48 protein-coding genes (1 of these 48 running past the window's edge) are annotated in these 57671 nt (G+C 71.2%); 19 read left to right on the plus strand and 29 right to left on the minus strand.

The genetic code is table 11. The features are described from left to right. From ABT053_RS30830 to ABT053_RS30850, 5 genes are all read right to left on the minus strand, one after another. The coding region (locus ABT053_RS30830; RefSeq protein WP_350973700.1) for a hypothetical protein at positions 1–230 on the minus strand (230 nt) is incomplete at its 3' end. Positions 231–835: 605 nt separating this feature from the next. Next, positions 836–2095, minus strand: coding sequence for a class I SAM-dependent methyltransferase (locus ABT053_RS30835; protein WP_350973702.1), 1260 nt, complete (start codon positions 2093–2095; stop codon positions 836–838). 14 nt (positions 2096–2109) lie between these two features. Further along, positions 2110–3459, minus strand: a complete 1350-nt coding sequence (locus tag ABT053_RS30840) for an FAD-binding oxidoreductase (RefSeq protein ID WP_502991902.1) — start codon at positions 3457–3459, stop codon at positions 2110–2112. Positions 3460–3577: 118 nt separating this feature from the next. Beyond that, positions 3578–4612, minus strand: a complete 1035-nt coding sequence (locus ABT053_RS30845) for an NAD(P)-dependent oxidoreductase (protein WP_350973706.1) — start codon at positions 4610–4612, stop codon at positions 3578–3580. A gap of 165 nt (positions 4613–4777) precedes the next feature. Further along, positions 4778–6517 carry a serine/threonine-protein kinase gene (locus tag ABT053_RS30850; RefSeq protein ID WP_350973708.1) on the minus strand — a complete coding sequence of 580 codons (1740 nt, stop codon included), beginning with the start codon at positions 6515–6517 and terminating at the stop codon, positions 4778–4780. Positions 6518–6719: 202 nt separating this feature from the next. Here ABT053_RS30850 and ABT053_RS30855 point away from each other — a divergent pair, with 202 nt between their 5' ends. The 4 genes from ABT053_RS30855 to ABT053_RS30870 all read left to right on the plus strand — a co-directional run bounded on the left by ABT053_RS30855 (position 6720) and on the right by ABT053_RS30870 (position 9706). Further along, entirely contained in the window at positions 6720–7853 is a 1134-nt protein-coding gene (locus tag ABT053_RS30855) for a CaiB/BaiF CoA transferase family protein (RefSeq protein WP_350973710.1), read from the plus strand. An 83-nt stretch (positions 7854–7936) separates the two neighbouring features. Next, entirely contained in the window at positions 7937–8626 is a 690-nt protein-coding gene (locus tag ABT053_RS30860) for a nitroreductase family protein (protein WP_350973712.1), read from the plus strand. Positions 8627–8886: 260 nt separating this feature from the next. Continuing rightward, positions 8887–9126: a helix-turn-helix transcriptional regulator gene (locus tag ABT053_RS30865; protein ID WP_350973714.1), complete on the plus strand. Its 240-nt coding sequence runs from the start codon at positions 8887–8889 to the stop codon at positions 9124–9126. Positions 9127–9172: 46 nt separating this feature from the next. Next, on the plus strand, positions 9173–9706 hold the full coding sequence (locus tag ABT053_RS30870; RefSeq protein ID WP_350973717.1) for a hypothetical protein: 534 nt from the start codon (positions 9173–9175) through the stop codon (positions 9704–9706). A gap of 148 nt (positions 9707–9854) precedes the next feature. On the opposite strand, the gene ABT053_RS30875 is transcribed toward ABT053_RS30870, so the two are convergent. Beyond that, positions 9855–10322, minus strand: coding sequence for a GyrI-like domain-containing protein (locus ABT053_RS30875; protein WP_350973719.1), 468 nt, complete (start codon positions 10320–10322; stop codon positions 9855–9857). Between the two features lie 135 nt (positions 10323–10457). On the opposite strand from ABT053_RS30875, the gene ABT053_RS30880 reads away from it, so the two are divergent. Continuing rightward, on the plus strand, positions 10458–11897 hold the full coding sequence (locus ABT053_RS30880) for a GuaB1 family IMP dehydrogenase-related protein (RefSeq protein ID WP_350973721.1): 1440 nt from the start codon (positions 10458–10460) through the stop codon (positions 11895–11897). A 273-nt stretch (positions 11898–12170) separates the two neighbouring features. Here the strand turns inward: ABT053_RS30880 and ABT053_RS30885 are convergent, their stop codons facing one another. Next, the gene (locus ABT053_RS30885; protein WP_350973723.1) at positions 12171–12338 is read right to left on the minus strand and encodes a hypothetical protein; all 168 of its coding nucleotides are present in this window, start codon (positions 12336–12338) and stop codon (positions 12171–12173) included. A gap of 245 nt (positions 12339–12583) precedes the next feature. On the opposite strand from ABT053_RS30885, the gene ABT053_RS30890 reads away from it, so the two are divergent. Continuing rightward, positions 12584–13492, plus strand: a complete 909-nt coding sequence (locus tag ABT053_RS30890) for a YflT domain-containing protein (RefSeq protein ID WP_350973725.1) — start codon at positions 12584–12586, stop codon at positions 13490–13492. A 130-nt stretch (positions 13493–13622) separates the two neighbouring features. On the opposite strand, the gene ABT053_RS30895 is transcribed toward ABT053_RS30890, so the two are convergent. The 3 genes from ABT053_RS30895 to ABT053_RS30905 form a co-directional block, all read right to left on the minus strand. Then, positions 13623–14573, minus strand: coding sequence for a carbohydrate ABC transporter permease (locus ABT053_RS30895; RefSeq protein ID WP_350973727.1), 951 nt, complete (start codon positions 14571–14573; stop codon positions 13623–13625). Positions 14574–14628: 55 nt separating this feature from the next. After that, positions 14629–15603: a carbohydrate ABC transporter permease gene (locus ABT053_RS30900; RefSeq protein ID WP_350973729.1), complete on the minus strand. Its 975-nt coding sequence runs from the start codon at positions 15601–15603 to the stop codon at positions 14629–14631. Positions 15604–15684: 81 nt separating this feature from the next. Beyond that, the gene (locus ABT053_RS30905; RefSeq protein ID WP_350973731.1) at positions 15685–17040 is read right to left on the minus strand and encodes an ABC transporter substrate-binding protein; all 1356 of its coding nucleotides are present in this window, start codon (positions 17038–17040) and stop codon (positions 15685–15687) included. Between the two features lie 195 nt (positions 17041–17235). Between ABT053_RS30905 and ABT053_RS30910 the strand changes: the two genes are divergently transcribed. Both ABT053_RS30910 and ABT053_RS30915 read left to right on the plus strand, forming a co-directional pair. Then, positions 17236–18615, plus strand: coding sequence for a GH1 family beta-glucosidase (locus tag ABT053_RS30910; protein WP_350973733.1), 1380 nt, complete (start codon positions 17236–17238; stop codon positions 18613–18615). After that, complete coding sequence (locus ABT053_RS30915) at positions 18612–19607, plus strand: LacI family DNA-binding transcriptional regulator (protein ID WP_350973735.1); 996 nt, start codon at positions 18612–18614, stop codon at positions 19605–19607. Before ABT053_RS30910 ends, ABT053_RS30915 begins: the two co-directional genes overlap by 4 nt. 175 nt (positions 19608–19782) lie before the next feature. Here ABT053_RS30915 and ABT053_RS30920 read toward each other — a convergent pair whose 3' ends face one another. The 5 genes from ABT053_RS30920 to ABT053_RS30940 form a co-directional block, all read right to left on the minus strand. Then, positions 19783–20778 (minus strand): LacI family DNA-binding transcriptional regulator, encoded by a 996-nt coding sequence (locus ABT053_RS30920; RefSeq protein WP_350973737.1) that lies wholly within the window; start codon positions 20776–20778, stop codon positions 19783–19785. A gap of 22 nt (positions 20779–20800) precedes the next feature. After that, a complete protein-coding gene (locus ABT053_RS30925) occupies positions 20801–22219 on the minus strand; it encodes a GH1 family beta-glucosidase (RefSeq protein WP_350973739.1) in 1419 nt (472 codons plus the stop codon). Then, positions 22216–22974 carry a carbohydrate ABC transporter permease gene (locus ABT053_RS30930; RefSeq protein ID WP_502991904.1) on the minus strand — a complete coding sequence of 253 codons (759 nt, stop codon included), beginning with the start codon at positions 22972–22974 and terminating at the stop codon, positions 22216–22218. Before ABT053_RS30930 ends, ABT053_RS30925 begins: the two co-directional genes overlap by 4 nt. Positions 22975–23069: 95 nt before the next feature. After that, positions 23070–24038: a carbohydrate ABC transporter permease gene (locus ABT053_RS30935; RefSeq protein ID WP_350973743.1), complete on the minus strand. Its 969-nt coding sequence runs from the start codon at positions 24036–24038 to the stop codon at positions 23070–23072. A 246-nt stretch (positions 24039–24284) separates the two neighbouring features. Then, positions 24285–25586, minus strand: a complete 1302-nt coding sequence (locus ABT053_RS30940) for an ABC transporter substrate-binding protein (RefSeq protein ID WP_350973745.1) — start codon at positions 25584–25586, stop codon at positions 24285–24287. A 725-nt stretch (positions 25587–26311) separates the two neighbouring features. Between ABT053_RS30940 and ABT053_RS30945 the strand changes: the two genes are divergently transcribed. Together ABT053_RS30945 and ABT053_RS30950 are read left to right on the plus strand one after the other, a co-directional pair. Then, positions 26312–26686 (plus strand): FKBP-type peptidyl-prolyl cis-trans isomerase, encoded by a 375-nt coding sequence (locus tag ABT053_RS30945; protein WP_350973747.1) that lies wholly within the window; start codon positions 26312–26314, stop codon positions 26684–26686. Positions 26687–27222: 536 nt separating this feature from the next. Continuing rightward, a complete protein-coding gene (locus ABT053_RS30950) occupies positions 27223–28749 on the plus strand; it encodes an ATP-dependent DNA ligase (protein WP_350973749.1) in 1527 nt (508 codons plus the stop codon). Between the two features lie 107 nt (positions 28750–28856). Here the strand turns inward: ABT053_RS30950 and ABT053_RS30955 are convergent, their stop codons facing one another. Continuing rightward, positions 28857–29486 (minus strand): DUF1707 and DUF4870 domain-containing protein, encoded by a 630-nt coding sequence (locus tag ABT053_RS30955; RefSeq protein ID WP_350973752.1) that lies wholly within the window; start codon positions 29484–29486, stop codon positions 28857–28859. A 145-nt stretch (positions 29487–29631) separates the two neighbouring features. On the opposite strand from ABT053_RS30955, the gene ABT053_RS30960 reads away from it, so the two are divergent. The 6 genes from ABT053_RS30960 (at position 29632) to ABT053_RS30985 (ending at position 37646) form a co-directional block, all read left to right on the plus strand. Then, on the plus strand, positions 29632–29970 hold the full coding sequence (locus ABT053_RS30960; RefSeq protein WP_350973754.1) for a hypothetical protein: 339 nt from the start codon (positions 29632–29634) through the stop codon (positions 29968–29970). A gap of 636 nt (positions 29971–30606) precedes the next feature. After that, positions 30607–32685, plus strand: coding sequence for an AfsR/SARP family transcriptional regulator (locus ABT053_RS30965; RefSeq protein WP_350973756.1), 2079 nt, complete (start codon positions 30607–30609; stop codon positions 32683–32685). A 739-nt stretch (positions 32686–33424) separates the two neighbouring features. Continuing rightward, positions 33425–34759, plus strand: coding sequence for an aspartate aminotransferase family protein (locus ABT053_RS30970; RefSeq protein ID WP_350973757.1), 1335 nt, complete (start codon positions 33425–33427; stop codon positions 34757–34759). Further along, the gene (locus ABT053_RS30975) at positions 34741–35781 is read left to right on the plus strand and encodes an NAD-dependent epimerase/dehydratase family protein (RefSeq protein WP_350973758.1); all 1041 of its coding nucleotides are present in this window, start codon (positions 34741–34743) and stop codon (positions 35779–35781) included. Before ABT053_RS30970 ends, ABT053_RS30975 begins: the two co-directional genes overlap by 19 nt. 15 nt (positions 35782–35796) lie before the next feature. Then, entirely contained in the window at positions 35797–36762 is a 966-nt protein-coding gene (locus tag ABT053_RS30980; RefSeq protein ID WP_350973759.1) for a UbiA prenyltransferase family protein, read from the plus strand. 20 nt (positions 36763–36782) lie between these two features. Further along, the gene (locus ABT053_RS30985) at positions 36783–37646 is read left to right on the plus strand and encodes an AfsR/SARP family transcriptional regulator (RefSeq protein WP_350973760.1); all 864 of its coding nucleotides are present in this window, start codon (positions 36783–36785) and stop codon (positions 37644–37646) included. A gap of 43 nt (positions 37647–37689) precedes the next feature. Here ABT053_RS30985 and ABT053_RS30990 read toward each other — a convergent pair whose 3' ends face one another. The 6 genes from ABT053_RS30990 to ABT053_RS31015 form a co-directional block, all read right to left on the minus strand. Next, the gene (locus ABT053_RS30990; RefSeq protein WP_350973761.1) at positions 37690–38868 is read right to left on the minus strand and encodes an endonuclease/exonuclease/phosphatase family protein; all 1179 of its coding nucleotides are present in this window, start codon (positions 38866–38868) and stop codon (positions 37690–37692) included. Positions 38869–39058: 190 nt separating this feature from the next. Next, on the minus strand, positions 39059–40093 hold the full coding sequence (locus ABT053_RS30995) for a glycosyltransferase (protein WP_350973762.1): 1035 nt from the start codon (positions 40091–40093) through the stop codon (positions 39059–39061). A 3-nt stretch (positions 40094–40096) separates the two neighbouring features. Then, entirely contained in the window at positions 40097–41128 is a 1032-nt protein-coding gene (locus tag ABT053_RS31000; protein WP_350973763.1) for a glycosyltransferase family 2 protein, read from the minus strand. Between the two features lie 99 nt (positions 41129–41227). Continuing rightward, positions 41228–42352 carry a lysylphosphatidylglycerol synthase domain-containing protein gene (locus tag ABT053_RS31005; protein ID WP_350973765.1) on the minus strand — a complete coding sequence of 375 codons (1125 nt, stop codon included), beginning with the start codon at positions 42350–42352 and terminating at the stop codon, positions 41228–41230. Then, a complete protein-coding gene (locus ABT053_RS31010; protein WP_350973767.1) occupies positions 42349–43434 on the minus strand; it encodes a glycosyltransferase family 2 protein in 1086 nt (361 codons plus the stop codon). Before ABT053_RS31010 ends, ABT053_RS31005 begins: the two co-directional genes overlap by 4 nt. Before the next feature lie 18 nt (positions 43435–43452). Next, positions 43453–44679 (minus strand): endonuclease/exonuclease/phosphatase family protein, encoded by a 1227-nt coding sequence (locus ABT053_RS31015; protein ID WP_350973769.1) that lies wholly within the window; start codon positions 44677–44679, stop codon positions 43453–43455. A 383-nt stretch (positions 44680–45062) separates the two neighbouring features. Here ABT053_RS31015 and ABT053_RS31020 point away from each other — a divergent pair, with 383 nt between their 5' ends. Further along, positions 45063–46088, plus strand: coding sequence for a glycosyltransferase family A protein (locus tag ABT053_RS31020; protein ID WP_350973771.1), 1026 nt, complete (start codon positions 45063–45065; stop codon positions 46086–46088). On the opposite strand, the gene ABT053_RS31025 is transcribed toward ABT053_RS31020, so the two are convergent. The 5 genes from ABT053_RS31025 to ABT053_RS31045 all read right to left on the minus strand — a co-directional run bounded on the left by ABT053_RS31025 (position 46082) and on the right by ABT053_RS31045 (position 52538). After that, positions 46082–47299, minus strand: a complete 1218-nt coding sequence (locus ABT053_RS31025) for a DUF4192 domain-containing protein (RefSeq protein WP_350973773.1) — start codon at positions 47297–47299, stop codon at positions 46082–46084. The genes ABT053_RS31020 and ABT053_RS31025 overlap by 7 nt on opposite strands. 236 nt (positions 47300–47535) lie before the next feature. Then, positions 47536–48336, minus strand: coding sequence for an EI24 domain-containing protein (locus ABT053_RS31030; RefSeq protein WP_350973774.1), 801 nt, complete (start codon positions 48334–48336; stop codon positions 47536–47538). Between the two features lie 69 nt (positions 48337–48405). Then, positions 48406–48999: a Maf family protein gene (locus ABT053_RS31035; RefSeq protein WP_350973776.1), complete on the minus strand. Its 594-nt coding sequence runs from the start codon at positions 48997–48999 to the stop codon at positions 48406–48408. A 275-nt stretch (positions 49000–49274) separates the two neighbouring features. Further along, positions 49275–51320 (minus strand): ATP-dependent zinc metalloprotease FtsH, encoded by a 2046-nt coding sequence (ftsH, locus tag ABT053_RS31040; RefSeq protein ID WP_350973778.1) that lies wholly within the window; start codon positions 51318–51320, stop codon positions 49275–49277. 261 nt (positions 51321–51581) lie between these two features. Then, on the minus strand, positions 51582–52538 hold the full coding sequence (locus ABT053_RS31045) for a hypothetical protein (RefSeq protein ID WP_350973780.1): 957 nt from the start codon (positions 52536–52538) through the stop codon (positions 51582–51584). A 255-nt stretch (positions 52539–52793) separates the two neighbouring features. Between ABT053_RS31045 and ABT053_RS31050 the strand changes: the two genes are divergently transcribed. Further along, a complete protein-coding gene (locus ABT053_RS31050) occupies positions 52794–53804 on the plus strand; it encodes a DUF3616 domain-containing protein (protein ID WP_350973782.1) in 1011 nt (336 codons plus the stop codon). Between the two features lie 255 nt (positions 53805–54059). On the opposite strand, the gene ABT053_RS31055 is transcribed toward ABT053_RS31050, so the two are convergent. Both ABT053_RS31055 and ABT053_RS31060 read right to left on the minus strand, forming a co-directional pair. Further along, on the minus strand, positions 54060–54881 hold the full coding sequence (locus tag ABT053_RS31055; protein WP_350973784.1) for a peptidyl-tRNA hydrolase: 822 nt from the start codon (positions 54879–54881) through the stop codon (positions 54060–54062). A 56-nt stretch (positions 54882–54937) separates the two neighbouring features. After that, on the minus strand, positions 54938–56275 hold the full coding sequence (locus ABT053_RS31060; protein ID WP_350973786.1) for an MFS transporter: 1338 nt from the start codon (positions 56273–56275) through the stop codon (positions 54938–54940). 309 nt (positions 56276–56584) lie between these two features. Here ABT053_RS31060 and ABT053_RS31065 point away from each other — a divergent pair, with 309 nt between their 5' ends. Further along, a protein-coding gene (locus ABT053_RS31065; RefSeq protein ID WP_350973787.1) for an ABC transporter family substrate-binding protein crosses the window boundary here: on the plus strand, positions 56585–57671 show its 5' portion. The gene runs 650 nt beyond the window's last position; 1087 of the gene's 1737 nt are visible here — the first part of the coding sequence; its start codon is at positions 56585–56587; its stop codon lies off the right edge, out of view.

A 57671-nucleotide genomic window follows, 5' to 3' on the forward strand; every position in this document is an offset into this window, starting at 1 on the left:
GGCTGGGCCATGTTGTCGCTCCAGTGCCACCAGCCGTTGATGGGGGCGGTGTCGCCCTTGCAGGCGAACCAGCCCTGGTAGCCGACGGTGATCTTGCCGACCACGTCGCCGGGCGGGCTGGCGGCATGGGCCGCGCTGCCCAGCGCGGACAGTAGCTGCGACGACGACACCGCGGCGAGAGCGGACCCGGACACCACGGAGGTCATGAACCTCCGACGCGAAACGGCCACGTGAACTCCTTTCGTCCGGAGCGGCCATCCGTACTTCGCCGCTCCATCCGGGGGGGCGGGGGGTGCCGTGCCGGTGGGGCCCGCGCGGGCGGCCGGAACACGTTCCGGCCAGGAGGAAACCGCACGCCACAGGCACGGGGGCGGTACGCGTCGTCCCCGGCGCGACAGCGGGCCGCCTGCGTCATCCTGACAGGACTCGATACACAAACGCAATAGTAAGAAATGTCGATGAAATCTACTGTCATTATCGCGCAAGAATTTGCGTTCGAGTCGTCTCGGGTTCCGGACTTCGGGCTCCGGGCCTCGGGCACCGGGCCTCGGGCACCGGGCCTCGGGCACCGGGCCTCGGGCTCCGGGCGGAGAAGGGCCCGGAAAGCCGTACGGCCCCCGTCTCGGGGTGTCCGAGACGGGGGCCGTACGGTCCGGTGTGAACGCTCACGTGAGCGCCCGCGCGGATTCTCGTAGAGGAACATCCCGTACGAGCGTCTCCCGCGCGGGGGCTTCCCGCGTGAACCGTGTTCCGGGTGTCAGGTTCCGGGTGTCAGGTGCCGGAGGCCGGGTCTCGGCCGTCGGGTTCCCGGGGTCTTCCGGTGGTTCTCCGGAGGTCAGGGCCAGTCGAGCGACGGGCGGAGCGGGAGGCCGGCCGCGCCGTCGGAGTCGAGCTTCACCCCGAGGACCTGGTGGAGCTGGATCTTGTTGCGTTCGAAGCCGACCACGCAGGCCGCCATGTAGAGGCGCCAGACCCGCGCCGTGCCCTCGCCGACCTCCTTGACCGCCTCGTCCCAGTGGTCGTCGAGGTTGGCGCACCAGAAGCGGAGGGTCTGCGCGTAGTGCTCGCGCAGGTTCTCCTCGTGGCGGATCTCGAACCCGGTGTCCTCGATCTGGCGGGCCAGGTAGCCGACCGACTCCAGCTCCCCGTCGGGGAAGACGTAGCGGTTGATGAAGCCGCCGGCGTTGAGGGTCTTCTCCGTGCCCGTCGGGCGGGTGATGCAGTGGTTGAGCAGCCGGCCGCCGGGGACGAGCTTGTCGTACAGGAAGCGGAAGTAGAAGGGCAGCTGGTCCTTGCCGATGTGCTCGGTCAGGCCGATCGAGCTGACGGCGTCGAAGCCGGTCTCCGGTACGTCGCGGTAGTCCATGTGGCGGACCTCGGCGAGCTCGCCGAGACCGGCCTCGGCGATCGCCTTCTGCGCCCACTCGGCCTGCTGGCGCGAGAGGGTGACCCCCAGCGCCTTCACGCCGTACTCGCGGGCGGCGTGGATGACCATGCCGCCCCAGCCGCAGCCGACGTCGAGCAGCTTCATGCCGGGCTTGAGGTCCAGCTTGCGGGCGACGAGCTCGAACTTGGTGAGCTGCGCCTCCTCCAGCGTGGACTCCTGCTCGGGGAAGACCGCGCAGGTGTAGGCCATGGAGGGGCCGAGCACCCACGAGTAGAACCTGTTGGAAACGTCGTAGTGGTGGTGGATCGCCTCGGCGTCGCGCTGCTTGGCGTGCCTGCTGCCCATCCGGGCGAGCACGCTGCGCCGCACCTCCTGCGGAGGCGGCGGCATCCGCGTGAGCAGCGGGCGGACCCCGAGGGCTCGGACGGCCGCGAGCTTCTGCCCGACCGGGATGTCGTTGACGGTGAGCGACCACATGCGCGACAGCAGGGTGTACATGTCGCCGTCGACGTCGAGGTGGCCGGACACGTACGCCCTGGCCAGACCCAGCTCTCCGGGGGCCTGTGCCAGGTACGCGACGGCCGCCGGGGTCTTCACCTCGACACTGATGTCGGCGCCGGACGGACCGGCCTTGCTTCCGTCGTAGGCGACGAAGCGCACGTCCGCCTCGGGCCCCATGACCTTCTCGAAGATCTCTGCGAGCAACACAGAATCAGCCTCTCTTAACGCCCCCGAACACACTTGTCGTAGAGGTCGAGCAACCGGCCACCCCCGTCGTATGCCCGCTTGACCGGCCAGTAGGCGGTTCCGTTATAAAACCGCCAGAATTCATCCTCCGGGTAGAACGAAGTGGAGTACAGCGATTTATGCCCCTCCAGCTCGTGGACCCGGTTCTCGATCAGACGGTTGTGGTAACCGTCGAACTGTCCCCTGGGGAGGGGGACCGTTCCCCAGAAGCCGAAGTTGACGTAGAGCCGTCCCGGCTCCAGCGGGTAGAGGGGCCACTCGCCGGTGGACCTCAGCGGGCACATCCAGACCGGCGCCATCCCGACCTTGTCGTGGAAGAACTGCAGGAACTCGGCGCCGCGCTCGACGGGCACCTCGATGTCCTGGATGACCGACTCCTGCACGGGCTGGTCGCGCCAGCGGTCGACCCGGGCGATCACCCCGTACTTGCGGTCGAGGCCGACGAGCCTGCGGTAGACGTCCGAGCGCATCCACTTGCGCGGCATCAGGGACCGCACCAGCGCGGTCTGCACGCCGAAGGCGCGCGAGCACCAGAACCAGTCGGTGTCCCAGCGCCACAGGTAGTCGCGGACGGTGAGCCAGTCGCGGGTCCTGGTCTGGATGGACCGGTAGTAGATGCGCATCCCGGTGTAGTCGGAGAGGTACGGGGCGCGCTCGGCGAAGCGGCCCACCGTGATGTAGAGCTCCCCGGGGCCGAAGAACGTGCCGTCGACGAAGTCGACGCGCTCGCCCTCGTACTCGCCGTGCTCGCAGATCTCGCGCATCGCGAGCATGCACTTGTCGGCGTCGCCGAACGGGATGTGGGTCAGCCTGACGTACGGCTGGACGGGCTTGAGCTTGATCCGGATCCGCAGGGCGTAGCCGAGCGTGCCGTAGGAGTTGGGGAACGCGCGGAACAGGTCACGGTGCTCGTTGTCGTCGCGGGCCACCACGATCCTGCCGTCGCCGGTGAGGATCTCCAGCTCCTCCACCGACTCGTGCGGCAGCCCGTCCCTGAAGCTGGTGGACTCGATGCCGAGCCCCGTCACCGCCCCGCCCAGCGTGATCGTCTTCAGCTGCGGCACGACGAACGGCATGAACCCGTGGGCGAGCGTGGCGTCGACCAGGTTCTCGTAGGTCGTCATCCCCTGGACCTCGGCGGTCATCGCCACCGGGTCGACCTCGATCACCTGGTCGAGATCCCTGGCCGAGAGCTTCGCCGACCGGGCGCCGTCCCTGAACCGGAACAGGTTGGTGGTGGCCTTGGAGAGCCGTGGCACCGCGTCCCCCGGAATGGCGGCGTAGGACTCCCTGATCTGCTCCACCGCTTGACGGTGCGCCGACATCCCCGTCATCTGTCGCACGGTAATCACCCCCATGACCTCGTTGGAAAGATCGCCCCTAGGCACGTTATATCTCGGATGTCTCCGGAGCCAGGCAGGGCGCGTTAAACACGGGAAAACTCTACGACCGTCCTTCTCGCGATCTTCGACCGACCACCGCGTCGACCCCGTTCACCACGTTGACCACGGGCCGGCCGTCAAGCGCGGCCTCCAGGTTGTCCAGCACGCAGCGGATCAGGCGGCCGGTCGACTGGGGGGTCACCCCGGCCACGTGCGGCGAGAGCAGGACCCTCGGGCTGTCGCGCAGCGGGTCGTCCGGCGGCAGCGGCTCGGTGTCGAACACGTCGAGCGCGGCGCCGCCCAGATGCCCCGACTCCAGCGCGGACAGCAGCGCCGCCGAATCGACCACCTGCCCCCGCGCCGCGTTGACGAGCAGCGAGCCCGCGGGCATCAGGGACGGGTCGACCATCCTCCTGGTCTCCTCCGTCAGCGGGACGACCAGGACGAGCACCTGGGAGCCGGCGACCAGCTCGCCGAGCTCACGGTAGGTGTACGGCACCTCGCGCGGCGTGCGGGTCCAGTAGGAGACCTCGCATCCGTGGGCGGCGAACATCCGGGCGGCGGCCTCGCCGATCGGGCCGAACCCGACGATGCCGACGCGCGAGCCGTACAGCTCGGCGGGCCCGAGGTCCAGCTGCGGCCAGCGTCCCGCGCGGACCGCGGCGTCGGCGTCGAGCAGCCGCCGCGACAGCGCGAGCGCGGCGGCGAGACACCACTCGGCCACCCCGATCGCGCTCACCCCCGCGGTGTTGGCCAGCGGGACGCCCGCCTCGGCGAGCGCGGCGAGGTCGTGGCCGTCCACGCCCACGGAGGGCTGCTGGACGAACGCCAGGTCAGGCGCGGCCCGGAGGGCCTCGGCGTCCAGGGTGAGGCCGCCGCTCCAGTCGCCGACCACGATCTCGGCGTCGCCGAGGGCGGCGAGCAGCGACTCCCGGTCGCGGGCCGCGGGAACCGACACGGCGACCCGGTCACCGAGCGAGCCGAGCAGGTTGCGTACCGCCTCCTCGGGGAGCGGCGGCAGCGCGAGCACCCTCCAGGGCGCGTCACCCTCCGCCCCGGGGCGGAGGCCGCCGGGGCCCGGACTCCGTTGGGTCATGTCACTCGCCTCCAGGGAAGGAACGGGAGCTCAGGGGAGGAACCAGGGCTCAAGGCAGGAACCAGGGCTCAGGAAGAAATGGGAGCTCAGGGCGGGGACCGGAGCCCGGGGCGGGAAGGCCGCCGGGCGCGCGGCCCGGGCGACCCGGGCGGCCTCCGGGGCGGGTCACTCCCCTCCGCGGGGGTGGAAGCTGTCGAACACGCGGGTCATGAGGGCCTGCTGGGCGACCCAGTCGGCGTCGTGGGTGGTCCAGCTGAGCACCATGACCGAGTCGCCCACCTCGACGAACCTCCGCACCTCGTGGTAGGTCACCCCGGCGGTGGCCCAGGGGGCTCCCCCGCTGTCCTTCATGGTCCAGGTGAACTCCCACCTGAGCCCGGCGCCGTAGGCGAGGGGGATCTTGGCCGTGTCCTCGGAGTGGATGTCGCTCCACTGGATCACGCTCTCCCTGACGGTCTCCTGGAGCGACTCCAGGCCCTCGGCCGCCCCCTCCAGCGGCTCCACCGACAGGTGGGCGGCCCCGTCGCGGCGCAGCCACTGGGTGTAGCCCGTCTCGGCCGCCCAGTCGCCGGTCCATCCGGCCGGATAGCTGATCGACCAGTTCTCCGGGGGGCGGGCCCGCCACTGCTTCAGCCCTCCGGCGGACGTCACCGTCCTGGTCCTGGCGGGCTTGGGGGTGGGGGTCGGGGTGGGGGTCTCCGACTCGGTCTCCTCCACCGGCTCCGGCGTGCTCTCGGCGACGGTGGGCGCGGAGCGCGCCACCGTCCGCTGCTCGGGCTGCGACATCGCCACGGCCGCCGCGGCGCCCCCGGCCGCCAGGAGCACGACGGCCCCCACGATCAGCGGGAGCCGCCGTCCCCCGCGGCCTCCGGAAACGGCCGAGTTCCTGGTGTCGTGCCGGTCCCGCCCCCCGGCGCCGTGGGAGGTCTTGCCGATGCGGCTGAAGTTCTCCTGCGTGCCGTTGGGGATCCCGCCCGTGCGGTGTCCCCCGGTCCCGCCCGCGCGGTGGCCGCCGGTCCCGCCCGTACGGTGTCCTCCGCCTCCTCCCGCGTGGCGGACGGCGGTCTCCCCGGTACGGCGGGCCGCGGCCGCCGGGTCGTTGACGACCTCGGCCAGCATGGCGTCGGCCTGCTGCGCGGTGAGCCGGTGGGCGGGCTCCCGCTGGAGCATGCCGGTGAGCACCGCCCGCATCTCCAGGGGCACCACGCCGAGGTCGGGCTCCTCGGTGAGGAGCGCGCCGAGGGTGGAGATCGCGTCGCGGCGCTCGAACGGCCCGTGGCCGACCAGGGCCGCGTAGAGGGTGGCGCCGAGTGCCCACAGGTCGGACCAGGGGCCCGCGTCGGTGCCGGTGGCGCGCTCGGGCGGCAGGAAGCTCGGCGAGCCCGTCACCATGCCGGTCTGGGTGAGCGAGGTGTCGCCCTCGATCACGGCGATGCCGAAGTCGGAGAGCACGGCGCGGCCCTCGGCGTCCAGCAGGATGTTGCTCGGCTTGACGTCGCGGTGCAGGATCCCGGCCTCGTGGGCCGCCCGCAGGGCCGACAGGACCTGGCGGCCGATGCCGGCGACCTGGGGCACCGGCAGCAGGCCGACCTCGTCCAGGCCGCGGGCCCTGACCAGCTCCATGACGATCCAGGGGCGGCCGTCCTGCTCCGCCACGTCGTAGATCGCCACGATGCCGCGGTGGTTGAGCCTCGCCGCCGTCCTGGCCTCGCGGGAGGTGCGGGTCAGCTGGACCTGGTGCTCGGCCGGGGAGAGGTTGGGCGGCAGGAGCACCTCCTTCACGGCGACCGAGCGGTTGAGGAGGGTGTCGTAGCCCTCCCACACGACGCCCATCCCGCCCCTGCCGAGCTCTCGCAGCAATCGATAGCGCCCAGCGACCACCCGTTCACTGTGCGGATATGTCATCGCAAAACCCCTAGGTCCCATTCGGAGAGGGCGCAAGTTTCCCATACACGCGCGGGCGCCACGCGGCTCCTCGCGATGTGTCTTGCCATGGAAAGCCGAATGTTGTTCTACTTGGGCGGGAGCACGGCGGTGTCCGCGACCAGGCGATCGCCTGGGCACGCCGTGCCCGACGAGACCAGGAACGCACCCGAGGAGAATGCCGATGGAGCACGTGACCAGGAAGGGCCCGCTGGCCGGAGTCCGCGTGCTCGAACTGGCGGGGCTGGCCCCCGGGCCGTTCGCCGGGATGATGCTGGCCGACCACGGGGCCGAGGTGTTGCGCGTCGAGCGCGCGAGCGTCGTCGCCAGGGCCGGTGACAGGCCGCGCCCCGACGTGATGGACCGGGGCAAACGGACGGTCGGCCTGGACCTGAAGTCCCCCGAGGGGGTGGCCGCGTTCAAGGAGCTGGCCCGCCACGCCGACGTGGTCGTCGAGGTCTTCCGGCCGGGGGTCGCCGAGCGCCTCGGCATCGGCCCGGCCGACCTGCACGCGGTCAACCCGCGCCTGATCTACGGGCGGATGACCGGCTGGGGCCAGGACGGCCCGCTCGCGCCGACCGCCGGGCACGACATCGACTACATCGCCGTCTCCGGCGTGCTCTCGATGCTGGGCCGCGAGGGCGAGCGCCCCACCCCGCCGATCAACATCCTCGGCGACTTCGCCGGGGGCGGCCTCATGCTCGCGTACGGCGTGCTGCTGGCGCTGATCGAGCGGGAGCGGACCGGCGAGGGCAGGGTGATCGACGCCGCCATGGTGGACGGCGCGGCGACGCTGTTCGCGATGTTCCACCACGGCGTGCAGACCGGCGGCTGGGGCCCGCGCGGCACGAACCTGCTCGACACCGGCGCGCCGATGTACGACACCTACGAGACCGCCGACGGCCGGTACGTGGCCGTCGGGGCGCTGGAGCCGCAGTTCTGGGCGGAGATGACCACCCTGATGGGCCTGGAGGACCTGCCCGACCGTAACGACAGGTCGCAGTGGCCCGCGCTCCGCGAGCGGCTCGCCGAGGCGTTCCGGTCCAGGACCCGCGCCGAGTGGGAGGCGGTCTTCGACGGCACCGACGCCTGCGTCTCCCCCGTGCTGGAGGGCGGCGAGGCCGCGGACCACCCGCACAACAAGGCCAGGGGCCTGTTCGTCGAGGTCGGCGGGGTCAGGCAGCCCGCGCCCGCGCCGCGCCTGATCGGCGTGCCCGAGCAGGACCTCTCCCCCTCCACCCGGCTGGCGGACCTGTCCTCCTGGGGGCTGCCCGGCGAGACCGCGGCGCGGCTGCGCGAGGCCGGGGTGCTGGCCTGAGGGGCACCGGGGCGGGCAAGGAGACGGCGGGTGGCAATCCCGCGAACAACGAGACGAAGGCGGACATGAAAGGCGTGGAAGGTTTGGAAAGCACGAGTATCGAGGGCGGGCCGGCGGGGATGGACGTCTTCGAGGCCCTCTACACGACCAGGGCGATGCGCAGGGTCAAGCCGGACCCGATCCCCGAGGAGGTCCAGCGGAGCATCCTGGACGCCGCGGTCCGCGCGCCCAGCGGCGGCAACGTGCAGAGCTGGCGTTTCCTGCTGGTCGACGACCTCGCGGTGAAGGAGCGGCTCGGCCCCCTCTACCGGGACGCGCTCGGACGGCTCTTCGAGGGCCACTACAAGCCGATGCGCGAGAAGGCCGAGGCCGAGGGCGACACCCGGACGCTCAACGTGCTGAAGTCGGCCAAACACCTGGCCGACCACTTCGAGGGCTATCCGCTGCTGCTGTTCGCGTTCGTCCGCAACGACCCGTCCGGCGGCTCGATCTTCCCCTCGGTGTGGAGCGCGCAGCTCGCCGCCCGCGCCCACGGGGTGGGCAGCGCGCTGACCAGCGTGCTCGGCATCTTCCACGCCGAGGAGACGCTGCGGGTGCTCGGCGTGCCCGAGGGCAAGGGCTGGACCCTGGCCTGCGCGGTCACCTTCGGTTACCCGACCGGCCGCTGGGGCGTCGCGCCCCGCCGCCCGGCGCACGAGGTGAGCTACCGCAACCGGTGGGGCCAGGACGTGGGCTTCGAGGTTCCCGAGCCCCTGTGGAAGCCGGAGGGCTGAGCCCCGGGGTCTTCCACTCCGACACCCAGAGGCGGCTGTCCCCCGAAGTTCGGGAGACAGCCGCCTCTGGGCGTTGAACACCTCTTCCGGGACACCGGCGCGAGGGATGCGCCCGCCGTAGCCGTACCTCCGCTCGTTGTAGGTGTTGATTCTTATGTAGTAGTTGTACTACATTCATTCACATGAGTACTGCACTACGTATCCACACTTCGTCACCGCCATCAGCCGTGTGGCTCTCCTGAGCGGGGAGGGTCGCCGAAATGTCAGCGGAAGACGTCTACAACCGGATCTCGGTGCTGAGGGCCGAGCGCGGGATATCGCGCAAGGACCTGGCCGCCGCGCTGGGGGTTCACTACCAGACGATCGGCTATCTGGAGCGCGGCGAGTACAGCCCGAGCCTGTTCCTCGCCATGAGGATCGCCGAGCACTTCGAGGTGCCGCTGGAAGTCGTGTTCTCCCTCAAACCGTTCCCCCGGCTCGGCAGCGGCCGGGTCAGCTGACCCCCTCCCCGGCCGCGAGGCCGGGCTCTCCCCCCGGAGGTATTCGATGAACACGTGGAAGGAAAGCTGGCGTCAGACCCGCGCGGAGGTCCTGGAGCGCCAGGAGGGCCGCCACTGGTACTCCACCCGGGGCGCCAGGCGGCTCATCGCCGCGGCGGTGGTCCTCTCGCTGGTGCTCCTGTGGGCGGACGTCGCCCTCTCCTGGGCCGACGCGCCGAGCGAGGACGCCGACCTGTCCGACTTCGCGCTCCTGGCGCTCAGCATGGTCATCTACTTCCCCGCCGTCACGCTGCTCAACATCGCCACCCGCGGCGTCGTCGAGATGTCCGAGCGCAACCTGGACGAGCGCCAGATCGGCGAGCGCCTGCGGACCGTCGCCGTCGCCCACCAGGTCACGACGGGCATCCTGGCCGTCCTGTACGTCACGGCCCTGGTGGCGGGCAGCTCCCGGGGCCCCGACTACTCCATGCCGGCGGACGCGATCGTCTCCATGGCGCTCGCCCTGCTCCTGACGCACTTCGTGCTCCCGCTGATCGTCTCCGCCTGGCGGCTGCCCGACCCGCCCGACGACGACGACTGAGCCCGTGGTGGACGCGGACGGCCGGGAGCGGCCGTACGGCGGCGGGATCCCGGGGCGGCGAGGAAGGTCCGGTGCGGGTCCGGTACGGTCACGGGGGCCGTACCGGGCCACCCGGCGGTTGCGCCCGGCGCGCCGGGAACGGTCCCGCTCAGCCCATCGAGGAGAACACCGCCGCGTAGATGTCGGCGCCCCCGGGGTGGTGCACCTCCAGGTCGGTGGTGAAGGACCTCGGCGGGGTGCCCCCCGACTCGGTGTGCTTCCACAGCCGCTGCCACGCCTCCAGCAGGACACCCGGCATCGGCCCGCGGGCCTCGATCCTCAACGACGGCACCCCGGGCACCCGTACCGCCACCATGCCCTCGGGCAGCGCCGCGGCGCTGCGCACGGCGACCCCGACGATCTGGGTGTAGGCGCCGTGGTGGTCACTCTCGTAGTCGGTGAGCACCGCGTAGATGTTTTCGTCGACCCGTCCCGGCACGTGCGCGAAGGCCCCCGGGGATCCCGCCCGCGCCCAGAGCGCGCCGAGCCTCCCCCGGCCCGGCTCCATCTCGTCGGCGTTCGACGTCCGTACGGCATGGCCTACGACAAGCATCTCGGGCCGATCAACCACGATCACAATGCCTCCTCATGGCCATCCACTTATTCACGCAAACCGGATCTTAGCCTCCGGCCCGACCTGCCCGGTCCTCTTCGGAGACCCGGAAAAGGGGAACGCTCATCTCTGGCAATTCACGGGATAAGGTGGATCAATGTGAAATTTCTTAATGAGATGGCACCGGCCTACGACCTGACCTACAGCGACGTTTTCATGGTCCCGTCGCTCTCCTCCGTCGGCTCGCGACTCGCCGTCGACCTCTCCAGCAGGGACGGCACCGGAACCACCATTCCCGTCGTGGTCGCCAACATGACGGCGGTGGCGGGACGGCGGATGGCCGAGACCGTCGCGCGGCGGGGCGGGATCACCGTGATCCCGCAGGACATCCCGATCGACGTGGTCGCCGACGTCGTCGACTGGGTCAAGAAACGCGACCTGGTCCACGACACGCCGCTCACGCTCACCCCGCACGACACCGTCGGCGAGGCGCTCAACCTGCTGCCCAAGCGGGCCCACGGCGCGATCATCATCGTCGACTGGGACAACCGCCCGGCCGGCGTGGTCACCGAGAGCGACTGCTCGGGCGTGGACATGTACACCCAGCTCTCCCAGGTGATGTCCGACCACCTGCTCACGCTGCCCGCCGGGCTCGACCCGCGCGAGGCCTTCGACCGCCTCCACGGGGGGCGCCACCGGCTCGCCCCCGTGGTGGACGCGGACGGCAGGCTCGTCGGCATCCTGACCAGGACGGGCGCGCTGCGCGCCACCCTGTACCGGCCCGCCGTCGACGACTCGGGCAGGCTCCGCGTCGCGGCGGCCGTCGGGGTCAACGGCGACGTGGCCGCCAAGGCCAAGGAGGTGCTCGACGCCGGGGTGGACTGCCTGGTCGTGGACACCGCCCACGGCCACCAGGAGAAGATGATCAGCGCCCTGAGGGCGGTCCGCGCGCTCGGCCCGGACGTGCCCGTCGCGGCGGGCAACGTCGTCACCGCCGAGGGCGTACGGGACCTCGTCGAGGCGGGGGCGGACATCCTGAAGGTCGGCGTCGGCCCGGGGGCGATGTGCACCACCCGGATGATGACCGGCGTGGGCCGCCCGCAGTTCTCCGCCGTGCTGGAGTGCTCCGCCGAGGCCCGCAGGCTGGGCCGCCACGTGTGGGCCGACGGCGGCGTCCGCCATCCCCGCGACGTGGCCCTGGCCCTGGCCGCGGGGGCGTCCAACGTGATGATCGGCTCGTGGTTCGCGGGCACCTACGAGTCGCCCGGCGACACCCGCACCTCCGCCGACGGGCGCAAGTACAAGGAGAACTTCGGCATGGCCTCGGCCCGCGCGGTGCGGCTGCGCACGGCCGAGGACTCCCCCTTCGACCGGGCGCGCAAGGCACTGTTCGAGGAGGGCATCTCGACCTCCAGGATGTATCTCGACCCGGCCATGCCCAGCGTCGAGGACCAGATCGACGCCATCGTGGCGGGCCTGCGCTCCTCCTGCACCTACGCGGGCGCCGCCACCCTGGAGGAGTTCCACGAGCGCGCGGTGATCGGCGTGCAGAGCGCGTCCGGCTACACCGAGGGGATGCCGCTCCACCAGAGCTGGTGATCCACCCGTGGGAGCACGACCGCAGGGGCTCGGGGCACCTTTTGCGGCGGATCCACCCGTGGGAGCGCGACCGCGGGGGCTCGGGGCACCCCCCGCGGTGGATCCACGCGTGGGGGCGCGGCGCCACCTCCCGTGCGGGGGCCCGGCACCGCCGCCCGCGGCGGATCCACCCCTGGGAGCGCGGCGCCGCCGCCGTACGCGTGGCGCCCGCTCTCGCCGGTCATCTCTCGCGGGTCCGGGGCGTCCGGTCGCTCGCCGGTCACCTCTCGCGGGTCACCTCTCGCGGGTCCGGGGCGTCCGGTCGTCGGGGTCGGCGCCGGTGCCGGGCGTGCGACGTTCCTCCAGCCACAGCGGCCTGTTCCGATAACGGGTGAGGCCGTACACCGCGGCGAAGGCCGCGAGCACCAGTACCACCTCCACCATCACGATGAGCGCGATCATTTCCGATTCCTTCGCGACCTTGGCACCGGTACCTCCCCTCGCCCGCATCTCGTAGGAACCCTAACGGTAAGCCCTTACCAATGTCCAAATTGTCCGGATTTCTTTCCCAATTCATAGCCTTGGCCGGTTGAGGTTCCCGGGGCTCGTCACTCGCGGGGAGATCCCGGCGGAGAGCGCGCATCCTCCTACGGCCACGGGGTAGTCGGCCCGTCGAGCCATCTCCCACCCCCGAAAGGCGAGCGGACATGAATGGAACGCCCACCGGCCTGGACACGCAGGTCGTCGTGGACCGGAGGGTCCTGGCAGGCTACGACAACTACCTCGCGGCACAGCGAACCGTGGACGCGCTCTCCGACGCGGGATTTCCCGTCGAGAACGTGGCGATCGTCGGCAGCGACCTGAAACTCGAGGAGACCGTCACCGGCAGGATGACCAATGGGCGGGCCGCGCTCACCGGGGCCGGGAGCGGCGCGGCCTTCGGCGCCGTGGTGGGGATGTTCCTCGGCCTGTTCACCTCGACCACGTTCTCGTTCTTCGTGCTCGTGCTCTGGGCGGCCCTGTGGGGTGCCGTGATGGGCGCCGCGTTTGGGTTCATCAACCACGTCTTCACCGGCGGCAAGCGGGACTTCGCCTCGCGCAGCGCGATCGTCGCGGGCCGCTACGACGTGCTGGTCGCGGCCTCGCACATGGACCACGCGCGGGCCGTCCTGGAGTCGACCCCCGGCCCGGCCGACACCGTGGTGGTCGAGGTTCCCCCGTCCGCCGGCCTGTACGACCCGGCCGCGGCGGGGACCACCCTCCCCCGCAACCCCGTCCCCCCGGCGACGCTCGCCACCGACGTCCCCCCGCAGCCGACCGCCCCCGACGTCTCCGGCCGTCCGGTCACCTCCGACCTCCCCCCGCGGCCGGTCACCCCCGACCTCGCCCCTCGACCGGCCACCGCCGATCTCCCCGCGCACGCGGACGCGGACGCCCCGGCCGGACCCGTCACCGAGGCCACTCCGGCCCCCGCAGTGCCGTCGAGCACCTCGCCCGCCACGGAGGAGCGTCCCGCCCCGGCCCGGCCCGGCACCGCCGAGCACCAGATCCCCGCCCAGCCGGTCTCCCCCGACCGCTCCACCGCGTCGGCCGCCCAGGAGCGGCCCGGCTCCTGACCGGAGAACCTTCCGAGGCACGTACGGGAAACCCGGCGGGCGCCCCCAGGTCGGGGGGCGCCCGCCGGGTCGCGCCGGAGGGGCGGAGGAGCGGAGGAGCGGTCAGCCCTTGGCGATCAGCCCTTGATGATCAGCCCTTGACGCTGCCCGCCAGCAGGCCGCGGACGAAGTAGCGCTGCATCGACAGGAAGACGATCAGCGGGATGACCAGCGAGACGAACGCCCCCGAGGTCAGGCGTTGCCACTCGTTGCCCTTGGTGCCGGCCATCTGCGCCAGCCGTACCGTCATCGGGGCGCTCTCCGGGGTGCCCCCGGCGAAGATCAGGGCCACCAGCAGGTCGTTCCAGACCCAGAGGAACTGGAAGATCGCGAAGGTGGCGAGCGCGGGCCCGACCAGCGGGAGGACGATCGTGCGCAGGACCTTCCCGTGGCTGGCCCCGTCGACCCGCGCCGCCTCCATCAGCTCGCCGGGAAGCTCCGACATGAAGTTGTGCAGCAGGAAGACGCCCAGCGGCAGCGCGAAGCAGGTGTGCGCGAACCAGACCTGGACGAACCTGGCCGGGCCCTCCAGGTCCCAGGCGGGCATCAGCTGGAGGCCGAAGACGGACACGCCCTCGGAGAAGAACGACAGCAGCGGCACGAGCGCCATCTGCAGCGGCACGATCTGCAGCGCGAAGATGCCGATGTAGATCCACTCCCGCCCGCGGAACGGCAGCCAGGCCAGCGCGTACGCCGCGAAGGTCGCCAGGGCCAGCGGGAAGAGCACCGACGGGATCGTGATGACGATCGAGTTGATCAGGAAGCTCATCATCTGGCCGGAGGACGAGGAGGTGCCGAACAGGACCTCCTGGTAGTTCTCCAGCGTGAGCTGCGGGCTGGAGAAGAACGTCCACCAGCCGGTGTTCTTGATCTGGTCCTCGGGGCGCAGCGAGGAGAGCAGCAGGCCGAAGGTCGGTGTGGTCCACAGAACGGCGATGACGATCGCGACGGCGCTGGCGACCCGGCCGCTCAGCCTCCGCCGCACGCGCTGCGGCGCGGTCGTCGTCTCGGGCCGCACCACGGTCTGGGTCAACGTGGCCATGTGGACTCCTTCGCCCGCCGCGCGCTCGCGGCGCCGTGCGGGCCTGCTCGCCGGGTCACCTGACGGCCTCCCTGCGCTGGCGGATCTGGTAGATCACGATCGGGGTCACCAGGACGAACAGGAAGACCGCGAGGGCCGCACCCTTGCCCGTCTCGCCGTACCGGAACGCCTGGTTGTACATCTCGTTGGCGATGACGCTGGTGTCGAACTGGCCGCCGGTCATGGTGCGGACGATGTCGAACAGCTTGAGCGTGCCGATCGACTGGGTGACCAGCACCACGATCACGGCCGGGCGGATCGACGGCAGCGTCACCCGGAAGAACATCTGCAGCGGGGTCGCCCCGTCCAGCTTGGCGGCCTCGACGATCTCCGCGGGGATTCCCTTGATGGCGGCGGAGAGCACCACGGTGGCGAACCCCGCCTGGATCCAGACCATGACCACGATCAGGAAGAGCGTGTTGAGCGGTGCGTCCTGGAGCCACTGCCGCGGCTCGCCGCCGAAGGCGACCGTGATCTGGTTGAGCAGGCCGATCTGGTCCTGCTCCTCGGAGCGGTAGGCGTAGACGAAGCGCCAGATGATGCCCGCGCCGACGAAGGAGATCGCCATCGGCAGGAAGACCAGCGACTTGGCCAGCGACTCGAAGCGGGTGCGGTCGACCAGGACGGCGTAGACCAGCCCGATCGCGGTCACCAGCAGCGGGACGAGCAGCACCCAGACGAGGGTGTTGCGCAGGACGGTCACCGCCTCCGGCTGGGTGAACATCCAGGCGTAGTTGGCCAGGCCGACCCACTGCTCGCCGTCACCGCTCATGAACGACAGCAGGGTGGTCCGCACGGCCGGCACGACCAGGCCGATGGTGAGGAGCACGAGGGCGGGCAGCAGCAGGATCGTGGCGTGGGTCCACGCGCGCCGCCGCATCGGAGCGCGGTCGACCAGCAGCAGGACCACCGCGACCACCACCAGGAACGCGGCGACGCCGATCAGCAGCTGGACGATTTTGGGTAGTTCGGCGGCGAAGTCGAAGTCCATCGGAGGATCTCCCGGAAGGATCGGGCCGGGCGGGCGACGGTCCGGTCCCGCGTCACGCGGGACCGGACTCATCGGGATTTGTCAGGACTTAGGCCAGGAGGCTTCGATGTAGTCGAGGACCGTCTTGGTGTCCTTGCCGTTGATCCAGTCGGTCATGCCCTTCCAGAACGTGCCCGCGCCCACCGCGGCCGGCATCAGGTCCGAGCCGTCGAAGCGGAAGACCGTGCTCGGGTCCTGGAGCATCTCCATGGAGAGCTTGTCGATCGGGTTCTGGGCGTTGGCCGGGTCGACGCCCTTGCGCGCGGTGACGTAGGTCGCCAGCTTCATGCGGACGGCGGGGAACTCCGCGCCGGCGAGGTAGGCCTGGACGGCCTGGACCTCGGGACGGTCGGTGAAGGCCGCCACGAACTCGCCCGCGCCGAGCACCGGCTTCTTCGCCGGGTCGTTGCCCGGCAGGTAGAAGGCGAACACGTCGCCGTCCTCGGCCACCTTGGTGCCCTCGGGCCAGAAGTTGGCGTAGAAGGACGCCTGGCGGTGCAGGGCGCACTTGCCCTCGATGATCGGGGCGCCGCCCTCCTGGAAGGCGGTGCTGGCGATCGACTTGACCGGGCCGTAGCCGCCGTTGACGAACTTCTCGTTCTTCAGGATCGCACCGACCTTCTCGGCCGCCGCGGTGACCTTGGGGTCGTTGAACGGGGTCTTGTGGCTCACCCAGTCGTCGTATCCCTCGGGACCGGCCTCCCTGAGCATGAGGTCCTCGATCCAGTCGGTGGCCGGCCAGCCGGTCGCGTCACCGGACTCGATGCCCGCGCACCACGGCTTGACGCCGCCGCCGGCGATCGTGTTGGTGAGCGTCATGAGCTCGTCCCAGGTCTTGGGGACGGTCCAGCCCTTCTCGGTGAACATCTTCGGGGAGTACCAGACGAAGGACTTCACGCTGGCGCCCAGCGGGGCGCCGTAGAAGACGCCGTCGACGGTGGAGTACTTGGCCCAGTCCTCCGACCAGCCCTCGGCGGCGAGCTTCTTGACCTCCTCGGAGGCGGGCTTGAGCTTCCCGGCCTTGGCGAAGCGCTCCAGGAGGCCCGGCTGGGGGAAGAAGGCGATGTCGGGGGGGTTGCCGCCGTCCGCGCGGACCTGGATCTGGGCCTCGAACTCGCCGGTGCCCTCGTAGGTGATCTTCATTCCGACACAGTCGGCGAACGGCTTCCACGCCTGCTCGAAGAGGTCGGCCTCGACGTCACGGATGGGCGAGTAGATGCTGACGGTCTTGCCCTCGTGCTTGCCGTACTGGCTGAAGGCGGCGCATTCGGGAGCGGCGCTGGCACCGCCGCCCGCCGACGGCGCGGGGTCCGAGGATCCACAGGCGGTGACGACCAACGCCAGTCCGATGGTGCCCGCCGCGAGGGCGGTGCGCCGAGGCCGAGAGAGGAGCGACATGGAACCTTCCTCCATATACACAATTGCCGGGGAGTGTGAGAGCGCTCTCTGGAAGAATTGTCTGCCCACAACGCGATGTCAAGAACTGTGATATTACGGTTACGGTCTCAATTTTCTTGACACAATCTGTGCGATACCGTGATGCTCCAGAGAGCGCTCTCACGTGACAGCCGAACAGAATGGGGCGGTGAGGACATGACCATGTCCGCCGAAAAGTCCTACGACCTTCAGGACTCCGGCGTGCTGAGGTTTCCCGAGGGCTTCGTCTGGGGCGCCGCCACCGCGGCCTACCAGATCGAGGGCGCCGCCCGGGACGACGGCAGGGGACCTTCCATATGGGACACCTTCTCCCGGACCCCCGGCAAGGTCCACGCGGGTCACACGGGTGACGTCGCGTGCGACCACTATCACCGCTATCCCGAGGACGTCGCGGTCATGCGCGACCTCGGCCTGCACTCCTACCGCTTCTCGGTCTCCTGGCCCCGCGTGCAGCCCGACGGATCCGGCCCGGTCAACCCGCGCGGCCTGGACTTCTACGACCGGCTCGTCGACGAGCTCCTCGGCAACGGCATCACCCCCATCGTGACGCTCTACCACTGGGACCTGCCGCAGACCCTGGAGGACCGCGGCGGCTGGACCAACCGGGAGGTCGCGGAGCACTTCGCCGACTACGCCGCGATCACGCACGGCAGGCTGGGCGACCGGGTCGAGACCTGGACCACCCTGAACGAGCCCTGGTGCTCGGCCTTCCTCGGCTACGCGTCGGGCATCCACGCCCCCGGCCTCGCCGATCCCGCGCTGGGCTTCGCCGCCGCCCACCACCTGCTGCTCGGCCACGGCCTCGCCGTCCGGGCGCTGCGCGCCTCCGGCGCCGCCACGGTCGGCGTCACGCTCAACCTCTCCCCGGTGATCGGCGACGACACCCCGGCCGCCGAGCTCGTCGACGGCCTGCAGAACCGGATCTTCCTCGACCCGCTGCTGCGCGGGGAGTATCCCGCCGACGTCGTCGAGCGCGCCCGCCGCTTCACCGACTGGTCCTTCGTGCGGGACGGGGACCTGGAGGTCATCGGCGAGCCGATCGACCTGCTGGGCGTCAACTACTACCACCCGCAGACCGTGACCGCCCGCGCCGGCGAGCCCGCCAACCCGGTCTACCCGGGCAGCGAGGGCATCGCCTTCGGCGGGACCGACGCGCCGCGGACCGCGATGGGATGGCCGATCCAGCCGTTCGGCCTGACCGACCTGCTCCTGCGGCTCTCGCGCGACTATCCGGGCACCCCGCTGATCATCACCGAGAACGGCGCCGCCTTCGACGACGTCGTCGAGGACGGCGAGGTGCACGACACCGGCCGTCTCTCCTACCTCGACGGGCACCTGCGCGCGGCGCACGCGGCCATCGAGGGCGGCGCCGACCTGCGCGGTTACCTCGTCTGGTCCCTGCTGGACAACTTCGAGTGGGCCGAAGGCTACCGCAAGCGGTTCGGCGTCGTGCACGTCGACTACGCGACGCAACGCCGCACCCCCAAGGACAGCGCGCTGTGGTACAGCGAGGTCGTACGCCGGAACGGGCTGTGAGGGCCCGGCCAACCCTGGAGAAGGTGGCCGCCCGGGCCGGTGTGTCCCGGGCGACCGCCTCGCGCGTGGTCAACGGCTCCACGCGCGTGGCACCGCAGATCCGCGACGCGGTCAACCGCGCCGTGGAGGAGCTGGGCTACGTGCCCAACCAGGCCGCGCGGAGCCTGGTCACCCAGCGGGCCGACTCCATAGCACTCGTCTTCCCCGAGCCCGCGACCCGCGTCTTCTCCGACGACCCCACCTTCGCCGGGATCATCCGCGGCGTCAGCATGGAGATCGAGGAGGCCGACAAGCAGCTCGTGCTGATGCTCACCGGCATGACCGGCGGCTACCAGCGGGTCGAGCGCTACGCCACCAACGGCCACGTGGACGGCGTGGTCATCGCGTCCATGCACGGCACCGACCCGCTGCCGGGCATCCTCGCCAGGCGCGGGGTGCCGGTGGTGTGCAGCGGCCGGCCGACCGTGCCCAGCAGCCTGCCGTACGTGGACATGGACAACGCGGGCGGCGCCGAGCGCGCGGTGCGGCACCTGATGGAGCGGGGCAGGCGGCGCATCGCCACCATCGCCGGGCCGCAGGACATGATCGCCGGGATCGACCGGCTCAACGGCTACCGCGCCGTGCTGCGCGACTCCGACCGCCGCTCCATCGTGGCGGTCGGCGACTTCACCCGCGAGTCGGGGACGTCGGCGATGCGGCAGCTGCTCGCCGACGACCCGGAGATAGACGCGGTGTTCGTGGCGAACGACATGATGGCGCTGGGCGCGCTGCCGGCCCTGCGCCAGGCGGGGCGGCGGGTCCCCGACGACGTCGCGGTGGTCGGCTTCGACGACATCCCGGCCGCGTCCTACACCGAGCCCCCGCTGAGCACGGTCAGGCAGCCGACCGTCGAGATGGGGCGCAGGCTCGCCCGCATGGTCCTCGACCTGGAGGAGAAGTCACAGGTGATGCTCCCCACCGAGCTGGTCGTCCGGGGGTCGACCGGGTCCTGAGCACCGCCGGCTCCCCGCCCCCGGCGCCGGCGCCCGGGGGCGGCCCGGTGCCGGGCGAGCGACGACGGACGCGGGACCGGCGGGACCGGGCCGGGGACCACGGGTCCGGGGCCAGGCGGGGACCGCGAGTCCCGAGGCCGGGCCGTGCGCCACGGGTCCGGGGGCCGGCCGGGGACTACGAGGAGGACCTGACGACCAGTTCCGTGGACACGATCACCGGCTCGGCCGGGCCGCCCTCGAAGAGGGAGAGCAGCAGGCGGACCATCGCCGCGGCCTGCTCGGCGTGCGGCGTGTGGACGGTCGTCAGCGGCGGGTCGGTGTAGCGGGCGGCCTCTATGTCGTCGTAGCCCACGATGGCGACCTCCTCGGGGATCCGCCGGCCCGCCTGGCGGAGCGCGTGCATCGCGCCGATCGCCATCAGGTCGTTCGCGGCGAAGACCGCGTCGATCTCCGGGTCGTCGGCGAGCAGCTGCCGCATCGCGATCGCCCCCGACTCGCGGGTGAAGTCGCCGACCGCGATGATCGAGCGGCGGTCGGAGTCGCGCAGCACCTCGCGGTACCCGGCCAGCCGGTCCTGGCCGCCTATCATGTCCAGCGGCCCGGCGATGGTGGCGATGCGCCGCCTGCCCCGCTCCAGCAGGTGCCGCACGGCCGCGGCGGCGCCGTCGACGTTGTCGTTGTCGACGTACGGCATCGCGACCGGCACCGCGGGCCTGCCGTAGGAGACGACCGGGACGCGCAGCCGGGTGAGCGCGACCGGCAGCGGGTCGGCCCCGTGGCTGGACACCAGCATGACGCCGTCGACGTGGCCGCCGGCGATGTAGTGCTCCACCCGGGCGTGGCTCTCCGGCGACCCGGCCAGCAGCAGCACGACCTGCTTGTTGACGGCCTCCAGCTCCAGGCTGGCCGAGCGGATGACGGTGGAGAACATCGGGTCGTCGGAGAACACCCGGTTCGGCGACTCCGAGACGACCAGGGCGACCGAGTTGGTCGTCTGGGTCACCAGGTTCCGCGCCGCCCCGTTGGGGACGTAGCCGAGCTCGTTCACCGCGCGCATGACCAGGTCCCGGATGTCGGCGGTGACCGTGGTCTGGCCGTTCACCACCCGGGAGACGGTCGACCGGGATACCCCGGCACGGGCGGCGACCGCCTCCAGGGTGGGTCGTCTCATCGTGTTCTTCCCCTACGGTCGGTTACAGTCCGTTACGTGTGATGACATCGCGGTACCACAGCGCGCTGTCCTTGAGCAGACGCCGCTGGGTGGCGAAGTCGACGTGCACGATCCCGAACCTGCGCCGGTACCCTTCGGCCCACTCGAAATTATCCAGCAGTGACCAGACCAGGTAACCACGTACGTCGGCCCCGTCGGCGATGGCGGCGTGCACGGCGCGCAGGTGTCCGTCCAGGTACTCGGTCCTGCGGACGTCGTGGACGTGACCGTCCTCCACGACGTCGTCGAAGGCCGCGCCGTTCTCGGTGATGATCAGGCCGACCTCCGGGTAGTCGTCGGAGAGCCGCACCAGCAGCCGGGAGAGCCCGTTCGGCACGATCGGCCAGCCCATCGCGGTGGCGGGCACGCCGTCCGCGGGGCAGAACCTGATGTCCTCGGTGCCCGGCCACGCCGCGTCGGCCGCCTCGCCGGGGCTCGCCTCCACGACGCACGGGTTGTAGTAGTTGATGCCCACCAGGTCGATCGGCTGGTTGATGGTCGCCAGGTCGCCGTCCCAGATGTGGTCGACGCCGCCGTTGCGGGCGACGATGTCGAGGAACTCCGCGGGATACTCCCCGCGCAGCGCCGGTTCGACGAACTGCCGCACCAGCAGGGTGTCGACCCTGCTGACCGCCTCCGCGTCCGCCTCCGAGACCTCGGCCCCGGGGTCGTCCACCTGCGCGGGGGTGATCACCGGTGACAGGTTCAGGACCAGCGAGATCTCCTCCGCGCCGCCCTCGCGGAGCGCGCGCGCCGCCATCCCGTGCCCCAGCAACAGGTGGTGGGCCGCGCGGAAGGCCGCCGCCGGGTCGGTCCTGCCGGGCGCGTGCACCCCGTTGCCGTAGCCGAGGAAGGCCGCCACCCACGGCTCGTTGAGGGTCGCCCAGTTGCGGACCCGGTCTCCCAGCCGCGCGTGCACGGCCGCCGCGTACTCCTCGAAGCGGTGGGCGGTGTCGCGCTCGGGCCAGCCGCCCGCGTCCTCCAGCGTCTGCGGGAGGTCCCAGTGGTAGAGGGTGGCGTACGGCGTGATGCCCGCCTCCAGCAGCCGGTCCACCAGGCGGCTGTAGAAGTCGAGGCCGCGCGTGTTGACGGGCCCCTTGCCGTACGGCTGGACCCTCGGCCAGGCCACCGAGAAGCGGTACGCGGCCAGGTTCAGCTCGGTCATCAGCCGGATGTCGTCGGCGTGGCGGAAGTAGTGGTCGCACGCCACGTCGCCTGTGTCACCCCCGACGACCTTTCCCGGTGTGCGAGAGAAGGTGTCCCAGATCGAGGGCTCGCGGCCGTCCTCCTTCACGGCTCCCTCGATCTGGTAGGACGCGGTGGCCGCGCCCCAGACGAAACCGGTGGGGAAGTCAGCGCGCCCCTGTGTAAGGGTGGCCCCCCGAGTGCCGACGACGGTCATCCCTTCACCGCTCCCTGCATGATTCCTCCGATGATCTGTTTGCCGAGTAGAGCGAACACGATGACCAGTGGCAGCGTGCCGAGCGTGGTACCCGCCAGGCCGAGCACGTAGTCGTTGACGTATCCGCTGGCCAGTGTGGACAGGGCGACCTGGACCGTCGGATCCTCCGGGGTCAGGACGACCAGCGGCCAGAAGTAGTCGTTCCAGACCGACATGAAGGTGAGCATGCCGAGCACGGCCGCCGCCGGGCGGGCGGCCGGGAGCACGACATGCCAGAACAGGCCCCAGGTGGTGCAGCCGTCGACCCGCCCCGCTTCGAGCAGCTCGGTCGGCAGCGCCCGGGAGAGGTACTGGGTCATGAAGAACACGCCGAACGCGTTGACGAGCGCGGGCACGATCAGCGCGTACATGGTGCCGGTCCACTCCAGCTTCACCATCAGCATGTACAGCGGGATGATGCCGAGCTGGGTCGGCACCATCATCGTCGCCACGGTGAGCAGGAGCAGGGCGTTGCGCCCGCGGAAGCGCAGCTTGGCGAAGGCGAACCCGGCCAGGGTGGAGAAGAACATCACCGCGAGCGCGACCGAGCCGGAGACGATGACGGAGTTGAGCATCGCCAGCGCGAACGGGACCGTGTCGAAGACGCGGGCGACGTTGGCGAAGAAGTTGCCGCCGGGGATCAGCGGCGGCGGCACGTCGGCCAGGGCCGCGTTGTCGCGGGAGGCCACCACGACGCTGTAGTAGAGCGGCAGCATGGAGAAGAACGCCACCGCGGCCAGCGTGAGGTAGGTGAGCCTGCGCGCGGCGCCGCCGGAGCGCCTCCGGACCGCGGAGACGGCGGTGTGAGCGCTCACGACAGCCCTCCCTTCCCGCGACGGGTGAGCAGATAGTTGATGCCGGCGACCACCACGATGAAGACGAACATCATCCAGGAGATGGCCGAGGCGTAGCCGAAGTCAAGCTTGGTGAAGTTCTCGTAGATGAACAGTGAGAGCGTCTGGTACTGCCGGTCCACCCCGCCGGTGATGATGTAGGAGCTGAACAGCAGCGGCTCGGCGAGGATCTGCATCGCGCCGATCGTCGAGGTGATGACGACGAAGATGATCGTGGGCTTGATCATCGGAATGGTGATCTTGCGGAGCTGGGTCATCCCGCTCGCGCCGTCGATGGTGGCCGCCTCGTACAGCTCGCGCGGCACGGCCTGCATCGCCGCGAGGAAGATGAGGGCGTTGTAGCCCGTCCACCTCCACATGATCATGGTGGAGATGGCGAAGTGGGAGCTCAGCACCCCCTCGTTCCAGGCGACGCCGTCCATGCCGACCAGTGAGAACACCCAGTTGATCATGCCGAAGTCACGGCCGAACAGCTGGCTGAAGATGACCACCACCGCGACCACGCTGGTCACGTTGGGCAGCAGCAGCGTGATGCGGAAGAAGGTCTGCGCCCGCAGCGGCCGGTTGAGCAGGTGGGCGAGCCAGATGGCGAGCAGCAGCTGCGGCGCGGTGGACAGCACCCCGATGGACAGGGTGTTGAAGGTGGCGTTCCAGAAGTAGTCGTCGGCGAGCAGCGTCCTGAAGTTCTCCAGGCCGACGAAGGTCTGCTCGTCCTGGAGCAGCGTCCACTCGTGCAGGCTCACCCAGGCGGTGTAGGCGAGGGGGAACAGCCCGAACGCGGAGAACAGCAGGAAGAAAGGGGCCACGTAGGCGTACGGCGAGCCCTTGACGTCGAGTTGGTGGGCCAGGTGGCGGCGGAGGCGGGGAGGCCGCTTCGGCCTGTTCGGTGGGACCGCCGCCAGGCGATCGGGCGCGCGGGTGGCCATGGCAGCTCCTTTCGGCGATTCGGTGGACGGCGGGAGGCGTGCGGCCCGTCGCGGGAGGCACGCGGCCCGTCGCGCCGGGAGCCGCACGGCTCGCCGGCACGGGAGGCGCGCCGTTCACGGGGACCGGGGGCGGCCCCTCGCGGGGACGGGCGTGCGGCTTACGGGGACGGGAGGCGTGCCCCTCGCGAGGACGGCGGGAGGCACGGGCAGGTGGCCGACCGGTGCGAGACCAGCCGGCCGGGGCGGCTACTTGATCCTGCCGACGTCCTTGAGCGCCTGCGCCCAGGCCTCCTCGGCGTTCTGCTTGCCCTGGTCGACCCGCTGGAGGCCGTTGCCGATCGCCTGCAGGACGTCACCGGCCTTGGGGCCCACGGGCTGCGGCTTGAGCGCCTTGGCCGCGTCGGTGAAGATCTTGCCGATCGGCGCGTTGCCGAAGTACGGGTTGACGTAGTCCTTCACCGCCGGGTCGTCGTACAGGGCGGGCAGCGAGGGCAGCGCGCTGGCCTCCTTGAAGAGCTTGATCTGGCTGTCCTTGTTGGTCAGCAGGTCGATCAGCGCGGCGGCCTCCTTGGGGTGCTTGCCCTGCTTGGGCAGCATCAGGTGGGTACCGCCCTGGTTGCCGCCGCCGCCGGGCACCGCGGCGATGTCCCAGGTGCCCTCACCGGGCTTCTGGTCCTTGATCGTGCCGGTCTTCCAGGCCGGGCAGACCATGGTGGCGAAGGTGCCCTTGGCGATGCCGGTGTTCCACGGCGGCGAGAAGGCCGCGAGGTTGGCCGAGAGGCCGTCGTTGATCATCTGCACGCCGGTGTCGAACGCCTTGCGCACGTCGGGGTTGGTGGCGGCGACGATGTTGTACTGGGCGTCGTAGAAGCCGATGGGGGCCTGCTCGACCATGGCGCGGAAGTGCTCGCCGGGGCCGTCGGTGAACTTGGCGCCCTCCACCTTGCCCGCGACGAACTTCTTGCCCGTCTCGATGTAGGCGTCCCACGTCGGCCAGAGCGCTCCGACCTCTTCGCGGTCGGTGGGCAGGCCGGCCTTCTTGAACAGGTCGGGGCGGTAGCACATGGCCAGGCCGCCGACGTCGGTGCCCAGGCCCAGGAGGGAGGAGCCGTCGTTGGAGACGCCCAGCTTCCACTTCCAGTCGAGGTACTCGCTCTGGCGCTTGTCCAGGCCGTATTCCTTGAGGTTGTAGAACTTGTCCGGCACCGGGGTGAAGGCGCCGATGTAACCGCCCTCGACGGCGACCACGTCCGCGGCGCCCGCGCCGGTGGTCAGCTGCGTGATGAGGTTGGTGTGGTGGTCGTTGAACTGCGCGCGGCGCTCCACGATCTCCACGTTGGGGTGGGTCTTCTTGAACTCCTCGTACAGCGGCGCGTAGTGGAAGTCGCTGAACAGCCCGACGGTCAGCTTGATCTTCTCGGCCGGCGCGGAGGCCGCTCCGCCGGTCCCGGCGGTCTCGGCGTCACCGCCGCCGCAGGCGGTCAGGCCAAGGGCCAGGGCGGAAACGGCGACCATCGGGGCGAGGAACCGCTGGCGTAACTTACGCATGGAACCCTCCTAGGGTCCTCATAAGTGATCATGGAGAGAGCGCTCCCTGAGCAGATTGATGCCAAGCGGGTTACGTGTCAACGGTCCCCCCTGCGCCGATGGGAGCTCGGCGATCAGCTTTTCACGGAGAGCGCTCTCCCAAGCCTTTGAGTATTTCCGCAGGTCACGCAGGTTTCGAGGTTAAATTTTCTGGTGAATGGAGCGTTCCCACAGCGAAAGGTCACATTAAGGTCGCGTTTCCGTCATGTTCCACGGCGCCGCGCCGAACCCTTGACACTCCCCGCGGGGCGGGTCACTCTCTTTCTCAGAGAGCGCTCCCCAGCGACTCTCCGCATGCCTCCCCGCATGTCCCCCCGCGCCGCCGGCACCCGCGGCGCCGATGACCGCCGCCCTCGCGCGGGGTGATCCCGGGTGACGTGCCCGGCCGCCCCCGTACGCGAGGCCGCCCACCCCCGAAGCCTTTCAGGAAGCCCCCGGGAAGAACGGCCCGCTTTCCCCGAAAGGACAGCTCCCCGGAGAACGGCTCCCAGGAAGACGACTCTCCCGAAGGGCGACTCTCCGGAAGGGCGGCTCTCCCGAAGGGCGATTCCCCGGAAGGGTGACTCTCCGGAAGTGCGACGCGGAGGCCGCCTGGCCCCCCATGGCTCTCGTGGTGGCGCCGGACCCCGTAGAGTCGTCCGGCCGGTCGGAAATCGGCCGGCGCGTATCCAATCAAGGAGAACCACGTGGCACTGGAGAAGCCGGAGATCGACTTTCCGGAAGGCGCCCCGCCCTCGGAGCTGGAGATCGTCGACATCGTCGTAGGGGATGGCCCGGAGGCCACGGCGGGGCACCAGGTCACCGTGCACTACGTCGGCGTGGCCTTCTCGACGGGCGAGGAGTTCGACGCGTCGTGGAACCGCGGCGACGCCTTCCAGTTCCCGCTGGGCGGTGGCCGGGTCATCGCGGGCTGGGACCAGGGTGTCGCGGGCATGAAGGTCGGCGGCCGCCGCCGTCTCACCATCCCGCCGCACCTCGGCTACGGCAGCGCCGGCGCGGGCGCTCGCATCAAGCCGAACGAGACGCTCATCTTCGTCGTGGACCTGCTCGGCGTGAGCTGACGCCCCGGGGCGAGACGGCACGGACGGGCGGGCCTTCCCGGCGACGGGCGGCCCGCCCGGCGTGTCCCGTCACGCCCACCGCGCACCTCGCGGCCCGCCCTGTGCCCGCCGCGTCCTCCGTACACCTCGCGGCACGCTCTGGGTCCGCCGCGTCCTCCGCGCACCGCGCGCACCACGCACCGCGTGCACCGCGCGCCCCCGAGGCTCGGTGTCCTCGCTCTCTTCGCGTTCCCGATGTTCCTCCGGCCGGTACGCCTTCCCGCGATCCGCGTCCGCCGCGTCCACTGCGTCCGCCGCGTCCACTGTGTCCCCTGTGTCCCCCGTGTCCGGTGCCGTCCCCCGCGTGCCCCGATCGGCATTGATCGACCTTGATCCGCCCCGACCAGCCCCGATCGACCTTAAGCGGCCTTAAGCGGGCGGTCATCTCACGTTCAGGGGGGTTCAGGGGAAATCCCGCCTTCCCGGAAACGCGACGACTCCGAAAAGCAGCGCCTCACCTCACCGAAATGCCGCGCGCAGCTCTTAAGCTGGCCATTGTGTTGTTGATCGACCTCGCGCGCACCTCGGCGGCCGTGACCGCCAGCTCCGCCCGGCTGGCGAAGACCGCCCACCTCGCGGAGCTGCTCGGCAGACTGGAGCCGGACGAGGCGGAGATCGCCATCGCCTACCTCTCCGGGGAGCTGCCGCAGCGCAACGTCGGCGTGGGCTGGACGAGCCTGAAGGACCCGCCGGAGCCCCGGCTCGCCGCCACCGCCACCCTGCGCGGGGTCCACGACCTCCTCGACCGGATCAAGGCCCTGTCCGGCCCCGGCTCGCAGGCCGCGCGCAAGGCTCTGGTCTCCGAGCTGTTCGGCTCCCTCACCCGCCAGGAGCAGGTCTTCCTGTCGCGGCTGCTCCGGGGCGAGCTGCGCCAGGGCGCGCTCGAGGGAGTGATGATCGAGGCCGTGGCGAAGGCCGCCGGGGTGCCGTCCGCCGAGGTCAGGCGGGCGCTGACACTGCGCGGCTGGCTTCCCGCCGTCGGCGCCGCCGCACTGGGGGGCGGGGTCGAGGCGCTGCGCGCCTTCCACCTGGAGGTGGGCCACCCGGTGTCGCCGATGCTCGCCCAGAGCGCCACCTCCATCGAGGCCGCGTTCGGCAAGCTCGGCGGGCCGGTCGCCGTCGAGTGGAAGCTCGACGGCGTCAGGTTCCAGGCGCACCGCTCGGGCGACCGGGTCACCGTCTTCACCCGCGCCCTGGAGGACATCACCGCGCAGGTGCCCGAGCTGGTCGAGGCGATGGGCACCCTGCCCTCGCGCGACCTGGTCCTCGACGGCGAGGTCATCGCGCTGCGCGCCGACGGGCGCCCCGAGCCCTTCCAGGTCACCTCGGGCCGCGTGTCCAGCCGCACCGACGTGCCGCGCGCGAGGGAGAGGACCCCGCTGAGCGTCTTCTTCTTCGACGCGCTGCGGGTCGACGGCGCCGACCTCCTCGACCTGCCGGGCGAGGCACGCCACGCGGCCCTCGCCGCCGCCGTGCCCCCGGAGCTGGTCACCCCCCGCCTCGTCACCGGCGACGTCGCGGAGGGCGAGGCGTTCTTCAAGGACGTGATCAGGAGCGGCCACGAGGGCGTGGTGGTCAAGTCACTCCTGACGCCCTACGCGGCCGGCCGGCGCGGCGCCGGCTGGATCAAGGTGAAGCCCCGGCACACGCTCGACCTCGTCGTCCTCGCCGCCGAATGGGGGAGCGGCCGCCGCGAGGGAAGGCTCTCCAACCTGCACCTGGGTGCCCGCGACCCGCTGACCGGCGGGTTCGTCATGCTCGGCAAGACCTTCAAGGGGCTCACCGACGAGCTGCTCGCCTGGCAGACCGAGCGCTTCCTCGGCATCGCCGAGGGTCCCACCGACGGCTGGACGGTCGCCGTCCGCCCCGAGACGGTCGTCGAGATCGCCTTCGACGGCGTGCAGCAGTCGAGCCGCTATCCCGGCGGCATGGCGCTGCGCTTCGCCAGGGTCATCCGCTACCGCACCGACAAGACGGCGGACCAGGCCGACACCGTCGACATGGTCCGCTCCCTCATGCTCTGACGTCCCCCTCGGCCGTCAGCCCCGAGGGGTCGTCAATCCCGCGGACACCGCGGATGCCGGAACACCGCTGCTCCCGGGACAGCGCTGGTGCCGGGACGCCGCGGGCGTCATTTCACCGGACGCAGGGTGAAGGGATACCGGAAGTCGCCGTCGCCCGCCGCGGCCACGGCGCCGACCACGGACAGGACCACGCCGCCGATCCAGAGCAGCGGCGTCAGGACGAAGCCGATGAACGTGATCGCCAGCACGATGGTGGCCGCGAGCATCGTCAGCTGGAAGTTGAGCGCCTCCACCGAGTGCGCCCGGATGTAGGGCGAGGTCTTGCCCGCGGTGAGCATCATGACGGCCGGGCCGACGACGGGGAGGCCGATCAGCGGGAGCAGGTGGGACGCCATCGCGCCCAGCCGCTCGGCTCCGGTGTCACCCCGCCCGGCGGGGCGGACGTGGTGCCCCTGACCCATGACGGGCGGGTAGGACACGGGCCGGGCCGGGTGCGTGCCGTACAGCTCGTTCATGATGGGGGCGAGGTCGCCGTGGACGCGGGCCGTCATCGCCCGCTCCAGCCTGTCGTCGAACTCGATCTTGTCGAGTCTTCCCTCCGCGTAGGCCGCCTGGACGTGCTCGACCACCCGCTCACGATCCTGGTTGCTGACCCGAAGCCCCGCGTGGCCGGGCCGGGGACCTGTCGCCGGCACTCCCCCGTACCCCGGGCCCGCTGGTGTCGCTGTGCCTGCCATGAGACCGATACCCTTTCGTCGCCGCTTCGACCTCAATGCTCGTCCAGATTGTCGGCCCCGTATATCAGGATGAACCCCCATAAGCCCCTGAGACCCATCCCTGGCCTTCCGCCATGGAACGAGCAGGAGAGGTATACAAGGAAATATGAGATGGCGAGATCGCTATGGGTTGAGGCGCCTGCGCGGGCCTAAGATCGCCAGGTACGACCGCGCCACGACCGACGCCGACATCGAGGCGCTCATCGCCTTCGCGAAGTCGCGCCGGGGCGTCGAGTTCTACGTCGAGCCCGAGACCTTCGCGACGAACACCACGGCGGTGGCCGTCGCCGACGACGGTGAGTGGACCCGGCGCCGGGTCGGCTCCCCCGCGGTGATCCGCAAGGTGGCCCGCGACCTGGCCCTGCCGGTCTACGACGTGCAGCTGACCGGCTATCCCCCTCGGATGAGGGCCTACAACGAGCGCCAGAAGCGCGCGGAGGGCTGAGCCGGGAGACCCGGCCCCCTCGTCGCCGGGCCGGGGAGACCCCGGCCGCCCGGTGACACGGGACCGCGCGGAACGGCGGCCGGGCCCTTCGAGCTCCCCCGGCCGCACGGCCGGACGCCCGCGTGACGACCGGCCGTGAGACGACCCGCCGCGTGACGACCGGCCGGCGGGACCCGGCGGACCCGGGAGCGGTGGACGCCGGCGCCGGGCGCGCGGGCGGCGGAGGAGCTCCGCCCCCTCCACCGGCTCGCACGGCGGCCCGTCCCGAAGCCGGTGGACTCGACGCCGCGCCCGGGAGGCTCATCGCGTTCGCCGGCGCCGGCCGGTGGCCCTGTCGGCCGGTGCCGACGCGCGGGCGGCGTCGGCGGCGCGACCGGGGTCCGTGGCGCGACCATTCCACCATCTGGGATTCCCCTGGCCGGAGTGGCCGGAGGGGGCCGATCACGATACGCGTCACGCGACGTCGCACCGGTGTGTGAGCCTTCGGGGGTGTCTCCCGCGTAATCTTTTTCTTCCCTTCAGGTGAGTACCGTCAGAAGGTTGAAGCCCGCGATCATGAGTCGCTATGTAAAACAGGATTTATGCGTATTTGTACGTTTCATGCTGGTGCGTGGTATGCGCTGAAGAGTGATGCCGATGGATTTCAAGATTCTTGGACCGATCGAAGTTCGCACGTCCAATGGGCAGCCGATCGCCCTCGGGCGACGCAAACAGCGGGTGTTGCTCGCCGCCCTGCTGCTCAATGCCGGTAAGGCGATCCCCACCCATCGGATGCTCGACTGGTTGTGGGGCGAACAGGCCCCCGTCAACGCCGAGTCGAACCTCTACACGTATATCTCCGCGCTGCGCCGGGTGCTCGGTTCGCCGTCCCGGATCGAGGCGGGCTCCAACGGCTACGTGCTCCGGGCGGCCCCCGGTGAAATAGACGTGAGATTGTTCGAAGAACTCGCCTCCCAAGGGCGCCTGATGTTATCCGAAGGGCGAAATGACGTCGCGCTCGAACGCTGCACCCGGGCCCTGGGCCTCTGGCGCGCCGAGGCGGTCCTGGAGGGACTCTCCCTGCCCGAGCCGTTGCGCGGCGAGGCGGCGCGGCTGGAGCGGCTGAGGACGACCGTCGTGGACGCCGCGCTGGAGGCCCGCCTGGCGCTGGGCCAGCACGGCGAGGCGCTTCCCGATCTGGAGGCCCTGACGCGCAGGGACCCGCTGAACGAGCGGCTCCGGGCACAGCTCATGCTCGCCCTGTACCGCTCCGGCCGCCGGGCCGACGCGCTCGCGGTGTACCAGCGCGCGCGGGAGATGCTCGCCGCGGAGCTCGGCGTCGACCCCGGCCCGGACCTGATCCGCATGCACCGGCAGATCCTCGCCGACGACTCCGTACTGGCGGCGCCGTCACCGTCGGTGATCGCCCGCCGGGTCTTCGCCCCGGCCGAGCTCCCGATCGACTCGGCCGCGTTCACCGGGCGGGCCGCCGAGGTCTCGCGGCTGCGGACGGCGCTGGTCTCCGCGAGTCCCGGCCAGATCGTCGTCTCCACGATCGCCGGGGCGGCCGGGATCGGCAAGTCGGCGTTCGCCGTGCACGTCGCCCACCAGATCGCGGACCGGTTCCCCGACGGGCAGCTCTACGTGAACCTGCACGGCTCCACCCCCAACGTCAAGCCGCTGAACCCGGCCGAGGTCCTCGCCCGCCTGTTACGCTCCCTCGGCGGCGACGACGCGGCCGTGCCGACCGAGGTGGACGAGGCCGCCGCGCGGTTCCGCTCGCTGACCGACGGCAGGCGCCTGCTGTTCCTGTTCGACAACGCCAGGGACGCCGCGCAGGTACGGCCGCTGCTGCCCGCGAGCCCCGCCTGCTGCGTGCTGATCACCTCCCGGAGGATGCTGACCTCCCTGGACGCCGTCACGCATCTGCGCCTCGACGTCATGGCCGAGGACGAGATGACCACCCTGCTCAGCCGCCTGATCGGCGAGGAGCGCGTCGCCGCCGACCCCTGGGCGGCGCGCGCGATCGTGCGGCTCTGCGGCGGCCTGCCGCTGGCGATCAGGATCGCCGCCGCCCGGCTCATCGCCCGGCCGGGCCTGACGCTGCGGGTCCTCGCCGACCGCCTCGCGGTCGAGGACCACCGCCTGTCGGAGCTGCAGGCCGACGACCGGGCGGTCCGGGCCTGCTTCATGGTGAGTTATCGGAGCCTGGGGGCCGAGCACTCCCGCATGTTCCGGCTGCTGAGCCTGCTCGGCGGATCCGACATCAGCGTCGCGGTCGCCGCGGCGCTGGCCGACCGCTCGGAGGCGCAGACCGCGGATCTCCTGGACCATCTCGCGGACGCCCAGCTCCTCGAGGTCCGCGACGCGGACCGGTACCGCATGCACGACCTGCTCTGCCTGTTCGCCCGCGAACGGACCCGGCAGGAGGAGACCGAGGAGGAACAGGTGCAGGCCGTACGGCGGGCGCTGCACAGCTCCCTCGTCATCGCCTGCACTCTCGGTGACGTGTGCAACCGGCGGACCAGGCGGGACGCCAAGTTCGGTCACCTCTCGCTCGGCCGCTTCGGCCTGCCGCCCGCCGGATGCACGGCCGACCCCCGGTGGCTCAACGCCAAGATGGCCGACCTGATCTCCGACGCGCGCCAGGGGCACGGCGCGGCCGGGGACGGCACCGGCCTCCCGGTCGCCCACGGCGCCGTCCGCTACCAGCCGTCGTACGGGTGGGGACGCTAGGGGCACCGAGGCTCCCCCGGAGAGCCGCCGGTCCCGGCGGCGGAGCGCCCGGGTGATCGCGGGAGCGAGGTGGCCGCGCCGGCCACACCGGCCGTCCCGCCCGCCCCGGGCGTCACGGCCCGCGGAATGGGAACGCTCCATCCGATCGGCGGCGACGACAAATGCGCGACGGGCACCGGCCCGCCGGAAATAATCCTCGCGCGAGCCATCCGTAATCCGCGAATTTACATGTTTGAAATATTCTCATGTACGTCCGCCGTAATCGCGGTATCCGGCATGCCCGAAATCATCGTCACACGTGACCGCGATGGCCGCCGGATCCCGGAAAGATGAAATCCCGAGTTTATGCGTTGTTTACTCATGTTTCATCGCGCCGCGGCGACGACCTATACAGATTTGTGTGGTGCGGGGTATAGCCGCATTTAACACCATTGGCGAGACGTCTCTTGTCTTCTCACACCTCTAGAGAGAAGGCCGGCACCTTGCGCAGGAAGACCCAAGGGTTGACCGGTGACAGCGGCGGCAGTGCCGCAGGAGCCCCGGCGGGCACCCACCTCGCGACGATTGCCACCCTCGAACCGAACTCACCTGTGACGCCAGCAGCTGCGAACTCGCGGAAAAACGCCAGGAAAGGGCGAACGTGTCGGAACTAATCGGCATCGATGAGTGCGAAAACCTTACCGTAAAGCAGGTTCAAAACCTATACGGAAAGTACGTCAGCCGCAGTCAGGTCAACCTCATGACCTCGTTCGGCTTCGGCCGCGAGCTCGCCGAGCGCGCCGAGGGCGCCTGGATCTGGACCCGGGACGGCCGCCGGATCCTCGACGTCACCGGCGGGGTCGGCGTCCTCAACCACGGTCACAACCACCCGCGCATCCTGGCGGCCCGGCGCCGCTTCGCCGAGGCCAGGCGCATGGAGGTCCACAAGGCGTTCTTCTCGCCGTACGTCGCCGCGCTGAGCCACAACGTGGCCTCGCTGCTGCCCGGCGACCTGAACATCTCCTACTTCCCGAACTCGGGTGCCGAGGCCAACGAGGGCGCCATCAAGATGGCGTACAAGTATCACGGCGGGCGGCGCAACACCATCCTGCGGTCCGACATCAGCTTCCACGGCAAGACCCTCGGGGCGGGGAGCCTGACCGGGTCGTCGGAGAACTCCTTCCGCTTCCCCGGGCTCCCGAACATCGTCGTCCACCCGTACGGGGACCTCGCGGCCGTGCGGGCGGCGGTCGACGCGGCGCGCACCCCCGACGGCAAGTGCGACGTATACGCGATCATGGTCGAGCCGTTCAGCGCGTCGAGCATGCGCTTCTGGCCGGAGACGGACCTGCGCGAGCTACGGCGGCTCTGCGACGAGCGCGACATCATCATGATCTTCGACGAGGTGTACACCGGCTGGGGCAAGACCGGCAGCCTCTTCTACTTCATGCGCTACCCGGACCTGCTGCCCGACATCCTCGTCTACTCGAAGTCGCTGGGCGGCGGGAAGGCGTCGATCGCCGGGTACACCGCGCGGGAGCCCATCTTCCGCAAGGCCTACGACCGGCTCTCCGACGTCATCCTGCACAGCACGACCTACTACGGGTTCGGCGAGGAGACCGTCACCGCGCTGGAGGCGATCAACGTGATCGTCGAGGACGACTATCCCGCGCGGGCGCGGCAGATCGAGCGCATCCTGAAACCCGGGCTGGAGAATATCCAGAAGCGTTATCCGGACGTGGTCGGCCAGGTGACCGGCACCGGAGCACTCTGGGGGGTGTTCCTGACCGGCGGCCCCAAGGTGCTCGACCTGGCGGGCAAGCTGGTGCCCGGCTTCTCCAGCGACCCACACTTCCGCACCAAGCTGATCACCCTCTCGGTGATCGCCGACCTCTACAGCGAGCACGACATCGTGTCGTACTACAGCCCGAACGTCGAGAACCCCCTCGTCGTCGCGCCGACCCTCGCCATCGAGCCCGACGACGTCGAGTACTTCGTGCAGAGCCTCGACAAGACCCTGTCCAAGGGCCTGCCCCGGCTGCTCGCCCGGTTCGTACGGGAGAAGGTGGGATCGCGGTGGCCTCTCGGGTCGTAGTGACCGGCAGTGCCGGGATGCTGGGCGGCAACCTGGTCCGGCGGCTCGTGACCGAGGGCCACGAGGTGATCGGCGTGGACCTGCGCCCGCCGTCCGACCCGGACCCGGGATGGAGCCACCGGGTCGGCGACGTGCGCGACGTCGCGCTGATGGCCGAGGCGATGGCCGGGGCGGACGCGGTCGTGCACTGCGCCGGCGCGCTGCCGAGCTATCCGGCGGAGCAGATCCAGAGCCTGATCGTCGGAGGCACCCACAGCGTGCTGGAGGCCGCGCGCCTGGCCGGGGTGGAGCGGACGGTCCACATCTCCTCCACCGCCGTGTACGGGCTCCCGAAACTGGTGCCCACCCCCGAGGAGCACCCGCGCGAGCCGGTCGACCCCTACACCAGGGCGAAGACCGAGGCCGAGGAGCTGGCCGACAAGTACCGGGCCGGCGGGATGTGCGTGCCGATCCTGCGTCCCAAGACCTTCCTCGGTCCCGGCCGGATGGGCCTGTTCGCGATGCTCTTCGAGTGGGCCGAGGAGGGCCGCAACTTCCCGGTCCTCGGCCGCGGGGACGTGCGCATCCAGATGCTCGCCATCGAGGACCTGGTGGACGCCGTGGCCGGTGTCCTGACGGCACCGGCGGACGTCGCGAACGACACCTACAACCTCGCGGCCGCGGAGTTCGGCACGCTGCGGGAGGACTTCCAGGCGGTGCTCGACACGGCCGGCCACGGCAAGCGCGTCGTGTCGCTGCCCGTCCGCCCGGCCCTGGCCGGCCTCCGGCTGCTGGAGCGGACCCGGCTGTCGCCGGTGTACGGGCGGCTGGTGCACAAGCTGCGCGCCGACTCCTACGTCAGCATCGACAAGGCCAGGGACCGGCTCGGCTTCCGGCCCCGGCTGTCCAACCGGGACGCGATCCTCGGCACGTACGCCTGGTGGCGGGAGAATCGCACCGCCGGCTCACCGCGGGGTGCCGGCCAGACCAGCCGCGACGCGTGGCGGCAGGGCGCGCTGTCACTGGCGAAAGTCTTCTTCTGAAGTGACGGGGAAAGCATGTACGTCGTCGAACCGGCAGACCTTCCAGAACTCCCGCGGCCCAGGGGACCGGCCTCGGATCGGAAACCGGAAGCCCGGCCACGCCTGGTCACGGACCTCTTCAGGCTGATACGGCCCTCGCACGCGGCCAAGGCGATCCTCCTGGTGCCGCTCGCGCTCATCGACACCTCCCTGTGGAACCTCGCCACCGTGGCCGAGGTCCTCCTGGCCACGGTCGCGTTCATCCTGGCCTCCTCCGCCGTCTACGTCGGCAACGACATCGCCGACCGGCACCGTGACGTGCACCATCCCGTGAAGCGTCACCGTCCCGTCGCCGCCGGCCGCGTGGGGATCAGGGTCGCGTACGCCTACTGCGCCAGCCTGCTCGCGCTGCTCACCGCCGTCATCGCCCTCACGCCGGGACCGTACTGGCCGATCGTGGTGTACCTCCTGATCAACATCGCGTACAGCCGCCGTCTCAAGCACATCCCGCTCGTCGACGTGGGCACGGTCGCGGTCTGCTTCGTCCTCAGGGTCGTCCAGGGGTACGAGGTGGCCGGGGGGCGGGCGGCCACCTGGCTGCTGGTCGCGGTGTTCTCGATGTCGCTGCTGCTGCTCATCGGCAAGCGGCGCCACGAGCTCAAGACCGGCGCCGCGCACCGGCCGGCGCTCCACGGCTACTCGCTGGAGCTGACCAACTGGCTGCTGCAGATCGCCTCCGTGCTCGCCCTCGTCTCCGGCCTCATGTACCTGCGCGACGAGGGCCCGTTCGGCCCCCAGTACGGCCAGACGGCGATGCTGCTGTCCACGCCCTTCGCGCTCTTCGCCCTCTTCCGCTACCTGCAGATCCAGCTGCTGGACGAAGGCGGTGGTGACCCGGTCCGGATCCTGCTGCGGGACCGGGTCATGGTCGCCAACTCGATGTTGTGGGCCGCCACCCTGGGTGTGACGCTCGTACTCGCCCACCAGCCGGTCCCGTTGTGAGAGCGACACGGAAGGAAAGAATGGAAGTCCGCATACTGGGCCCGGTCGAGGTGACCGTCGAGGGCAGGCGCGTCCCGCTGGGGCCGCCGCAACGACACGCGGTGCTGGCCGCCCTCGCGGTCGACGTCAACCATCCCGTACCGCTTCAGACGTTGATCGACCGGGTCTGGAACCTCCCGCCGGACCGGGCGACGGATTCGCTGTACGCCCACATCGCGCGCCTGCGGCAGGCACTGACGGGAACCGCGGCCGCCATCGAGCGCCGCGGTGGCGGCTACGTGCTGGAGGCCGACCCCGACCGGGTGGACGCCCACCGGTTCCACCGGCTGGCGAAACAGGCGCAGACCCACGCCGACGACGACTCCGTCCGGGCCGCGCTGCTGGCCGAGGCGATGGAGCTGTGGCGCGGCTCGCCGCTGACCGGCATCTCGGGAGACTGGGCCTCCCGGATGCGCTACAGCATCGAGCAGCAGTTCGTCGGCGCCGTCGTCACCTGGGCGCAGGCGCACCTGCGGCTGGGACGGCCCGACGCGGTGGTCACCGAGCTCACCCCCCTCGTCCCGCGCTACCCGCTGGTGGAGCCGCTCGCGAGCATGCTGATGCGCGCGCTCTGCGCCCTGGGTCGCACCGCGGAGGCGGTGGCCCAGTACGCGCGCCTGCGCGGGTATCTGGCCGACCACCTGGGCATCGAGCCGGGGCCGGAGCTGCGCGCGCTGCACCAGGAGATCCTGCGCGGCGACCACGACCGGCCGGTCTGGGCGGCCGAGGGGGTGGTCCTGGCCGGCGCCCACCACGCCGTCACCGGCTGGGCGCCCCTCGCCGAACCGCTGAGCTGGACCCGTCCCGCGGCCCACTCGCCCGACCGGGTGCTGTCCAGGCCCTGACCTCTCTTCACCGTTGTCACCCGCTCGCCGGGGCTTTCCCGGATCACCCGCTCGTCGAGATGACCAGGTGCTGCCCGCTGTGGTCGGAAAGCCCCTCCGACCACACCATCCCGTACCGGTGCACGGTGACGTCCGGCGTGGTGAAGGTCCAGTCGATCCGCCACAGCGGCCACCGGTCGTCCCAGGAGGTGGGGTAGAGCGATCCGAGCACCGGGGTGGCGTCGACGAGCCGGTCCGGCAGCAGGCGCAGGATGCCCATCGCCGGTGAGGCGTTGAAGTCCCCGGACAGCACGGCCGGATTCGGGTTCTTCGCGACGTCGGCGGCGATCGCGCGGAGGTTGGCCTGCCGCCGCTCGTGCTGGGTCCGGTTGAGGCGGCGGGGGTCCATGCCCTTCGGGAACGCGTGCAGGGGGGAGTTGATGTGCGTGTTGTAGAACGAGACGGTCTTGCCGCCGTTCCCGTTCTCCCCTTCGACACGTATGTCCGTGCGCAGCGTCTTCACCGCGGAGAAGTCGGGCAGGCCCGGGTCGGGGGGCAGGATCGCGTCACGCCTCTCCGACACCCACGGGCGGAGGTCGAGCCCCTGCTCCAGGACGATCGGGAACCGGGAGACCGTCACCAGCTCGCTCGCCACGGCGATGTGGTAGCCGGGGAACTCCCGGCGCAGCCTGGCCAGGTCGTCGACCCGGATCGCCTTCGAGTCCTGGCCGAAGTAGACGTACTCCTGCAGGAGGTACACGTCCGCCTTCTGCTCGTGCAGGTACCGGTAGAGGTCGTCGATGTCGCGCGCCGGCGTGCCGGTGGGCGGCGGCGCCGTCTCCCCGCCCGTCACCATGTCCCAGTACAGCGTGTTCCAGGAGAACACCGTGATCGCGCCCGGCGGGGCGGGCGGGGGACGGTGCCACAGGGCGGCGGGGTTGAGCCCGCTCAGGCTCGCGCCGAGCACCAGGGAGGCGAGCGTCACCGCCGCGATCCACCCCCGGGCCCGGCGCGCGGGCAGGGCCACCGCGAGCAGCAGGACCGGGAGGACCGCGAAGACGAGCGGCGGGGCGAGCTCCGGGACCTGCCACCACCACACCCGGCCGGACAGCACGCGGTGGAGCGCCACGAACACCAGCCAGGCGACCGGCGCGGACAGCAGCGGCCAGGTCCACCGGCGCGACCGCCGGGCGGGCTCGGGCTCGGGCTCGGCGGTCGCGGTCACCGCCCGCGTACCGGTCATCGACGGCGGCCGGATCCGGAGCGCGGGCCTGGTACGGGTGAGTGCGGACGAACGGTCGCTCCAGAGCGCGGGCCTGGTGCGGACGGGCGCGGACGGACCGTCACTCCGGAGCGCGGGCCCGGTGCGGGCGAGTCCGGGCGAACGGTCGCCCCGAAGCGCGGGCCTGGTGCGGACGGGCGCGGGCGGACCGTCACGTCGCCGCCTCCCCGGCGGCCGAGGGCCGCACGAGCAGGTCGGAATCGTAGAGCCTGCGGAACCTGGCGGAGCAGAACCACTGCACGACACCGGCCGCCACCCCGGCCGCGATGGTCACGTTCACCACGAAATGCACCGTACCGTAGTAGAGCAGGAAGAGCGGGCCTCTTCGCCGCAGCACGAACCGGTACATGCCGAGGTCGGCCAGGATCGACACGGCCAGGGCGAGGGCCGGCAGCGCGGCGCCGATCGGGCCGAACGCCAGCGCCGGCAGCGTGGCCACCGCCGCCAGCGCGGCGAGGCTGCCGCCGGCCCGGTTCGAGGTCTCGAACCCGCGGGCGAAGCGCTTGCGCTGCGCGTACAGCGGCACCCGGGCGCGCCCCCGCTTGAACAGCTTGCGCAGCAGCTTGAACAGCTCGTCGTCGTGGTCGTGCCGGGAGCGCACCGCCGAGGTGAGCACCATGCCGTACCGCTGGGTGAGGCGGTGGCCGTAGTCGACCTCCTCGGTCTCGCGCAGCTGGGTGTTGAACTGCCCGACTTCGTCGTACACCCGGCGCGGCATCGCGACCAGCGCCGGGAAGAGGAACGAGATGGGCCCCTCGGAGCTGGCCGTCCAGTAGTGGAACTGCAGCGCGCGGTACTCCTCGACGAGGCTGTCGCGGATCAGCGGCTCGGGGTCGTGGATGCTGGACACCGCCCCGAGCCGGGGGTCGGCCGCGAGCATGCCCACCGCCACCTCGACGGCGTCGGGGTAGGCGGCCACGTCGGAGTCGACGAACACCAGGATCTCGCCCCGGGCGTGGGAGACGCCGAGGTTGCGCGCGCCGGCCACCCCCATGTTGCGCTCGGTGTGGACGACCCGGACACCGAGCCGCTCCGCGACCGCGACGGAGTCGTCGGTGCTGCCGTCGTCCACCATGATCAGCTCGATCGGCCGGTAGGTCTGCTCCTGCATGGCGCGCAGGCAGAGCTCCAGCGAGCCGGCGTAGTTGTAGTTGGGCACGATCACCGATACCAGCGGACCGGCCATCACTCACGCCCCCATCGCCGGCGCGGACGCCTCCGGCATGTCGTAGGTGTTCCGGAACTTGCTGGACAGCACGCACTGCGCGGCGCCGACGAACACCGCCAGCGCGACGGTGACGTTCACCAGAAAGTGGATCGCGGTGAAGTAGACGGTGAAGGCCGCACCGGCGTACCCCCAGACGAAGCGGTACATCCCCAGGTCGGAGGCGATGGAGCCGGCGAACAGCACGAGCGGCACGAGCAGCCAGAGCGGGCCGAACAGCACCGGCAGCGCCAGGGTGACGACCGCGAACAGCGCGGCGAGCGACCCCCAGCCGCGGCTGCTGTTGGTCGGGCCGCCGTTGAAGTCCGGCCGTCGCAGGTACAGCGGGATGTGCAGGCGCGCGCGGTGGAAGAACTTCGACAGCACCACGCTCAGCTTGTCGTCGTGGTCGTGCGCGCCTCTGATCGCGGTGTCCAGCACGATCCGGTAGCGCTGGGTGATCCGGTGGCCGTAGTCGGCGTTCTCGCTGTGGCGCAACGCCGGGTTGAGCGGGCCGATCTCGTGGAAGACCCTGGTCCACATCGCGAAGATCGCCGAATAGATCGTGGTGATGTCGCCCGCGTCGCCGGAGATCCAGTAGTGCAGCTGGAGGCTGCGGTACCGCTCCACGAGGCTGTCGGGGATCAGCGGCTCCGGCTCGTACGTGCCGCACACCACCCCCAGCGTGGGGTCGGCGGTGAGCAGCGCCACCGCGTTGCCGACCGTGTCGGGGGTGAGCGCCACGTCCGAGTCGAGGAAGAACAGCACCTCGCCGCGCGCGTGCTCGACGCCGAGGTTGCGCGCCGCCGGCGCCCCGATGTTGGTGTCGGTGATCAGCACCCGCACCCCGTGCCGGTGGGCTATCTCCACCGAGTCGTCGGTGCTCCGGTCGTCGACGACGATCACTTCGATGTTGGGGTAGTCCTGCCGCTCCAGCGCGCTCAGGCACAGGTCCAGCGTACGGGCGTAGTTGTAGTTGGGAATGATGACCGAGACCAGTGGCCGCTGCTCATCCATGGTCGATGACCCCTTCGGGTTGGCGGGCTTCCGGCGGCCGGGAGGGGACCCGACCGGCGGACGCTCGCACGCGTTGGTCTGTTCCGATGCTCGTGAGGACTACTTGTCTCCCGCCGGAGCGGGAGCCGGTTCCGCCGCCGCCGTCGCGGACACGGGCACCGTCGCGGGCACCTGATCCGGCTCCGGCGCTGATTCGGAAGCCGGTCCGGAGACCGGTTCGGAGGCCGGTTCTGAGGCCGGTTCTGAGGCCGGTTCAGAAGCCGGGGCGCGCCGGATGACGACCTCGGCCACCGCCAGCGCCGTCGCTCCCAGCGCCACCTCGCCGACCGTGGAGACCAGCCTGCTCGCCACCGCCACCACCGCGGCCGCCGGCGCGGGCAGCACCACCGTCAGGGCGGCGGTGAGCACCGCCTCGCGGACGCCGATCCCGTCGGGCAGCACGACCGTCAGCATCCCGACCGTCGTGGCCAGGGTGAACGCGCCCACGCACAGCCCCAGGGAGGGCAGCGGGTCGGCCCCCATCGCGATCGCGAGCAGCCACAGGTGCAGGCCGGTGACCAGCCACGACACCCCCTGCGCGACGACCGCGAACCGAATCCCGCGCGGCGAGGCCGACCTGGCCGGGTCGGGCCGGCGCAGCACCCGCAGCACCAGGTGCGCGCCGTGGTTGACCAGCTGCGGCCGTACCAGCACGACCACGATCAGCACCGCCGCCACCGCCACCAGCCAGGCCACCTGGGTGCCGAGCATGTGCACGCCCGCGAGCAGCCCGATCGTGAGGCCGGTCAGCAGGACCAGGCTCATGCTCAGCGCCGCCGTGCCCATCAGCCGCCCGAAACCGACGCCGTTGGACGTGGCCACCTTGGTCGCGGCGATCAGGCCCGGCACCTTTCCCGGCACGTACTTGCTGAGGAACGTCACGAAGAAGACGCGCGCCACCCGTGGTTCGCTGACCGGCGGGCCGAGCTCGAACAGCACCGCCCGCCACGCCAGGTAGCCGAACCCCAGCCCGGCCATGCTGATCAGCAGCGCGCCCGCCAGCAGGAGGCCGATCCGCCCGCCGTCGCTCCTGGCGAGCATGACGGAGACCACGCTCCAGTCCTGCCCGGCCAGTGCCACCGCCACCGCGCCCACCAGGACCAGCGCGAACGCCGCGACCAGGACGCGCACGAGCGCGCGGGGCGGGCGCCACGACGGCAGGCGCCACGGCCGGCTCTCGGTCACTCGGGCGCGCCGGCCGGGGAGACCGGGGTCAGGCCGGTCTTGGCCGGGTGCCCCTGGCGGCGGAGCAGCTCGTAGACGAGCCGGGGCAGCCCCGCGCCCGCGCCGAGGAAGAACGCCGTGTGGTAGCAGAACTGCATCACGGCCATCTGGAACGCGAAGCCCGCGCCCCGGTAGCGGTGGGAGTAGCGGAGGAAGTCACGGTTCACCGTGACGAACGCCGCCAGCAGCAGTGCGAGCACCACGAGCAGCCACGGCACGAGGAAGACGAACGGCAGTGTGAACAGGCTCAGCGCGGCCGAGACGGAGGAGATCCGGGGCGGCAGGCGGCGGGTGCGGGGATCCGGGCCGATCATGTCCAGCCGGAACCCGATCGTGTCGTCGTCGTACAGCCGCCGCGCCCTCAGCATGATCACCGGCAGGGTGCTGGCCCTGACGAACCGCTCCCACATGCACTCCCAGAACCGGTCGACGTCGTCGGCCCTGGTGACCACGGTCGCGGTCACCACCAGCCGGTACTTGGACGGCACCCGGTTGCCGAACTCGAAGTCCTCGCCGTCGCGCAGCCGCTCGTCGAGCCCGCCCGCCTCGCGGTAGACCGTGCGCGGGATCAGCGAGTTGGACAGGAACGTGGACACCGCGCGCTGGCGGTCGAAGTGCTCGGAGAAGACGCGGTATCTCTCGACCAGGCCGTCGTCGTACAGCGGCTCCTTGTCGTAGATCCCCTGGACCATGCCGCAGTCGGGCGTCTCCCGGTAGGCCCGCACCGCGTTCTCTATGGCGTCCGGGGCGAGCGCGGTGTCGGAGTCGACGAAGAACAGCAGGGGCGAGTCGCTGGAGTCGACCCCGGTGTTGCGGGCCCCCGACGGCCCCTGGTTGGTCGGCAGCTCGACGATCGTGCACGGGAACTCCCGCGCGATGTCCAGCGAGCCGTCCGTGCTGCGGTCGTCGACCACGATCACCTCGGCCGGGGGGTACGTCTGCGCGTACACCGCCTCCAGGCAGGCCCGGAGAGTCTTCTTCTTGTTGTAGTTGGGCACGATGACCGCGACATCCTCGGGTCGCGCGGTCGCCGGTTCCGTCATGTCAATTCCTTCCACGGCTCAGTGGCCGACCGATAGAACCGTTTGCTGAGGACGGTGGTCGGAGAGTCCGGCGGATCCGGGCATCTCGTAGCTGTGCACGACGACGTCCGGCGTGGTGAGCATCCAGTCGATCCGCCAGAACTCAAGGGGTCCGGCGAGATAGGTGACCGGATAGAGGGACGGCAGCGCCTCGGTGTGGTCGACCAGCTTCTCCGGCAGCAGCCGGAGCATCCCCATCGCCGGGGTGGTGTTGAGGTCACCGGCGAGCACCACCGAGTTGTCGTTCGCCTCGATGTCGGCGCGCAGCGCCCGGTAGCTCGCCTCGCGCCGGCTGTGGGCGTACTGGTTGGAGTCGCGGGCCGCGCCGTCGTACAGCCGCCATTCGAGGGGGGGCTGGTTGACCTGGGTGTTGTAGAAGGAGACGACCTCGCCGTTCACCCGGATGTCGGTGCGCAGCGTCTCGACCGTGTAGGAGTCCGGCCAGGACCGCATCACCTCCGGTATCGCCTTCTGCTCCTCGGGCAGCCATCGGCTCATGTCGAGCCCGCGCCGCGCGACGATGGGAAGCCGGGAGAGCGTGATCAGCTCGCCGGACGTCGCGACCTCGTATCCCGGGAACTCGCGTCGCAGCTCCGCCGTCTTGTCGATGCGGAGCGCCATGTCGGCGGTCCACTTCGTCGCCATCATGTCCCCCGCCGAGGTGTCGACGTAGAGATACTCCGAGAGCAGGTAGACGTCCGCGTCCATCTGGCGCAGGTAGTCGTAGAAGTTGGGCGAGTAGCTGTTCCCGTCGGAGGTGCGCCAGTCCTGGTCCCAGAACTCGGTGTTCCAGGTCGCCACTTTGACGGCGCCGGGCGGGGCGGGCGGCGGGGTGTGCCAGAGGGTCGCCACGTTGATCCCGCTGTGTCCCGCGCCGACCGCCAGGGCGATCACCAGGATCGGGATGACCCGCCGGCGGACCGGGCGCGCCAGCGGCGCGACCACCAGCACCAGCAACGGCACCGCCACGAACATGAACGGCGGCATCAGGTCGAGCGGGGCCCACAGCGAGGTGCGGCCGCTCGCCAGCAGGTGCGCGGCCAGGAACAGCAGCCACCCCGTGGTGGCGGTCACCACCAGCTTGGTGCCCAGGCACCACCGCCGCCTCGGCCGGACGAACCGGCCCAGGCGAGCTCGCCGGCCGAGCGGTTTCTCGGGAGGGACATCCGTCGGCTGATCCTCGGTCATGATGTCCCGGTCGCCCATCAGCACACCACCTCGGCACGTAGGTCAGGCCGGCGACAGCCATTGACGATCCGCGATCACTTCCAGCGGTACCTCAACGTACTGACCGGTTCTTGTCGCTTCCTTGTCGTCCGCGCCATGGGCCGCCGGGGCTCACCTTCGGACCGCACAAGCCTCAGTCCCGGACCACACAAGCCGCGCAGAATGGGAACCGTACGACATGGCGCACCGAACGACAAGAATGAGACAAGCCGTCGGGGCTAGCGTGGGCGGGAAGCAAGGCGGCCGGGGGCCGGGCGACGAGCCACGGCCGCCTGACCGAAGACCCACCTGGGCAGCCCGCCCTGATCATCGGCCAACACCCGGCGGTTCGGAAAGAGCGGCCTTCAGCCAATGGAGCACCTGTGAATCGAGAACGCCCGCTAGTCTCGGTCATCGTCCCCAGCTTCAACCGATCCCACGTGTTACGCCTGTGCCTGCGCGCGCTGGAGAAGCAGACCTACTCCCCCATCGAGGTCATCGTGGTGGACGACTGCGGCACCGAGGACGCGGCGGAGGTGGCGAGGTCGATGGGCGTCACCGTGCTGCGCACCGAGGTGAACAGCGGAGCGTCGACCGCGCGCAACCTCGGCGCGGAGCACTCCCACGGCGAGATCCTGCTCTTCCAGGACGGCGACATCGCCCTCGACCCGGACGCCGTGGAGAACGCGGTGAACATCCTCCAGGCCGAGCCCAGGCTGGGTGCCCTGGGAGGCATCCTGCACCCCGAGCCGCTGGCGGCCCAGACCCTTCCCGCGCAGTATCGCGCGCTGCAGATGTACCACTGGTGGATGCCGACCGACCGCCCGACCCTCGAACTGCACGCGGCCGTGCTCGCCGTGTCGGCCGAGGTGTTCAAGGAGATCGGCCCCTTCAACCCGCACCTGAGCGACACCGTGTCCGCGGACTACCGCTCCCGCCTGATGCGCAAGGACTACGAGGTGCGCATCACCGCCGCCGTCTGCGGCCGGGCCGACCACGACTCCACGATGCGGATGATCCTGAGCAAGGTGTTCCGGCGCGCACGGGTGAGCGCGCGGGAGTGGACCCGGGGCGAGACGCCGGGCGACTCCGTGCCGCGCGCGTTCGGCGGTGTCCTGCTGGTCGTCGCCGTACCGGCCGCCCTGCTGCCGCTGCTGGTCGGCCCCCTCGGCGCCCTCGTGTCGCCGCTGCTCGTCGCCGCCGCCGTGGTCCTCGACGGCAGCACCTACCGGCGGGTGTTCGCCCGCCGGGGCCTCCCCTTCGGCCTCTACTTCAGTGCCGTCCACCTTCTCGTCACCCTCGTGGGCGCGACGGGAGCGGGGGTCGGCGTGCTCCAGCGCCTCCTGCAGCGGGGACGTCCGAACGGCGTCGCCTGGGTCCCCCAGACCGGTGACCTGAACAATCAGTGACGCGTTGGCGTGGCGGCCTCCTCACGGCCGGGGCCGCCCGCCTCCTCCAGCAGCGCGGCCATCGGGAGCAGCCAGGCCATCCGGGGACCGCCCATCTCCTGGTCGAGCTGCTCGGGGCTGGGCATCCTGTCGTCGAGCACGTGGGGCGGCACCAGATGGTGGATCGCGTGCGCGAGCAGGTTGGCCATCGAGTATCCGGGGTCGGCCTCGTGCGCCCGGGTGAGGGCGACGCCCGCCAGCGCGGAGTCTCCCCGCCGCCAGGCGACCAGGCCGAGCAACGAGGCCACCGGAGGCACGAACCTCGGCTCCAGCCTCCGGGTGAGGTCGTGCCAGAGCTTGAGATGCGCGTCGTGGCTCTCGTCGGTGACCAGCGCCCACGCCTCGTCACGGATCCTGATCACCGCCAGGTCGAGCCCCAGCCTGGCCGCCTGCTCCTCGTCGAGCCGCCCTCCCGAGGCGTAGGTGACGACCGCCTCGCGGACCCTGGCCATGCCGTCCGCGACGAACTCCGCCGCGAACCCGTCGGCGTCGTGGCATCCGGCGAGCCTGCCGCGCATCTCCTCCGTGAGGCGGCCCGTCGCCTCGCGGATGGCCTCCCGCGCGGGCCCGGTGACCGGGTCGAGCGAGCGCTCCAGGGTCTGCCTGTCCGGCAGGGCGACCAGCCCGTGCAGCACCGCCTCCGCCGCGACCGCGCCGGCCTGCCGCTCGTACGGCATGCCGTCGGCCGGGCAGCAGTCGGTCCGCGAGCATCCGTACGACCAGTAGCGGCCGTCTTCCACCCGGAGGGCGTCGACGACGGTGAGCCCGCCGCGGCGGAACAGCGCAACGGCCTCGTCAACGGCCGGGGTCACCAGCGGGCCGGCGCCGTAACCGACCACGACGACCTGGGTGACGCCCTCTTTCCCGAAGAGCGGGACGATCTGGCCGAGACCGCCGGGCCCCAGCGGCAGGTCCCACCGGACGGTGAGATGCAGCCTGCCCCTGGAGAGGCTGCCCGTGAGGCCGATGACGACCAGGCTGTCGGCGGGATGGAACCCCAGCAGGTAGGGGACGGCGCCCAGGACGTCTTCCGTGGAACCGAGCAGGAGCCGGGGCTGCGCGGCGGGCGAAGAGGGCCGGGAGGGCGGGGACGGCACTGCGGGCAGAGCCGGGAACGCGGCCGGGGATCCGGCGGGCGGGGGCTCGGGCGAGGCCGGGGTGTTCGGTGTCATGCCCGGAAGCCTCGCCGGAACCGGACCGCCCGCTCCGCACCGAACACCTTTCTGTGGACAGAGCTCCGCGACCGTCCACAGGCAGGTTCACCGCCGTCACCCCCACGCGTTCGTCAGCGCCTGGGCCGAGACGCGCTGACGGACGGCGTCCGGCTTCGAAGCCGGGACGGACGGCCTGCCCGGCCTTCCGGGAGGAGGCCCCCTCATGGGGCCGTCCAAAAGGCGGCGGGGACTTCTCAGACGCCCCGGTCGACGCGCGGGCTCTCGCCCGTCCTTCCCGCCGGGAGGATGGGCGGCGCCAGGCGGGTGCGGACCATGATGGCCGCGCCGGCCACGGCGGCGGGCATCGCGATCACCGCGACGAACGGGACGAGGAAGAGCAGGAAGAGCAGGACCCCGAAGCCGAGCGCCGGGGCCTTGTTCCCCCTGAGCAGGCCAAAACGTCGCTTGCGCGTCAGCCCCCTGCGTTCGAGGGCCAGCGTGGTCAGCTCGATCGTGAGGAAGAAGCCCGAGACCAGGGCGCCCAGGACCGGCACCACCGTCTGCCCGATCACCGGCACGAACCCGAGGAAGAACAGCGGGATCGTGAACAGCAGCAGCCATCCGAGAGTGATCAGGCTGTCCCTGATGGAGCGGGGGATCGACTTCCACAGCGGGAGGTCGTAGCCGCTCGGCACCTCCCCGTGGGTCGCCTCCACCTTCTCGGAGAGCTTCTCGTAGAAGGGGTCGCCCAGGATGAGGGTGATCGCCGTGAAGGTCACCACCGACAGGATCAGCGCCGCGCCGAAAAGCGCCAGCCCGACCACCGCCCGCAGCGCGGTCCGCGTCGCCTCGCTCCATCCGTCGGCGAACGGCGTGCCCCACGCGGCGATGTCCAGCGCGTTCGTGCCGAGGAAGTAGAGGCCGGCCGCGTAGAGGGCGAACGCGATCAGGGCCGGGATCAACCCGAACAGCCACCAGCGCGGGTATCGCGCGACCCAGCGCAGCCCTTGGAAGAAGAACCCGATGCCGTCCAGAAAGGAGCGGAAATGACCCATGGCGGAAGATTATCGGGATCGGACGTCACCCGGGAGGGCGCGTAAGGGACAGCACGGGACAGCGGAGTGTCAGGGACGCTGCCAGAGGCCGGGGACGGAGACCCCGAGCGCGGCGAAGAGGCGGCGGAGCAGCGGCAGGGAGATGCCCAGGACGTTGCCGTGGTCGCCGTCGATACCGTCGACGAACCAGCCGCCGCGACCGTCCAGCGTGAAGGCCCCCGCGACGTGGAGGGGCTCGCCGGTGGCGACGTAGGCGGCGATCTCGTCGTCTCCGGGGGTGCCGAAGCGCACGACCGTCGCGCCCACCTCCGCCACCTCGCGCCCGTTCGCGACGTCGATGACGCAGTGTCCGGTGAGCAGGCGGCCCTCGCGCCCGCGCATGCCGCGCCAGCGGGCGACGGCCTCCTCGGGCGAGGACGGCTTGCCGTACGCCCTGCCGTCGAGTTCGAGCATCGAGTCGCAGCCGATGACCAGCCCGCCGGTCAGCTCACCGGCGACCACGGTCGCCTTCGCGCGGGCCAGCGCGAGGCAGAGCTCGCTCGGGCTGCCGGCGGTGATGGCGTCCTCGTCCACACCGCTGACGATCACCTTGGGATCGAGTCCGGCGCTGCGGAGCAGGGCGAGGCGGGCGGGCGAGGCGGAGGCGAGGACGATCTGGGTCACGGCGACCGAGCCTAGCGCGCCTCGGATCCCCGCCAGGCTCCCGGCCCGCGACGAAGGGCCGGCCCACAACCGGGCTCCCGGCCCACGCCAGGCGCCCGGTCCACGACGGGTGCCCGGTCCGCACCAGGTGCCCGATCCGCGACAGGCCCCGGCCCGCCACAGGTGCCCGGTCGGGGCGGATCTCCGGCCCGCCACAGGTGCCCGGTCGGGGCGGATCTCCGGCCCGCACCGGACGCCCGGCTCACGGCGGGGTCCGCGACAGGCGCGGCCGGGGGTCAGGTGTGCGGTGAGGTTGGGGGCGGGGGCGAGGGTGGGGGCGGGGGTGGGAGTTGCGGAGGCGGTTCCGGGGAGGGGAGCTCGGGAGCGGTGTTCACCGGGAGCCCGGCGGCGGCGTAGGCCTCCGCCTCGGCCAGGGTCTCGTTCTCCAGCAGGGCCGCGGCGATGCCGTCCAGGCGGCTCCGGTTCTCCGCCAGGACGGCGAGGGCGACCTCGTAGCACTCGTCCACGATGCGCCGTACCTCCTGGTCCACCGCGGCGAGGGTGTCCGGGGCGGCGGCGGGCTGGCCGTCGGCGGCGGCGGGCAGGACGGTCAGCGGGCCGATCCTGGCGGACATGCCCCAGCGGCCGACCATGCCGCGGGCGATCACGGTGACCTGTTCCAGGTCGTTCTCCGAGCCGGTGGTGACCACGCCGTAGACGACCTGCTCGGCCGCCATCCCGCCGAGGGCCCCGACGATGCGGTCGCGCAGGTACTTCTCGTCGTAGGCGTACCGGTCGGTGTCGGGCGTGGAGAGCGTGACCCCGAGCGCCCGCCCGCGCGGGATGATCGAGACCTTCCTCACCGGGTCGGCGCCCGGCTGGAGCATGCCGAGCAGCGCGTGGCCCGCCTCGTGGTACGCGGTGCGCCTCCGCTCGTCCTGCGGGATCACGACGGCGCGGGCCGCGCCGAGCAGGACCTTCTCCAGGGCGTCGGCGAAGTCTGCGGCGTAGACCCTGTCGTTGCCCCGCTTGGCGGCGAGCAGCGCGGCCTCGTTGACCAGGTTGGCCAGGTCCGCGCCCGTCATGCCGGGGGTGGTCCTGGCAAGCCGCTCCAGGTCCACGTCCCCGGCGAGCGGCACGCCCCGGCTGTGGACGCGCAGGATCGCCAGCCGCCCCTCGGCGTCCGGCGCGGACACCACGACGGTACGGTCGAAGCGGCCGGGACGCAGCAGCGCCGGGTCGAGGACCTCCGCCCGGTTCGAGGCGGCGATCACGATGACCCCCTCGGAGCCGGTGAAGCCGTCCATCTCGGTGAGGATCTGGTTCAGGGTCTGCTCGCGCTCGTCGTGGCCGCCGATGGTGCTGCCGCCCCGCACCCTGCCGATGGCGTCGATCTCGTCGATGAAGATGATCGACGGCGCGACCTTGCGGGCCTCGTCGAACAGCTCGCGCACCCGCGAGGCCCCGACCCCCACGATCATCTCGATGAACTCCGAGGCGCTCGCCGAGAAGAAGGGCACGTCGGCCTCCCCCGCCACCGCGCGGGCCAGGAGGGTCTTGCCGGTGCCGGGCGGCCCGGCGAGCAGCACGCCCTTGGGCAGTTTCGCCCCCAGCCGCCGGTACTTGTCGGGGTCCTTGAGGTAGTCGACCACCTCGGCGACCTCGTTCTCGACCTCGTCGATGCCCGCGACGTCGTCGAAGTCGACCCGGACCTTGGCCGGTTCCACCGGCTTGGCCGCCCTGGACCTGCCGAGGCCGCCGAGCCCCCCGAGGCCGCCCATCCCGCCGCCGCCCATCGCGCCGGACGCCGCGCGCCGGACGAACCAGATCCACAGGCCGGCCAGCAGCAGGACCGGGACCAGGGAGAGCAGGAGGTTCGACAGGAGGCTCCCGCCGACGGGCTCGGCCCTGATGTTCACCTTCGTCGCGAGAAGCTGCTGGTAGAGCCCGGCCCGGTCGGCGAAGACCGGCAGCTCCGTGGAGAACTTGCCGTACGTGACGTTGCCGCTGTCGGGGTCGCGGGCCGTCTTCCTGAGGGTGCCCTCGATCGCCGTGCCCGTGGCGTAGACCTCCTTGACGTTCCCCGCCCGGACCTGCTGGGTGAACTGGGTGTAGGAGATCGGCTCGGTGGGCTCCTGGAAGAACGAGGAGACGATGAAGAAGCCCGCGTAGACGATGACCATGGTCATCAGGAAGCGCACCCAGTTGAACCTCGGGCGCTGCGGGGTGGGTGTCCCGCCGCCGTCGGGCAGGCCCTCGGAGCGCCAGGGCTTGGGCCCGCCCCCCTGGTCGGGCGTGTCGGGGCCGGTCCCCTTGCGTTCCTGAGACGCCGGTCGGTTCACGACTTCCCCCTCGACCCCCTCGACGGCTCGGGGGAGTCTGTCTGGGCGGGCGTCCCGGAGGCGCGTCCGGGACGCCCGGCTCAGTCCGGGCCCTCGAACCGGGGCCGCCTCCGCAGGAGGCCGGACCCCGCGCCCGGCGAGCGGGCGAAAGGTCGTCGCGCGTGCGGCGGCGAAGCGGCCGGCCGTGAAATTCCCCCGAGTTTCACCAGGTCACACGGACAAGGCGATTCCTGCCCAGGTGAGACTCAGTTCAATCTGAGGTCACTTCAATCTGAGGGAGGAGACCGCGGTGTTGATGGCGCGCCAGTACTTGCTCTGCGCGTCGGGGATCGTCGCGAAGAGCATCGCGGGCTTGGCACCGGAGACCTCGGTCACGGCGACGGCGGCCATGGAGGAGCGCGTCTTGCCCTTCACCTTGTACTTCACCTTGTAGGCGAGCACCCAGCCGTTCTTGATCGGCTGCGAGGCGGTCCAGGTGATCTTGCCGCCCTTGGGGTGGTGGTTGAGCGTCCACCGGGCGGCCAGCAGCGCGGTGTCCTTGGCCTCCTTCTGCACCAGGATCGGCACCGGGCAGCTCACGAGCATCGCCCGGTGAGCGGCTCCCTTCGCCTTCGGCAGCACCTGCTTGGTGGAGAACGGCGACGCGCCGAAGACCTTCCAGGGCTTGCCCAGGCGGACCAGCGACACGCCGGACTTGCGGTCCTGGACGCGGCGCTTGCTCTTGTCCGCCTTGCCGGAGAGGCGGCCGAGCCGCTTGTCGCGCGGCAGGTCGGGCACCCGGGGGTCGGCGAGGGCCGCGATGACGGCGCTGCGGTCGGGCGCCGGCTCCGAGCCGTCGGGCGCCGAGGAGGACGAGGGAGCGGTCGTCTCGGCCGGGCTCTCCGAGGGCGACGCCGACGCGGAGGGGGTCCCCGAGGGGGACGCCTGCGCCGGCACCGAGGCGGCCGGCTCCGTCGGCGAGGTCGCCGAAGTCTCCGAAGTCTCTGAAACGGCCGGGGTCGCGGGGACGGACGGCTCCGCCGAGCCTGAACCGGGCGAGGGTGGCGCGGCAGATGGCGCGGCGATCTGCCCCGTCTTTCCCTCGCCCGGTTGATCTGGGGAGCCCGAGGAGACGAAGCCGACGATCGCCGCGACCGCGGCCAGGATCACCACGAGGCCCACGGCCAGGATGCGGTAGATGACGCGCATCGGCAGGTCGCCGATACGGGACCGCTTCACGGGGGAATCCGGTAGCTTCGGGGGGCTCTCCGCCACGACTCTCGGCATATCCGACGTGGCCGCCTCCGCGGTCACGTATGTCGGCGCGGGACCCGTCTCCCGGGTCCCCTGAGTCCCACCCAACCCATCGAGCACGATCGGGAGCGTACGACAAATCCGGTTTTCCCGTGCGGGATCCCCATCACACTTCGGGAACGAGTACCTTCCTCACCCTTGTGCGAAACATCCCGCGACGCACCCTGCGATGATTCCAGGATGTTCGTGGAACGCCAGGTGGAGCTCAGGTTCGACGTCTCCTCACGCGAGGCGAGGACGCACACCAATCTGTCGGCCGTACGCACCGACGCCCTGGGCGTCTGGCTCGCCGGTGACGAGACCGCCACCGTCGAGCATCTGGCGTTCCGCGCCGGGCGCTTCGACGATCAGCGCACCTTCCACCTCGCCGATTTCGTGGACCTGCCCGCCGGGCGCGACGAGGAGGCCGACATCGAGGGCCTGGGCCGGGCGGACGGCTGGCTCTGGGCGATCGGGTCGCACAGCCTCAAGCGCAGGCGGGTGAAGAAGGGGCACTCCCCGCTCAAGGCCCGCCGCCGCCTCGGCAGCGTGGTCCGCGAGGAGAACCGCTACATCCTCGTACGGCTGCCGCTCGTCGGCGCCACCCCGGTCCGCGAGGACGGCTCCCGCCGGGCGGAGATCCTGTCGGGTCCAGGCCGGAACCTGGCCGACCTGCTGGCGGACGATCCGCATCTCGCCCCCTTCGTCTCGATTCCCAGCAAGGACAACGGGCTGGACATCGAGGGCATCGCCGTGCTCGGCGGCCGCCTGTTCGTCGGCCTGCGCGGCCCGGTGCTGCGCGGCTGGGCCGCGATGCTGGAGATCCGGCCGGAGAGCGATCCCCGGCGTCCCGGCAGCCTGAGGCTCGCTCCCATCGACGGCAGGCCGTACCAAACGCACTTCCTGAACCTCGGCGGGCTCGGCGTCCGCGACATGTGCCCGCACCGGGACGGGCTGCTGATCCTCGCCGGGCCGACCATGAGCCTGGACGGCCCGGTCCGGGTGCTGCGCTGGGAGCCGGAGGACGAGCCGTCGGTACGGCACGAGCTGGACCTCGTCGGCGACCTGCCCCACGGGAACGGGAACGACCATCCGGAGGGGATCACCGTGCTCGACGGCGAGCGCCTCCTGGTGGTCCACGACAGCCCGTCGGAGGCGCGGCTCACCTCCGAGGGCGGTGTGCTCGCCGACATCGTCAGGATGTCCCCCTGACAGCCCGTCCCCGGGACCTGACCACCGGCCGTTCCTCCGCGCTCGGGGAACCGCGCCGGTCCCTCGTCCCTGGCACCTGACCACCCGCCGTTCCTCCGCGCTCGGGGAACCGCGCCGGTCCCTCGTCCCCGGGCTCGGCCACCCACCGTTCCTCCGCATTCGGGGAACCGCGCCGGTCGCTCGTCCCCGGGCCCCGGCCACCGGCCGTTCCTCACTGCTCAGGACGGTTCAGGGTGAGTCAGGACACCCCGGTGGTCATCGGCCGCCCTCGCGCAGCCACGGGACGTCCGCGACGACCGTGCGGGAGCCGGGCTCGATCTCGGTGAACCCGGCGTCCCTGACCACCGGCAGGCCCGAGGCGACCAGCGCGGCCCACGCGGCGGGATCGGCGGTCCTCACCGAGACCGCGAGGCCCTTGTCCCGCCACGCCCGCCTGGCGTCGTCCCCGCTCGCGTGCCAGGCGAGCTGGACGGCGTGCCCGGCCTGGGCCATGGCCTTGCCCGCCGACATCGTCAGCCCCGGGTTGAGCCACAGCACCACGTCTCCGGGCGGCCCCGGTTCGGAGGAGTCGGCGAGTTCGGTGCCGGACACCTGGAGCCTGGAGAGGTCCCTGGGCCAGCCGTCCAGCGGTACCGGCGGGTGGACGCGGACCTCGGCGGTGCCCGAGGTGACGGTGACACCGGGCAGGTCGAGCACCCGGCGCCACTCCGCCCCGCGCGCCCGCCGGACGACCTTCCTGAACCGGCTGCCGTCCCAGGCCCCCACGGCCTCGGCCCACTCGCCGCCGTCGAGGGCGCGCGGGTCGTCGAGCAGGGCCAGCACGGCCAGGGCCGCCGCCTCCAGGGCGTCGGTCCGCCCGGGCGGCGCGGAGCGCTCGATCCGCACCACGAGCGGGAGGACCCGCCTGTCCCGGTCCCTCTCCCGCTCCGGCCCTCGGTCCCTCTCCCGCTCCCGGTCCCTCTCCTCGCCGCCCGTCACGCCCGTCGCCCCCGTCCCGCTCCAGGGCGCCGTGTCCGGTCGCCCGGCGGCGGCACCCGCCGCCCCCGTCACCTCCGCCGCCCCCGCCGGGCCTGCCAAGCCTGCCGGGTCGTCTCCGGTGTTTCCGTGTCCCGCGGCTCGCCCGCCTCGTTCTCTCACGCCTTCAAGGATGCCTGCTCCCCCGCGGTGGACTCCCCGGGGTCGGCCTTCCCCGCGATCGGCTTCCCTGCGATGGGCTTCCTGGTGATGACGATCGACATGACGGCGGCGGCGAGGCAGAGGAAGCCCGCGGCGTACCAGGCCAGGTCGTAGGCGCCGAAGTGGTCGCGGGTGACCCCGGCGGCGACGGCGGCGATCGCGGCGCCGACCTGGTGGGAGGCGAAGACCCAGCCGAACACCACGGCCCCGTCCGGACCGTAGATCTGGCGGCACAGGGCGACGGTCGGCGGGACCGTGGCCACCCAGTCGAGGCCGTAGAAGATGATGAAGACGAGCATGCTGGGCTCGGCGGTCGCCCCGAACAGGCTCGGCAACGCCATCAGCGAGAGGCCGCGCAGCCCGTAGTAGGCGCCGAGGAGGACGCGCGAGTCGACCCTGTCGCTCAGCCAGCCGGACGCGACGGTACCGACCACGTCGAAGATCCCGACCAGGGCGAGCAGTCCCGCGGCGACCGGCTCGGCCATGCCGTGGTCGTGGGCCGCGGGGATGAAGTGGGTGCCCACCAGGCCGTTGGTGCTCATCCCGCAGATCGCGAACCCGCCGGCGAGCAGCCAGAAGGGACGCGTGCGCGCCGCGCTCCGCAACACGCCCAGGGCGCGGGAGGCGGCGCCCCCGGCCCGCGCCGGACGGACGGCCGGGGGCGCGGCGGGATCGGCGCCCAGGGCGGTGGTGCCCACGTCCTCGGGCCGGTCGCGCAGCAGGAACCAGACCAGGGGGACCACGACGAGGGCGGCGACGGCGACCGTGACGGCGGCCGTCCGCCAGCCGCTGTCCGCCGCCAGGTGGGCGAGGACGGGCAGGAAGACGAGCTGCCCGGTGGCGCCGCCCGCCGTGAGCACGCCGGTGACGAGACCCCGGTGGCGGACGAACCAGCGTTCGGTGAGGGTCGCGGCGAAGACCAGGGCCATCGAGCCGGTGCCGAGGCCGACCAGCACGCCCCAGCAGAGGATGAGCTGCCAGGGGGCGTTCATCAGGATGGTGAGCCCGCTGCCCGCGGCGACCAGCAGCAGGGCGTACGTCACCACCCTGCGCATGCCGAAGCGGTCCATCAGGGCCGCGGCGAAGGGCGCGGTCAGCCCGTACAGCATGAGGTTGACCGAGACGGCGAGCGAGATCGTGCCCCGGGACCAGCCGAACTCCTCCTGGAGCGGTGTGATCAGCACGCCGGGCGTCGCCCGGAACCCGGCCGCGCCGAGGATGGCGACGAACGCGACTCCCGCCACGATCCAGGCGCGGTGCAGCGTGCGTTCGGGCGCGCGAGGGGTCGTTGTCATGCGCTCCATAATCGAGGGACGGCCCGCGGGCCCACGAGTGGCCCGAGCGCCAATAACCGCAAGGATCAGGCCACGACCCCTCTCCCACGGCCGCGTTCGTGGCGCGCACCGGTGAGATCGTCATCTCACATACTGGGTGAATTCGCTCAAAGGTTATGTTTTTTCTATTCTCCTCATCTGAGGGTTTTGCGTCCGGCATGGTCACGGGGAGACGCGATGCCCGTCCGGGTCCCGCCCGGCGGTGAGAAGTGACGATGCTCGACCGGTACGGGGACAGACCGGGGACCGGGTGATCGAAGGGGTGGTGCCGTGTTCCACGCACGAAGGCCGGGAAGGTTCCTCGCACTGCTCGCGGGTGGCGCGCTCCTGCTGGGCGCCTGCGCGGACACCGGCCCGGCGGACGGCCCCGCGGCCTCCGGCTCGGGGTCGGCCCTGCCGAGCGAGACCATCACCTACGCGTACGAGCAGGAGTTCCACTCCTACAACAACAACACCACGGCCGAGAACGCCACGCGCAACACCGCCCCCCTGCAGCGGGTGCTGACGGGCTTCTGGTTCTACGGCGACAAGGGCGCGATCACCCCCGACAAGGACTTCGGGACGTACGAGAAGGTCTCCGACGACCCGCTGAGCGTCGCGTACACCATCAACGACAAGGCGGTCTGGTCGGACGGCACCCCGATCGACTGCGACGACGTCATGCTGTGGTGGGCCTTCCGGTCCGGGAAGGTCAGGGGCTTCGCGTCCGCCGACACCACCGGCCTGCGGGACACCAGGGTCCCCGACTGCGAGAAGGGCGGCAGGAAGTTCACCCTGGTCTACGACAAGCCGTTCGCGGACTGGGTGGCCGGGGGGCCGGGCGCGACCGAGATGATGCCCGCCCACGTGGTCGCCAGGCAGGACGGCCTGTCCGAGGAGGACTTCATCGCGGCGATCAGGAAGGGCGACTCCGGGCGGATCGGGAAGGGCATCGAGTTCTTCAACGACGGCTGGGTCTCCGAGGGCAGGCTGCCCGACGCCGAGCTGATCCCGTCGTCGGGGCCGTACAAGCTCTCCAAGCTGGACGCCGGGCAGCGGCTCACCCTGGTCGCCAACGACAGGTGGTGGGGCACCCCGGCCGCGACCCCGACGATCGTCGAGCGCTTCATCACCCTCGACGAGCAGGCCCAGGCGCTGCAGAACCGCGAGGTCCAGATCGTCGAGCCGCAGCCGGGACCCGACGTGCTCAGGCAGCTGCAGTCGCTGCGGGGCGTGGAGGTCGGCCTCTTCGAGAAGTACACCTACGAGCACCTGGACTTCAACTTCGACTCCAGCCCGTTCAGGGACAGGAGGCTGCGCGAGGCGTTCGCCAGGTGCGTGCCCAGGCAGCTCATCGTCGACACCCTGATCGGGCCCG

The organism is Streptosporangium sp. NPDC002524 (genome assembly GCF_040295985.1).
GTDB lineage: Bacteria > Actinomycetota > Actinomycetes > Streptosporangiales > Streptosporangiaceae > Streptosporangium.

Excerpts from the sequence above, each read along its gene's own strand:
- ABT053_RS30985 (WP_350973760.1), top strand. The coding sequence starts at position 36,783 with ATGGAAGTCCGCATACTGGGCCCGGTCGAGGTGACCGTCGAGGGCAGG.
- ABT053_RS31050 (WP_350973782.1), top strand. The coding sequence starts at position 52,794 with ATGTTCGTGGAACGCCAGGTGGAGCTCAGGTTCGACGTCTCCTCACGC.
- ABT053_RS30840 (WP_502991902.1), bottom strand. The coding sequence starts at position 3,459 with ATGTCGGCGCACCGTCAAGCGGTGGAGCAGATCAGGGAGTCCTACGCC.
- ABT053_RS30845 (WP_350973706.1), bottom strand. The coding sequence starts at position 4,612 with ATGACCCAACGGAGTCCGGGCCCCGGCGGCCTCCGCCCCGGGGCGGAG.
- ABT053_RS31025 (WP_350973773.1), bottom strand. The coding sequence starts at position 47,299 with ATGACACCGAACACCCCGGCCTCGCCCGAGCCCCCGCCCGCCGGATCC.
- ABT053_RS30925 (WP_350973739.1), bottom strand. The coding sequence starts at position 22,219 with ATGACCGTCGTCGGCACTCGGGGGGCCACCCTTACACAGGGGCGCGCT.
- ABT053_RS30940 (WP_350973745.1), bottom strand. The coding sequence starts at position 25,586 with ATGCGTAAGTTACGCCAGCGGTTCCTCGCCCCGATGGTCGCCGTTTCC.
- ABT053_RS30960 (WP_350973754.1), top strand. The coding sequence starts at position 29,632 with ATGAGATGGCGAGATCGCTATGGGTTGAGGCGCCTGCGCGGGCCTAAG.
- ABT053_RS30850 (WP_350973708.1), bottom strand. The coding sequence starts at position 6,517 with ATGACATATCCGCACAGTGAACGGGTGGTCGCTGGGCGCTATCGATTG.
- ABT053_RS30905 (WP_350973731.1), bottom strand. The coding sequence starts at position 17,040 with ATGTCGCTCCTCTCTCGGCCTCGGCGCACCGCCCTCGCGGCGGGCACC.
- ABT053_RS30910 (WP_350973733.1), top strand. The coding sequence starts at position 17,236 with ATGACCATGTCCGCCGAAAAGTCCTACGACCTTCAGGACTCCGGCGTG.
- ABT053_RS31000 (WP_350973763.1), bottom strand. The coding sequence starts at position 41,128 with ATGGATGAGCAGCGGCCACTGGTCTCGGTCATCATTCCCAACTACAAC.
- ABT053_RS30920 (WP_350973737.1), bottom strand. The coding sequence starts at position 20,778 with ATGAGACGACCCACCCTGGAGGCGGTCGCCGCCCGTGCCGGGGTATCC.
- ABT053_RS30870 (WP_350973717.1), top strand. The coding sequence starts at position 9,173 with ATGAACACGTGGAAGGAAAGCTGGCGTCAGACCCGCGCGGAGGTCCTG.
- ABT053_RS30890 (WP_350973725.1), top strand. The coding sequence starts at position 12,584 with ATGAATGGAACGCCCACCGGCCTGGACACGCAGGTCGTCGTGGACCGG.
- ABT053_RS30970 (WP_350973757.1), top strand. The coding sequence starts at position 33,425 with ATGACCTCGTTCGGCTTCGGCCGCGAGCTCGCCGAGCGCGCCGAGGGC.
- ABT053_RS30995 (WP_350973762.1), bottom strand. The coding sequence starts at position 40,093 with ATGGCCGGTCCGCTGGTATCGGTGATCGTGCCCAACTACAACTACGCC.
- ABT053_RS30895 (WP_350973727.1), bottom strand. The coding sequence starts at position 14,573 with ATGGCCACGTTGACCCAGACCGTGGTGCGGCCCGAGACGACGACCGCG.
- ABT053_RS30885 (WP_350973723.1), bottom strand. The coding sequence starts at position 12,338 with ATGATCGCGCTCATCGTGATGGTGGAGGTGGTACTGGTGCTCGCGGCC.
- ABT053_RS30930 (WP_502991904.1), bottom strand. The coding sequence starts at position 22,974 with ATGCTGCCGCTCTACTACAGCGTCGTGGTGGCCTCCCGCGACAACGCG.
- ABT053_RS30955 (WP_350973752.1), bottom strand. The coding sequence starts at position 29,486 with ATGGCAGGCACAGCGACACCAGCGGGCCCGGGGTACGGGGGAGTGCCG.
- ABT053_RS30965 (WP_350973756.1), top strand. The coding sequence starts at position 30,607 with ATGGATTTCAAGATTCTTGGACCGATCGAAGTTCGCACGTCCAATGGG.
- ABT053_RS30980 (WP_350973759.1), top strand. The coding sequence starts at position 35,797 with ATGTACGTCGTCGAACCGGCAGACCTTCCAGAACTCCCGCGGCCCAGG.
- ABT053_RS31010 (WP_350973767.1), bottom strand. The coding sequence starts at position 43,434 with ATGACGGAACCGGCGACCGCGCGACCCGAGGATGTCGCGGTCATCGTG.
- ABT053_RS31060 (WP_350973786.1), bottom strand. The coding sequence starts at position 56,275 with ATGACAACGACCCCTCGCGCGCCCGAACGCACGCTGCACCGCGCCTGG.
- ABT053_RS30900 (WP_350973729.1), bottom strand. The coding sequence starts at position 15,603 with ATGGACTTCGACTTCGCCGCCGAACTACCCAAAATCGTCCAGCTGCTG.
- ABT053_RS30935 (WP_350973743.1), bottom strand. The coding sequence starts at position 24,038 with ATGGCCACCCGCGCGCCCGATCGCCTGGCGGCGGTCCCACCGAACAGG.
- ABT053_RS31015 (WP_350973769.1), bottom strand. The coding sequence starts at position 44,679 with ATGGGCGACCGGGACATCATGACCGAGGATCAGCCGACGGATGTCCCT.
- ABT053_RS30865 (WP_350973714.1), top strand. The coding sequence starts at position 8,887 with ATGTCAGCGGAAGACGTCTACAACCGGATCTCGGTGCTGAGGGCCGAG.
- ABT053_RS31030 (WP_350973774.1), bottom strand. The coding sequence starts at position 48,336 with ATGGGTCATTTCCGCTCCTTTCTGGACGGCATCGGGTTCTTCTTCCAA.
- ABT053_RS30990 (WP_350973761.1), bottom strand. The coding sequence starts at position 38,868 with ATGACCGGTACGCGGGCGGTGACCGCGACCGCCGAGCCCGAGCCCGAG.
- ABT053_RS30855 (WP_350973710.1), top strand. The coding sequence starts at position 6,720 with ATGGAGCACGTGACCAGGAAGGGCCCGCTGGCCGGAGTCCGCGTGCTC.